Here is a 57,671-nt window from a genome sequence, read left to right on the forward strand (position 1 = left end):
GTTAGCCGGATAGGCATACAGCCGACCCTCATGGATCTCCAGCCGGGAACGGACAAACCGGGTATAGTTGTTTACTTTGGAATATTCCGCTCCAAGTACCGCTGTCCATTCCGGCAGGAAAGGCTGAATTGCTCCCTGCATTTGTATGATCACTGGCCGGGCGAATAAATGAAATCCAACAAAACAAGCTCCGGGATTACCCGACAATGCTAGCAAAAGCGTTCCTCCACGTACAGCAGCTGTTGTCACACTACCTGGACGCATGGTCACCTTGTTGAACAGCATATCTCCACTGTTCTCGCGGACTAGATCCCCCATGATGTCATAGTCTCCAACGGATACTCCGCCCGTGGTAATCACCAGATCGTAATTTTCGAGTGCCATCTGCACCTTGCTTCGTGCCAGTTCTATATCATCTACTATAGCACCAAGCATTACCGGTTCTCCGCCGCTCTCCCGCACCAGTGCTTCCAGCATAGACGAATTACTGTTCCGTATTTTGCCTGCCACGAGCGGTTCATGTACTTCCAGCAGTTCGGTTCCGGTTGCAAATATGCCTACCTTGGGTCTACGGATCACCTTCACAAAAGGAATTCCAAAAGCGGCCAAAACCGCGATATCTCCAGCAGTGATCACCCGTCCGGCTGGAAGTACTAACTCCCCTTCCTTGAGTTCAAAACCCCGGGGTGTAACATTCCGGCCTGCCTTCTGCGGTTTGCGGATTCCTACCTGGAGGAGACCACCAACTTCCCTGCTCTCTGTAGCTTCAATCATCACAACCGTATCTGCACCATTCGGCACTTTTGCTCCTGTCATAATCCGGGCAGCCGTCCCCCGCCGTATATCGACAGCAGGCACTGCACCGCAAGGAATGTTATCCACGATGTCCAGCCAGACCAGATTTCCTTCTTCTATCTCCTCCGTATCGGCTGCGATAAGCGCATACCCGTCCATTCCGGAACGGTTAAAAGCCGGAAACGGATGCGGCGCATTGACAGATTCAGCCAGATAACGTCCTGGACTTTGATATAAAGGCACCTCTTCCATATCAAGCACCTTCGCATATTCAATAATCCGTGACTGTGCATCCTTCACCTGAAGGGCTTTACGATGAAATTTAGAATGCGCTATTTCTTCTCTGTTGTTCATATGCACCATCCTCTTCTGTCCCGTATTGTCATTACTCGGGCTGAGCCGCTTTAATTCAAACCTATTTTAACACGACAGCCTGTAAAGCGATATTTGTTCATCTCTCTTCGCAATAAACAGAAGCCCCCGCTGTAAGCGGAGGCTTCTTGTCAGGATACGTTTAGACAAGCTGGATTAGACAATACGCTTGGTGTTGGTTTTAGGCACGAATGACCTTAACATCTGCCGGGATCACTTTCTCACCTTCGTATAACATGAACCGTCCATTCTGCCATTCAACGCGGAGAAGCCGCGATTCATCAGACTGGTACTGCCAGACATGCTGCTGCCCGCCGTTCATATAAGGAGTCTGGCCTGTCACTGCCGCATATCCCTCATATTCCTCTTCCAAATAAAATGTGTAATCGTCCAGCTCCAAGGTTGCAGGCACCTCAGCAGGATCATCCAGCCGCCCGTCAATCGGCTGATATAATGCGTACTGCAGCTGCTCGCGTTCTTCAATGTGCAGATATGCAATACGGCTGCCGTCACGCAAGGTTAGCACCACAGCATTGCGGCCGCTGGTTTGCGTACGCCCTGTGACCTCATAGGTCACCAGGGATACCTCACAAATATCTCCGGCTGAGAGGTTCAACATGCTCTTGGGTACAGACGGCGCCTCAGGTTTAGAGAAGATATTGCCAATACGTTTCCAGATACTCAAACGAATCATTCCTTTTAAAGGTTTTGTACAAAAGCATAATCTTGAACGATCTAAGACCTCAGCTCTTTATAAAGGCCGCTATTATCAAAGCACCGGTCATATGCAGCGAGCCTGCCAATACACCGTAGCCTATTTTGCCGAGCAGAGTACCATGGTCCAGATCGAGCTTCGCCCAGCGGTACAGGAGTAATCGTACTATTTTTTCTAAGAAGAATAATAGTACAAAGGAGACTATGGAGACGATAAGTGCATCACCCAAACTGTTCGATGAAGCAATGGAAGACGACAGAATATAACCTTGTGCCAGTAGCTTAAGCACGAATCTCATGGTTACCGCCATGTTGCCTGTGCGAATCTCTTCCAAATCGTTGTAACGGGTAAAGAGCGAATCCACGTACATTAGCACAGATAGCAGCACCGAGCCGCTCACCGTCCATACCACCATGGACACCAGAATATGGAAATCCATTGTTTAGCCTCCGATGATCAGTTTGCCCGCCCATACAGGCAGCATAGAGAAGGCGAAGGAGAAACGTTCTATCTGTCTCCCCTTCGCCTGTGGACACTAGCCCAGAAGTAGGCTAATGCCAATATGTTATTGTTGTTTGTCGTATTGCTTCATCAGTGCAGCCAATTCATCTTCAACGGCCTGATCCTTGCCGAGTTTTTCGAATTCATCATCCAGCGATTTGTTGCCGGCGCTCATTTCGTTGCTGGCTTCTGCCTGGGCTTCTGCCTGCAGCATTTTGTCTTCCATGCGTTTGAGACCAGCTGAAGCCGAATCAGAACTGAAACCGCTCATGGCTTTGTTGATTTCAGTCTGCGCCTTGGCTGCATTATAACGTGCAACCAGGGTCTCGCGTTTGTTCTTCATCTGGGTCAGCTGTTTACGCATTTCCTCCAGCTTACCGCGCAGATTGTCCGCAGACGCCTTGTTCTGATCAAAGCTAGTCTTATATTCCACAAGCTTGGCTTCTGCAGCCTTCTTCTCTTCCAGGGCACGGCGCGCCAGGTCAGCATTGCCTGCCTGAGCGGCAGCATGCGCCTGTTGATTACGTTTGTTCACGAGCGCTTCCTGTTCTTCATAGAGTTGCTTGAATTTTTTCTCAATGGCAATCTGTGCCGCGACAGCTTTTTCTGCGTCTTCCAAATCCTCCGTCATGTCACGAATGTATTGGTCCGTCATTTTAACCGGGTCTTCTGCTTTATCGATAATCGCATTCACATTGGACATCGTTAAATCACGCAATCTTTTAAATATAGACATGGTTCATTCCTCCAAAATAAAAGTGATGTGCTCATTTGTTATCATTTACGCAGGAAGTGCCCTTATCGTTTCAAAATTTGCCCAAATAAATATTGATCTACTTTGAAATTTACGATTTCTACAACTTGGGCTATACCCTCCTGGCTCAAATGGTCGTAATGAATGCCCATAACTACAGTAACCGTCCGATTAAGAGCAGCCGCAACCCGCATTGCAATCGACTCACTGATCGTATGTTCTTTGTGATGAGGAACTGCTGAAGTGGTTACCTTAATATCCCCTTCCTCTACATAGGCGGTACTGGCTGAGCCGATGTGACGGATACCACCGGTAATCAGCAGCAGCAAATCACGGCCAACCTCAGTGGCAGACAGTTCAATATCACCTGGGTACAGCTCTGGAGAAGACATGAATTTCTCCCCTTTCCCAATTATATTAACCATTGCACTCGAGGATATCTCAGAAAGAGAAGACTTTGCCCTTTAAACATGAAATCATCTATATAATGCCGCGGATTTCATCCAGTGACGAAATGTTCTCCTCCATCATAAACTGCTGCAATTCTTCGACAAGCGTACTGCCTGCGCGCAAATTCATGAAGTTATACGTTCCGACCTGAATAACCGTTGCCCCGGCCATAATGAATTCGATAATGTCTGTTGCCGAGGTAATTCCGCCCATACCGATCACCGGAATGGATACCCTCTTCGCTACCTGATGCACCATTCTCAGTGCGACCGGTTTGATGGCAGGACCGGATAATCCGGCATACAAATTATTGAATACGCTACGGCGGCGGCGGACATCAATCTTCATTCCAGAGATCGTATTAATTAGTGAAATGGCATCTGCGCCTTCTTCCTGGCACATTTCAGCCATTCCTGCGATATCCTCAGCGTTCGGGGATAATTTCACAGCCAGCGGAAGCTTGGTTGCAGCTCTGACGGCACGGACTACCTCCTGTGCAGCAGGTGTCTTAACACCAAAAGCAATGCCGCCTTCCTTAACGTTAGGGCAAGAAATATTCAGCTCAATCATATCCACTGCTGGTTTGCCGGATGCGCTGCGTACATCTGCATCACGCTGAATCAGTTCCGCACCCAGCACATAGTCATGCAGCGTGTTGCCTCCCAGATTCACCAAACGGGCAGTATCGAGCGTCTCCCAATAGGGAAGCTCTTTGGCGAGAAACGCTTCAACGCCTGGATTCTCGAGTCCGACGCTGTTCAGCATACCCGAGGCGGTCTCAAACACACGCACACCGGGATTACCCGCCTTGGCGTGTAGTGTAAGTCCCTTGCCGGAAATCCCCCCGAGGAGCGATACATCATATAGCTTGCCGTATTCTCGGCCGAAACCGAAAGTCCCGGAAGCCATGATGATCGGGTTCTTAAAGTGGACACCTGCGATATTGGCAGTCAGATTAATCATGGAAGATCACCTCTTCCGCGAGAAATACCGGTCCGTCAGCACAAGCCTTGCGCTGACCATCACGGCAGGAAACGCTGCATACGAGGCAGGCCCCGATTCCACAAGCCATACGGTTCTCAAGGGATAAGTAAACATTAGGTCTCCGGCCTGCCGTTTCAGCGGCTATGCCTTTCAGTTGCGCAGCTTTGAGCATCGGATGCGGCCCACAGACAAATATATGGTCATAGCTGGTAAAATCGACGCTGTCAAGCACCAGGCCTCCCACATTGACTGTCAACTCGGCAGCCAGTGGTCGAAATGCCTCCGTCCGGAACGCCTCACGGCTAAAGCCCAGATAAATATCGCTGCCAGGAAGCTCCTGTGCACAGTATAAAAGAGGTGCTATCCCAATGCCACCGCCTACTAATGCAACCTTTCCTTCAACTGTCGGAAATCCGGTACCAAAAGGCCCTTCGAGTTCAATAGGATCTCCAGGGTTCAGTCCAGCCAGTATCTTCGTCCCCTCACCCACCACATGATACAGAAAATCCACACCATCGTCGTTCACTTGATGTATGCTTAGCGGTCTGGACAGCAAAGGATAGTCTCCCCATGCCCGCAACATGTAGAATTGCCCCATTGTACCCCCGAGATCCCCTTCCACCCGAAGGTGATACACGCCATTCGTCAGTCGTTCGTTACTAATCACAGTCGCCAAGTTATCAAGCTCCTTCAAATTTAATCTTATTAACCATGCCTTAGAAGGAACTTAAAATCTGTGATATAGTTCACATTCGCCGGTGTCTATTTCCGTTTCCAAATCCCGCGTTCATATGGCTTAGGCACATTAGCCTTATCCACACCGCCAAGGGCTTCCTCTGCGTGCAGCGCCCAATACGGGTCACTTAACATTCCCCTGCCTATTGCAACAAGTTCCGCCTTTTCTTCGGAAACTATGGACTGCGCTTCTTCATAGGATTCGAGGCGTCCTACCGCAATCACAGGAATCTGGAGTTCACTGCGGATGTACTCAGCCAGATCAACCTGGTAAGCCGGTCCGGCATTAGGGCCACCATTCGAACCGATTGGCCCTTCACCGCCAGATGAAACATGGAACATATCCACTCCAGCTGCCTTATAGCGCCGGCAGAATTCAAGAGCGTAGGCTTCGTCATAACCGCCATCTACGTATTCCTTGGCAGATACTCGCATAAGGAGCGGCATTTCAGCAGGAAGTACCTCCCGAACTGCACGGGTCACTTGTTCTCCGAACAGCATGGGGTCTGCACCGTATTCATCATCTCTGGTATTAGAAAGCGGAGAGTGAAACTGGTGAATCAGGTAACCATGAGCTCCATGTAGCTCAACCGTATCAAATCCGGCTTCCACCGCCCGCCTTGCCCCTTCACGGTAGGCTGCTATCAATTCATTGATCCCTTCTTTAGAGAGCGCCTGTGGCGTTTTGGATTTGGAATCAAACGGGATGGCTGAAGGAGCCACAGGAGGCTCGGCATCCACCGCTTTGCGGCCTGCATGGCCTAACTGAACGGCTATTTTGGCACCTTGAGCATGTACTGCCTCAGTTAGCCTCCGGTAAGCATCAATATGATCATCACTCCAAATTCCTGTATCTTGATTCGTAATCCTTCCATCCGGATGGATACCTGTCATTTCCACAATAATGAATCCGGTCCCCCCGATAGCGCGGCTCACATAGTGAACGAAATGCCAATCATTTGGGATTCCATCCTGCTTGACTACAGCATATTGGCACATTGGAGGCATTACGATTCGATTCTTCAAGTACAAAGCCTTTAGCTCGTAAGGAGCAAATAATTCCGGCATTTCTATTCCTTCCTTTCTGTTGTTCACGAATTCAATAGCCCGGGTTGTTCTCCCGTCCAATTCAGTATACACGTATTTTCCACACCGATAAATCATAATCACAAGCATGTAAAACCAGCATAATTCAGTCAATGGAAGGGGATAACAAGACAAGCAGAATTATTCTCTGAGTATTCTATGTAGTTCCAGTATCTACAAAAGGAGGCATGCCCTGATGAAAAGCCTGCACATGAGCCGGAAGCTGCTCCTGTCAGCCATTGTCTGCTTCAGCCTGCTCAGCCCCGTTTCCTCCGTGGGGCCTACAGCAGCCTTTTCCGAGGATCCCCGCTTGTTACAGCAACCGGATAGCAGTCAGAGAGCAGTAGCAGAGCCGAAGGAAGATCTAGCAATCCCCGCAGGCTCTTCGCGTACATCGTCACAGTTACAAAAACGGGGGAAAACACTTACCCTCAGCCAACTGCTCCGCAAATACCCTGAGACTATTAAAACCCAAGGTCCGCGGCGCAAACAGATCGCACTTACATTCGATGATGTGCCTGACCCGCGCTTTACACCCCAAGTGCTTGACATGCTGCGAAGATATCATGTCCATGCCACTTTTTTTATTGTAGGTAGCCGGGCTGAGAAGCACCCTGAACTTGTAGCTCGGATGATCAGGGAAGGCCATGCCGTCGGCAATCATTCCTATAACCATCCAGAGTTTGGCAAAATCAGTATAAACGCATTTCGCACACAGATTATCCGCACGGAAGATATTATCAATACGCTTGCGGGCTATAAGCCGCGGCTAATTCGTCCACCTTATGGAGACATCAGTGAACAGCAGCTGAAATGGGCCAAAGCCCACGGATACAAGCTTGTGAACTGGAATGTAGACTCTCTGGACTGGAAAGGGCTTTCGAAAACACAGGTACGGAACAATATCATCACCCATGCGGGTAAGGGAGCTATCGTACTGCAGCATGGTGGCGGGGGCCGGGGCAGCAATTTACAGGGAACGATTCAGGCTCTCCCCGAAGTCATTAACATCATGCACAAGCGGGGGTATACTTTTGTCACTCTCCCTCAGATGCTTCAGATCAGCAAAGAAAAGTTAGACCTTTAAATAGAAAACAGACTGGCCTTAATTCAGGCTCTATACAAAAAAAGAAACGAAGCCTGCCTGATTCGGCATGGTTCGTTTCCTTCTGAGTCTTAGATCTATTCAATCATATAGAGCTGCACATATTGGAAACCGAAATCTGCGACAAAGCTTTGACTGCCCGGGATAAAGATATCTATCCGATTCCCTTTGATCGCGCTTCCCATGTCGGTTGCAGTGGCAAGAAATGCCTGTTTAGGCAACCCAGGATGAGAATATCCGGTTACTAAGACTTTGGTTCCCAGCGGGATAACGCTTGGATCCACAGCAATCGTACCCAGCTTCAGCGGATTGCCAAAGTAGTCAACGGCACCCCATTTGCCATTCTCGCTGATTGCAGAAGAATATGCCGTTGCTTTGACCTGAAGTACTTTATCGTAGCTGTAGACTTTGCCCCAAGCTTGAACAGTATTTGTCTGCGGTTCCACACTTAAAAGTGAAGTCCCTGTGGATTCTTTAGTAATGGGTTCGGCAACTGCAACATTCTGTGCTTTGAGAATGCCGGGGATCGATAACCTGAGGCCAGGGTATATATTACCCGCTGAAATATTGGGGTTAGCCTCCATTATCTTATCCATGCTTATACCGTAATGATTAGATAGAGTATAATAGGTAGTAGTATTACCTGCGATATGTATACTGTCTGCCTGGACGGGTGCGGCTTGAATCAGTGTGCTGATACTTAAGGCTGCAGCGAGAGCTGCAACGGCTCTGAATTTGATCTTCATGAGTTCCTCCTTCATTAGTGGCGCAGTCAGATCCGGGAAATCCCATTCACGCTGCTTCAAAATAACTCCGGACGTATGTATGTTTGCTTATGCCCTGGTGTTTGTAAAACTAACAGATATTAATATATCACAATTTTGTAACCAATGCTTATGAAATTGTTACCACTTTGACAGAAATGGAGTTTTGAAGCGTTATCATTTAATTTAAAATTAATATTAATTTAATAAAAGCATCCCAAAATTCATTGTTTTGTTGTATCTCCTGAACATTTTCGCATAAATTTTACACAGATTTAACATTTCTCTCTTTGGCAAATAGTAGAATGAGAGAAGATAAAGACATTGAAGCACTTGGAGGGTCTATGAACGTGAATACAGAAGAGAAAAAAAACATCCATACCAGCCCGGCTACAGCCTATCTGAACCGTGATTTAAGCTGGATCGAATTTAACCGGCGCGTACTTCAGGAAGCACAGGATGCAGATAACCCTCTAATGGAGCGGGCCAAGTTCTTGGCGATTGTCTCCAGTAATCTGGATGAATTCATCAGTGTCCGAGTTGCGGGGATTCAAGATCAGATCCGGGCAGGCTATACCAAAAAAGATTTTACCGGTTACACCCCTTCCGGCCTTTATAAGCGTCTTATCAAACGGGTTACTAAGATCGTTGCCGACCAATACAGGACATTCCGGGATATCTCCCGCAGTCTGCATAAGGAAGGTATCGTGTTTGTAAATTACGAGGACCTGACACAGGCTCAGGAGCTCTCGATTGAACAATATTACCGGGATATTATTTTCCCCGTACTGACGCCAATGGCTGTTGACCAGAGCCGCCCATTCCCTCTCGTTCACAGTCAATTCATCTATCTTGCGGTTGTGCTGACACGGAAGGATAGTCTGGAAGAGGACCCTTACTTTGCAATTCTGCAGATTCCTTCCAATCTGCCAAGATGTATTCCCCTTCCCCACCGTTCCAACAGCAAGAAACGGCAGTTTGTATTTATTGAGGATGTTATCCGTCATCATATCCAGACTTTGTTCAGCGGTTATGATCCCGTGGCTGTTAGTGAATTCCGCTTAACACGTAATTCTGACCTCACCATTGATGAAGAAGGTGCGGAAGACCTGCTGGAAGAGATAGAAAAAGAGCTTCGCAAACGTCGGAGAGGTGTCCCCGCCCGTCTGGAGGTTCAAAAAGGGATTCATCCTTATGCACTGGAGCAGCTGCAGGCTGAATTCGAGCTTGAAGATTTCGTGTTTGAGGTTGAAGGCCCGCTGGACCTAGGATTCCTGCGCGGCTTTGCCGGCAGCCTAAAGGGATTCAGCTATCTGCATGATGCTCCTATCGAACCGCTCTATCCTGCTGAATTCGATGAGAACGAGGATTTCTTTGAGGTGCTCCGGGAACGCGATGTATTAGTGTATCACCCTTATGAATCCTTTGATGCCATGACCGACTTTATTATTCAGGCTTCAGAGGACGAGCAGGTCATGGCCATCAAAATGACGTTGTACCGCGTCAGCGGTAACTCTCCACTCATAACAGCACTGGCCAATGCCGCGGAGTCGGGTAAACAGGTCACTGTAGTTGTAGAGCTGAAGGCACGTTTCGACGAAGAGCGCAATATCGCCTGGGCGCGCAAGCTTGAGCAATCGGGCTGCCATGTGGTATACGGGCTGGTTGGACTCAAGACCCATGCCAAGATTACGCTGATTGTCCGCCAGGAAGGGCTGGAACTGCGCCGTTATGTTCATGTCGGAACAGGGAACTATAATGACAGCACAGCTAAAGCTTACACAGACCTCAGTCTGTTCACTGCGAACAACGAGATCGGTCTAGATGCTTCCGAGCTTTTCAACCAGATGACGGGTTATTCCGCCAATTATGACTGGAATTCCTTCATCGTCGCACCGACCAATATGAGCCTTTCGCTGCAAAAACTGATTCTGCGCGAAGCTGAGCATGCCGCCGCCGGACGGCCATCCCGGATCATTGCCAAAATGAATTCCCTCTCCAATCAAGAGGTTATTGATAATCTGTACAGCGCAGCCCAGGCTGGTGTACCGATTGATCTGATTGTGCGCGGGGTATGCTGCCTGCGTCCAGGGATTGAAGGCCTTAGCGAACGCATTACGGTACGCAGCATCGTGGACCGTTTTCTGGAACATTCCCGGATCTATTACTTCGAGAACGGTGGCAGCCCTGAGGTCTACTTGTCTAGTGCTGACTGGATGACACGCAATCTAACCCGGCGTATTGAGCTGATGTGTCCGGTAAAAGACAACCAAATCCGTAAACAAATTGTCAAGATCCTAGATCTGACGCTTAAGGATAATGTAAAGTCCAGTTTCCTGCAGCCGAATGGGTATTACGAGCGTGCAGACGACAAAAAGGCCCCTTTCCGGAGCCAGTTCGCCGCTATGGATGTTACGCGTTGGAAGGGAAGCCGAGTTTTACCTTCAATCCCCAAACATTCCTGAACGTTTTGAGGGCATTCTCAATGTCCTCTAATCCGATCAGAAGCTCGCCCGCTCCCTGCAGTTCCAGATCAAGCGTATTGCCGTGGAGGCGGGCTTCTAGTCCGCTTACGATACCAATCTCAGTACTATCCAGTGCAATGCTTAACTGGACAAGTGCGCCAAGCTTATGAATCCACTCCTCGTCGGAAGCCAGCAAAATGTCCTTGTGGATCAGGGACAATTTCTGCTTCCGGCTTTTTGTGCTGTAGGAGGCTATCAAGGCTCCCAGAATCAATTGACGGTGCGTTAATCCGCGGATCGGAGAGTTCATCAGCCAGTAACGTGTATGCCGCTTGGATTGATAATAGTTGATATTGGAACCCGTCCGATGCAGCATGATTGAGACGTAGATCAGCATCCGTTGCTCATCCCGTTCCCCTTCTGCACTAAAAGCGTCAAAGAGGCTTAGAGCCAGCTTGTAGATATGATCCAGATGCCGTTTCGATGTTCGGATATCAAAACGGATGATCGTATTGAGACTGAATTCCAGCGCACTTTCACGCACAGGCTGCTCCGGTTCGAGCAGGTCATGCAGCATCCCTTCGCGAAGTCCCTCTCCACTGATCAATGCCTGGCTGGCACCAATATAATGGAAAACCGTGTGGAAAATAATCAGGCCCGAGACGATAATATCCCCCCGGCTCTTGGACAGTCCGTCCAAATCCTTACGCTTCTCATATGGAATGGAGGGCAGCGTCTCCATAAATTGATCTATGGTCTCACTGGACAAAGTATAGCCGTGGGAATTCGGAAGAGAATAATCCCGCATCTTCTGGTCCAGCTTCCCCAGAGAACGCAGCGTTCCTCCAAGTCCATACAGCGGAAGACCCGGACCGCTGTTCAACCAGTCATGCTCCACCAATCTCCCGGTTACATAGGCCTGAAGTTTACGTACCTGCTCTCCGTTCCAATTGCCATTATGGCTAAACATCAGATTGGTATTGACCGCACCAAACGGAAAAGAAATACTATGCTGATAACGACGTTCCCGGAATAGGGTGATCTCCGTGCTTCCGCCTCCGATGTCAATGACAAAGCCATCCTGAACATCAAAGGCATTAATAACACCCAAAAATCCGAAATAAGCCTCCTGATGTCCGCTGACTACTTCAATTTGAATCCCCGTTGCCTCCGAAAGGTAGGAGATAATTTCTTCAGAATTTGCCGCGTTGCGAATAGCTGCAGTGGCGCCGGCACGGATTTTATCGACTTCAAAAGCGCTGCAAATCTCCTTGAATTGGTGGAGGACAGGCACAATGGTATCCATGTCCTTGCGCTCCAGCCTGCCGTCCTTAGTGATTTTTTCACTCAGACGCGCGGAGTACTTGCACTCTTTGATGATTTTGTAGCCTCCTTCCTGCGTCGTATCATAGATCACGAGGCGAATGGAGTTAGAACCAATATCAATAATGCCAATCCGGCAAAGATCATCTCTCATCTGTATGTACTCCTTTTCAAGTTGATTGGCCATTTATGTATACTATATCACCCATTCCGCCGCGAACCAAAAATAAACGGCCGCCGGATAGAGTTCCGGGGCCGTGTGGTGCTGTACTATAGGACTTTACTCAGGAAATCCTTCGTCCGGTCATGCTGCGGATTGCCGAATACTTGTGACGGCTCGCCTTCTTCCACAATCACTCCGCCGTCCATGAACAAGATACGGTCACCTACTTCACGGGCAAAACCCATTTCATGGGTAACGATCACCATGGTCATGCCATCTTCAGCCAGCTTCTTCATGACTTCCAGAACCTCACCGACCATCTCAGGATCAAGTGCCGAGGTCGGCTCGTCGAACAGCATCACATGCGGCTGCATGGCGAGTGCCCGCGCGATGGCAATCCGCTGCTTTTGTCCACCGGATAGCTGGGACGGGTAAGCATCGCGTTTGTCTGCAAGACCCACGGTGCGCAGCAGTTCAGTGGCAATTTTTTCCGCTTCGGAAGCAGATTGCTTTCTCACTTTTACGGGAGCCAGCATAATATTCTGCAGCACGGTTTTGTGCGGAAACAGGTTAAACTGCTGAAAGACCATACCCATTTTTTCCCGGGTCACATTGATATCATGTTTCTTATCCGTAATCGATTCACCTTCAAAGGTGATTTCTCCGCCTGTAGGCTGCTCTAGCAGATTCAGACAGCGTAAAAAGGTGCTTTTGCCCGATCCGCTGGGGCCGATAACGACGACGACCTCCCCTTTTTGAATCTGCAGGTCAATGCCCTTCAGGATTTCCAGCTTGCCGAAGCTTTTTTGCAGGTTCTTAACGGTGATCACCTGTTCTTAACCTCCTTTCCAATAAACCAAGGATCTTAGACAACGTAAATGTCAGAATAAAGTACATCGCAGCAATTACCAGCAAAGGACTCAGTCCTTCATAGCTTATAGTCGTAACGGATCTCGCTTCAAACAGCAGATCGGCGACCCCTATCATTGAAACAATGGAAGATTCCTTAATAATCGTGATGAACTCATTGCCGATTGCAGGCAGCACATTCTTGATGGCCTGGGGCAAGACAATATACCGCATCGTCATCCCTTGCCGCATCCCGAGCGAACGGGCCGCTTCAACTTGTCCACGGTCCACTCCCTGTATGCCGGCACGGAAAATCTCAGCCAGATAAGCGGAGCTGTTAATGGTCAATGTTATGGCTCCGGATTGTATCGGAGAAAACTCAATGCCAAACTCTGGTAGCCCGTAATGGATCAAAAACAGCTGAACCAGCATTGGTGTACCACGCAAGAATTCGACCCATGCTGTCGCAATGAAACGCAGGATCCACCATTTGGACATACGTAACAAGGAAACTACAATACCAAGCACAAAACCGAAGAATACCCCCAGCACAGCCAGCAGCAGTGTGTACTTCAAACCGGAAAGAAAAAAATTGCGGTACTCATAAGCCATATCGAATACATTCATTTTTGGCATAACCTCCTGTCTGCAAAAAAATAGAAAACAGCGGATCACCGCCATTTTCATCTCCACTCTAATTATTAAACCTTCCCCCGCAGAAACCTGCAGGGGCGGCTAATGTTACCCTTCTAAAACAGCCCAAAACATTATTTCACGGCAAGGTCGCTGGCAGCAGCAACATACTTGTCAATCTTGCCTTCAGATTTCAACCGGGTCAGCGTGGTGTTAATTTGTTTCAGAAGTTCGTCGTTTCCTTTTTTAACGCCAATAACATAACCATCATCTTCAACCACTGGTTTGGCGGCAGTAATGGCCAGGCCTTTGACATTCTTCACGAAAGCTTCGGCAACAGGCCCTTCCATAATGGATGCATCCACACGGTTGGATTGCAGCTGCAGCACGATTTCGGAAATTTTACCCAAGGAAGTCAGTTGTGCGCCTTCAATGCCTTTGGCGATGTCTTCCTGGATGGATCCGGTCTGTACTCCCAGCTTGATGCCTTTCAGGGAATCCATGGTCGCGAATTTGTCTTTGTCGGTATCCCGCACAACCACTGCCTGCTCTGCTTTATAATAAATATCAGACAGCCCTACTGCCTTGGCACGCTCAGGGGTTGGACTGAGTCCGGAGATAACCATGTCTATTCTGCCGCTGGACAGTTCATTAAGGAGGGAATCGAAGGACAGATCCTTGATTACCAGCTCCGCACCCATATCAGCCGCAATATCCTTAGCGATCTCGATATCAAAACCAACGATGGTATCTTTGCCATCCACTACTTTATGGAATTCATATGGAGGAAAGTCCGCACTGGTTCCTAGGGTAAGTGTCTTGGCAGCAGCGCTATTACCTGCATTCGCACTGTTACCAGTAGTTGCATTATTGTCTTTGTTATTGTTGCCGCAGCCGGTCATCAGACCTGCTACCAGCAGCATTCCGAGTGAAAGTTTGCCCCATTTATTCATACTCTGTATCTCCCCTATTCTCTTTAAGTTCTCTTAGCTGTCCCATTGACCGATTTATTATAAATCACTACGCATGAATATGCAAAGACAATTTTGTGACAATGCTTGTAAATTGTACAGAAAAAAAAAGAGCAGCAGCGCTTGGTCTTCCCGCCATTTTGCACATGCTGTTAAAAGAAGTATATACTATGTACTATCTCCAATTGCTCCCGGAATAACCGGAATGGTTCATGCAGACTCTGCGGGTGGTATTAACTTCATAGTCCACGACCTTAAACTTATGCTAGTTAAGCAAATTCTATTCGTTAGATCAGTGTTATGCTCACAAAGCATTAGGCTCCATAAAACTTTTAGGAGGTGCAATCATGCTGGTTGAGGCTATGTACCATGTTCCCCGCGACAAGTGGGCTTATGCCTACGATGCAAAGACTATACATCTGCGTGTTCGCACCAAGCGTGATGATGTGGACTGTGTAGTCGCGCTTACCGGGGACAAATACAACTGGAACGCTACTTCTTACGATATCATGATGGAAAAAGCGGCCTCGGACGATATGTTCGATTACTGGGAAGCGGCGGTACGGCCTAAATATAAACGCCTCAGTTACACTTTCCGTGTGAGTAAAGGCAGCGAAAATGTATATTTGCTTGACAATGGGGTCCGCTCGGAATGCCCGCAACCGCCCAATCACTTCTATGAGTTCCCCTACATACACCAAATAGATCTGTTTCAGGTTCCAAAATGGGCCAAAGATGCGGTGTTCTACCAGATTATGACGGAACGGTTCGCCAACGGTGATCCTTCGAATGATCCAGAGGGTACAGAACCATGGGGCGGAACGCCGAAACTGAATAATTTTTTTGGCGGAGATCTGCAAGGGGTGCTGGATCATCTAGATGATCTGCAGGAGCTCGGGATCAATGCGGTCTACTTCACCCCCCTCTTCGTCTCTCCCTCCAACCACAAATATGACATCGTCGATTATAAGAAGGTTGATCCCCATTTCGGCGATAATGAGCTGCTCAAAACCGTAGTTGAGGAATGTCACCAAAGGGGTATCCGCGTCATGTTAGATGCTGTCTTCAACCACTGCAGTGACAAGTTCCCGCCGTTTCAGGATGTTCTGGAGAAGGGGGAGTATTCGGTATACAAAGATTGGTTCCACCTGAACTCCTTCCCGGCCGAAACTGTCGACGGTATTCCCACGTATGACACTTTCGGTTTTTTTGGCAACATGCCGAAATTTAATACCGCCAATCACGAAGTGAAGACCTATCTGCTCGAAGTGGCTGAATATTGGATCAAGGAAATAAAGGTGGATGGCTGGCGGCTGGATGTGGCCAATGAAGTGGATCACCATTTCTGGCGCGATTTCCGTAAGGTCGTTAAAGCAGCCAACCCGGAAGCTTATATTGTGGGCGAAGTATGGAGCGACTCGCTAACCTGGCTGCTTGGCGACCAGTTTGATTCCGTTATGAATTATCCATTTTCGGGTACGGTACTGGAGTTCTTCAATGGAGGGATGGATGGTATTACTTTTGGTCACAGGATAGGGGCCCTGTTAATGCGTTATCCGCAGCAGACGAATGAAGTGGTCTTCAATCTGCTCGGCAGTCATGATACCCCCCGGCTCTTGACCGTATTGAATGAAGACAAGCGGAGACTTAAGCTGGCTGTTGTATTTCTTTTTACTTTTATGGGTACTCCCTGCATCTATTATGGCGACGAAATCGGCCTTACCGGTAACGAGGACCCGGACTGCCGTAAATGCATGGAATGGGATCCAAATAAGCAGGACCGTGAACTGTATGACTTTTACCGGATGATGATTACCCTTCGTAAAACGAACAAGGCGCTGCGTGAAGGCCGTTTCCGAATTTTGCAGGCGTGTGAGAATGACTCCTGTATCGTCTATGAACGCTCGGATGATGTCATTCATTTTACCGTATGGATGAATAATTCTCCGGAATCCCGTGTTCTTAGCCATCCTATGGAAACCGACGACTGGCAGGATGCGCTCACCGGCGAGCCGGTCGCCCCGGAAGATGGGATGATGCATATCTCGCTCGACCCATACGGATACCGGATTCTCAGCCGGAACTTGAGTTAATTATTTAGAACGCCACTGAAACCCTTCCCGTAACAAACAAAGGACGTTTTGCAAGGATCAATAAGATCTGCAAAACGTCCTTTTTACTATAAGTTGCTTCTGATCTACTCCAGAATACGGTTGTAAATATCAATATACTGCTGAGCCGATACATTCCAGCTATAGTCACCGGCAAAAGCGTTTTTCGTCACTTTTTTCCAGTGCTCCGGCTTCTGATAGAACGATACCGCCCGGCGGATGGTGTACATCATGTCATGAGCGTTGTAATCTTTGAAGGTGAATCCGTTGCCTTCTCCCGTGTCTTCATTGTATGCATGTACCGTGTCGTTCAACCCGCCTGTCTCGCGGACTACCGGAATACTTCCATATCGCAGGGCCAGCAATTGGCCGATTCCGCAAGGCTCGAACTTGGACGGCATGAGGAACAGGTCGCTTGCCGCATAGATTTTGCGGGACAGTGCATCATTGAACAGGATTTGTGAGGACAGCTTGGTCGGATAACGCCACTGTGCTTCACGGAACCAGCGTTCATAGACTTCATCCCCTGTACCCAGCAGTACGAACTGGATATCATCATAATAGAGCAGCTCATCCATTACCCGGGTTAGGAGATCCAGACCTTTGGAGTCGACCAAGCGGGTAACCATCGCAACCATCGGAATATAGGGCGCTACCGGAAGTCCCAGCTCCTGCTGCAAGGCGAGCTTATTTTCGGCTTTCTTGGCTAGATTGGAACGATACCGGGTGTATATTTGCGGATCACTGGCCGGATTATAGATCTTGGTGTCAATGCCGTTGACGATTCCGCTGAGGCTGTCTGCCCGTGAGCTCAGCAGTCCATCCAGTCCATATCCATAATACGCAGTGCGGATTTCTTCAGAATAAGTCGGACTAACCGTAGTGATATGATCGCTGTAGACAATCCCTGCTTTCATATAATTCACGTTCCCGTAATACTCAACCCCGAGGAAGTAGCTATCATCAAGACCCAGTAATTCACCAAGCACCAAATAAGGGAATACCCCTTGATATAGCAGATTATGAATGGTAAACACTGTACGAATATCCTTGTAGAACGGATTGTGGCGGTAATGACCCTGAAGCAGCATCGGAATCACAGCAGCATGCCAGTCATGACAATGCAGCACATCCGGCTGAAAATCAATGATTTCAAGGCACTCCAGAACTGCGCGGTTAAAGTAGGCAAAACGTTCACCATCATCCATATAGCCGTAAATGCCGTCCCGCCCAAAATAATATTCGTTATCCACAAAATATATTGGAATGCCATCATATATCAACCGTTCAATGCCGCAATATTGATTGCGCCAGCCGATCGGTACGCTCAATTCAACCACATGTTCCATTTGTGAAACAAATTTCTCCGGAATCCCCCGGTATTTAGGCAAAATCACCCGGACATCCACTCCCGCACTCTTCAGTGCTTTGGGCAACGCTCCTATGACATCGGCCAGCCCTCCCGTTTTGATAAACGGATGCGCTTCGGCTGCAGCGAATAAAACCTTCATATTTCGATATCCCCCTTTTGTGTATGAGCTGCGAACCCTATTATTTTATTGTTTTCCTGCCTGCTTTCTTGAGTACCAGGAAACTGAGCGGAGGAATGGTTAATTCGATGCTGTTCACCTGATTGTGCCATTCTTGTTTGGTGCTTTTCATCGGACCATTGTGCACACCGCTTCCCCCGAATTCCGTATTCTCCGAGCTGAACAGCTCTTCATACGTACCAGGACGCGGAACTCCAATCCGGTACAATTGCCGCTCCACCGGTTGAAAGTTGATAATAATCAGCAAGGTATCGACCGGCTTTTTACCACGGCGGATATAGGAAACAATGCTCTGGCTGCTGTCGTCGGCATCAATCCATTGATACCCTTCCATGTCATGATCCAGCTCCCATAGTGCCCTCTCGGTAACATAGAGCTTGTTAAGTGCAGCCGTGAAGGCCAGCATGCGGCGGTGGCTGTCATAATCCAGCAGCAGCCAGTCGAGCTGATCCTGATCCTTCCATTCGATGAATTGGCCGAATTCTCCACCCATGAACAGCAGTTTTTTACCCGGATGACTGATGTGGTAACCCAGGAGCAGGCGAAGACCTGCGAATTTCTGCTCATACGTTCCTGGCATTTTATCCAGCAGAGACTTCTTGCCATGCACCACCTCGTCGTGGGACAGAGGGAGCGTATAATTCTCGGCATAGGCATAACAGATGGGAAAGGTCAACAAATTATGATAATAGGGTCTCGCCCCGAAATCATGTTCTATGTAGCCCAGTGTGTCATTCATCCAGCCCATGTTCCATTTGTAGTTGAAACCCAGACCTCCCTCATGCACCGGAGCGGTAACCCCCGGCCAGGCGCTGGACTCCTCTGCCATCATCAATGCTTTCGGATAATACTGGAATATGGTCTTGTTGAGCTGTTGAATAAACCGGATGGCATCCAGATTCTCCAGTCCGCCGTTTTCATTTCTGCGATACTCATGATTTTTCTTTTCGAAATCAAGTCTGAGCATACTGGTGACTGCATCTACACGCATCCCGTCAATATGGTACATCTCGAACCAGAACAAAGCATTCGATATCAGAAAAGATGAAATTTCAGGTTTGCTGAAATCAAAAGAAAGTGTGCCCCAACCTGGCTTCTCTGCCAGCATCGGATCAGCATATTCAAACAGCGGTGACCCATCGAACATTCTAAGGCCGTGAGCATCTTTGGCAAAATGAGCAGGAACCCAGTCCAGCAGTACACCAATTCCTGCCTGATGCAGCTGGTCAATGAGAAACATCAGATCCTGCGGTTCCCCATAACGGCTGGTCGCAGCAAAATATCCTGTGCCCTGATATCCCCAGGACAGATCATATGGATGTTCAGCCAGAGGCATGAACTCTACATGGGTATAGCTCATTTCCACCAAATAAGGAATTAACAGCTCGCTCATCTCACGATATGTGTACAGTTCACCGTCTTCCTTCTGACGCCAGGTTCCAAAATGCATTTCGTAAATATTCAGCGGTGTCTGATAAGGCGCCTTACTCCGCCGCCGCCAAGCAGCGTCTCCCCAGGAGTACCCCCCCAATTCTGCAACAATGGATGCTGTAGCTGGACGCACTTCTGCTTGGAAGGCATAGGGGTCTGCTTTGAGGAAGCTTGACCCGTCTGAAGCGACAATCCTGTATTTGTAAAAAGTTCCCGCTTTCATCTCCGGAAAAAAACGACTCCAAAATCCTGAATCGGGTATCTTAAATAACGAGTCCACGTCTTCGGTTCCATCCCAGCCGTTATGATTACCAGCCAATCCTACATATGTCGCATGAGGAGCCCACACGGTAAAGCGTACGCCCGGTATTCCTTCTTCAGCGGCAATGTGCGCGCCCAGCATCGAATAGCTGCGATAATTCGTGCCCTCATGGAACAAATAAATATCATCGGATGACGGGAGGTTAACTGTTGCTGAATTATTGGCCAAATCATCACCACCTTCTAAGAATAGGATGCACCTTTAACATTACCCGAATGTACCTGTTTTGAAAATGATTTAGTCCAGAAGTTCACTATATTTTGTATCAAGAAAATTATTTATGTAATTTTTGCAGAAGTACGGCAATATATTTCATCTATGCGTTTCAAGTGCTTGCTCTGCGTGTATATTACAAGCATTGACAAAAAAATGGGAGGGATAACAAATGAGTAAAAAAGAATGTATCGCCATGCTTCTGGCAGGCGGGGAAGGCCGCAGACTGGCTCCCTTGACTACCACCATGGCTAAGCCTGCAGTCCCTTTCGGCGGACAGTATAGAATCATTGACTTTCCCCTCAGCAATTGTGTGAATTCTGATATTGATACTATTGGGGTACTGACACAATATGAAGCTAATTCCTTGCACAATCATATCGGAGCGGGTGAGCCATGGGGGCTCCATACCCAGTCTAACAAAGGTGTAAAGCTGCTTCCTTCCGGCGTTGAAGGCAGAGACAGCTACACTGGAACAGCTGATGCTATTTATAAAAATATTGATTTTATTGACAGCCACAGTCCGGAGCATGTCTTAATTCTGTCGGCAGATCATATTTACCATATGAATTACAAGAAAATGCTGGATTATCATGTCGAAAAATCAGCAAAAGCCACCATTTCAGTCATGGAGGTTCCATGGGATGAGGCCAGCAGATTCGGAGTACTGAACGTAAATGAGGATCTTAAGATCTCTGAGTTTGCGGAAAAACCAAAGGTTCCACAGAGTAACCTTGCTTCGATGGGGATCTACTTATTCGAGTGGAAATACCTGAAAGAACATTTGCTTCTTGATGCAGCTAATCCGGCCTCCAGTCATGATTTTGGCAAGGATGTCATTCCAATGATGCTTGATGGCAATGATGATCTGTTCGCTTACCGTTTCAAAGGTTACTGGAGAGATGTGGGTACAGTTGACAGCTTGTGGGAAGCTCATATGGACCTGCTTCATGAAGATAACGGCTTCAAACTCGATAATTCCCATTGGCCGATGTACAGCCGTGCCCGCCGGACAAAAGCAGCTCCACATAAACCACGCCTTCAGATGCCAGCTACTGAAAGTCTGGTGAACGAGTCCTGTCTGCTGGAAGGCAGTTTGAATCGGTCGGTTGTTTTTGGTGGAGTTGAAATCGGCAAGTTAAGCCTGGTTAAACAGAGCGTCATTATGCCAGGTGTGAAAATCGGCCGGAGTGTATGGATTGAGAATGCCATTATTGGTGAAGGCGCGGTAATTAAAGATGGTGCAGTGATTAAAGGCAGCCCCGACAACATTGTGGTTGTTGGACCGAATGAGATTGTGGCGGCCAAACCGGTCATCAAAACCCAGCCTTCCCGTCTTTTGCAGGAGGTATACGAAAAAACAGGCCGTCTGCGTGCCGAAGGACTTCCATCTTAATTCTTATGCAAGTTCCTCCCCGTTAGGCATAACCATTGAAACGGTTTACTTTACTTTTAAAGAGCCTACTTTCGTTTAAGCCTTATAATAATTATTAAAAGGGATGCGGCAACTGTCACCTGCAGTTGCCGCATCCCTTTTGTTATTACCCTATTTATTTCATAGCAGTTCAATGGCTGGAGAAACCGTGGAAGGCTGATCTTCCGTCATTGGCAAAATTACAGTTACCTGCGTTCCCTTGCCAAGTTCACTGTCCATTTCCAGCTTGCCGCCATGAAGCTCCACAATTTGCTGCGAAATGGCAAGGCCCAGACCTGTACCGCCATTCAATGCATCTACCTGGAAGAACCGGTCACGTACTCTGCCAAGATGTGCCTCACTGATCCCTATACCGCTGTCACGAACCACAACTGCCAGTTCACTGGAGCTCAGACGGTGTGCAGACAAAACTATGCTCGAATCTTCGGGAGAAAACTTCACAGCGTTATCCACCAAGTTCAAGAATACCTGCTTCAACCGGTTAGCATCCGCTCTAATATAAAATGTCTCTTCACATTCCAGCAACAGATGAATCCGTTTCTTTTCTGCTTTGGCCCAAATATTCAAAATCGTCTCCTGAAGCAGCACTTTGATATCTACACGGCCCATGGACAGCTTCATCTCATTCTGCTGCAGCTTGGAGAAATCTAGAATCTCTTCCACTAGCCCGATCAACCGGTCACTTTCTTTGGAGATGATGCCCATGCCCAGCTTGGTTTCCTCGGGATCATATCCACCTGAAATAAGCGTTTCGCTCCAGCCCTTAATGCTTGTAAGCGGGGTTCGCAGCTCATGCGAAATGGAGGAGATGAAATCATCCTTAATCTGATTGCTGCGGATAATTTCATCCGCCATATAATTCAGTGTTGAGGCCAAATCGCCAATTTCATATTTGTAATCGCCTTTGATCCGCGTCGTGAACTTTCCTTTGGCCATCTGGGCTGAGACCGCAGTAATATTCTTCAGCGGCTTCACAATCGAATTTGCCAGACCGAAGCTGAACAAAACCACGATTGCCATAACCGCCACACCAATTCCAATGGATACCAGCGTTAGGTTCAGCAGATCACTGTCAATTCTCTCCATAGAGGTAACATAACGGATCACATAGGTTTCGCGGCCGTTAATATGCACCATCTTGGACACCGCCATTACACTCTCGTTCGTTCCGGGCTGGCGTCCAACCCAGCGGCCGAAGCTTCCACCCACTGCCTCCGGCACATCACTCGTCGTAATCGTGCGGTCAGGCTGAAATCCAGTGGAGCTGATCAGCATATTCCCATCCAGTGTCAGCACCTGCAGCTCGGTATAGTCCATCTGAAAGAAATCAAGCAGCTTTTGCAGCTGGTTAGGCGAATGCTCTCCGGAAATCTCATATTTCTGGAAATCCTCCGCCATCCCGATATGCAGGGTGATTTTACTGTATACACTGTCATAGTAATAGGTCCGGATGGCCAGCAGGAATATAACCTCAACGAGGAGAAGCGCCACAAAGACGACAAAGATATAGTGCAATACAATCTGTCTGCGCATCCCCTTCTTGATCATTGTCCTTGGCCTTTCCACTTATAACCGTGGCCCCACACGGTCTGAAGATATTCCGGCTCAGAAGGATTATTCTCAATCTTCTGGCGCAGACGGCGAATGTTCACATCAACAATCTTGGGATCCCCCATATATTCCTTGCCCCAGACATGATCGAGCAGCGAATCCCGGCTGAGCGGGGTATTCTCCATCTCCAGAAAATACTGAACCAGTGAAAACTCCGTCGGTGTCAGCTCGATGGCCTCTCCACTGCGCTTGAACTGCTTGGAGATCAGATCAAGTGTAAACGGCCCGGAATGAAAGGAGACCTTGGCGGATTGCTCACGGTGGACATTAACCCGGCGCAGCAGCGACTGGATACGGGCAATCAGCTCTGTGGGACTAAACGGTTTGCTGACATGGTCATCCGCACCTACCGAGAGGGCATAGACTTTATCCTGTTCCTGCACCTTAGCCGTCAAAAAAATAATCCCAAGCCGCTCATTGGTTTCCCTGATCCTTCTGCACACCTCAAAGCCGTCGATGCCTGGCACCATGACATCCAGCAAGGCAATATCAATATCCGGCACAGTTGTCAGCTTATGCAGCGCCTCGTTACCATCTGCTGCCTCCAGCACCTCAAACCCGTTACGCTTCAGATTGATCACGATAAAACTCCGGATGGATTCTTCATCCTCCAGGATTAATACCTTACTCATCGATTCCCTTCCTTTCAATAGGCGAGGTGATTGTATTGTTGTCTCCTCCGCTTGTACTCTGTTCCAATTCTCCCCGGTAAACAATAATTTTGTCCAGATCGCTTCCTAACAGCTCCCAGCCGCCGTTTTTCTCCCGTTCCCATTCCGCAGGAGTAAAGAAAGAAACCTCAGCGACCGTCTCTCCGGTATCCAGCAGAATAAATCTTAGAAATTTATCCTGAACAGACTTGGTGTCAACCGTCACCTTCCCATACCATTTCGGTAAAATGTTGATGGTGAAGCGGTCCGAAGGGTCCTGATACAGCTGGTCGGAGAACGTAAGGCCGTTCTTCCCATCCCATTTATAATAGGAATTAAAATAAGGGATGGTCTGCGGGTCGAAATACTCCCAGCCCTTAGGCGGCTCAAGAAGGCCGATCTCCAAAATGCCGTCACCATTGATGTCTTCACTGACAATCTTTCGTTCCTTGAACGTGCGTGCGTCTCCCGGAACGACCACCCGCAGCTTGTTGTTCTCCATAACAACCATGGTTGAGTATGCAGAGCGGGAATCCACTGCCGCATCCAGAATAATACCTTCTTTATGCTCAGCTACTTTACCTGAGACAATATTGTAATAACTATTGAAATATGGGTCCAGATCATCGAGCTCATCCAGAACCTTGAATCCGTCGCTGTACTGATAGGTAGTAATCGTGGCAAATTCATTGCGCTTAAAATTCACAACCGTGATGTCTTCAATCCCATCTTCGTTCAGATCATCCAGTAAGTATTTGGTATAGGGCTGTGTCAGTACTTCCTCCAGAGCTCCGCCCCCATAACGGTATACCACCATGCCCTTTTCTTCACCGCGCGAATATCCTGCTATGATATCCAATTTGCCGTCGCCGGTTACATCCAGAATGTCGACAGAGTCGAGCTCCATCCCATCTCCGTCAAACACAAGCTCTTTCACCCAGCCCTCATCCTGCTTCTCCAATATCATCCCGTGAATCTGTACCGTTTCGTTCTTGGTCAGATAGAACACCAGCGTCTCCATGATACCGTCCTTGTCGAGATCGTCCGTAAAAATAGAACTATCATCGTCATTCGCCGGACGAATCAGCGTGGAACCGGCAGGCTTCAGCGAATTAATCGCTGTCATCAAGGACGCCTTGTCAGCCGACAGCTGCGGTGCCTTCATCCGCGAAACAGGATCACTGATGAAAGTGCAGCCTGACATCACAGATAAAGACAGTGACAGTGATAACGCCGCCAGACGCTTTATAATATGCCTACTCAACTTCATCACTCTTTCCCGGTTACGTGGTTCATTCCGCTATAAATGGGCACGCTCCTGAGAGGTTAGTCGGCGGCCCTTGACATCATATTTAATTCTTCCATCTTCCAGAACCCAGAGTCGTGTAGCATACCGCTCCGCCAGCTCAATCGGGATTACTGTTATCACGGTAAGTCCTGTTTCCTTGCACAGCTTGCGTAGCGTCTCCAGCACATTCTCCGCTGTTTTGGGATCCAGACCGGTCACCGGCTCATCTGCCAGAATAACCTTTGCACCATGTACCAGTGCCCGGGCAATCGCCACACGCTGACGTTCCCCGCCGCTAAGCTGGCTGGTCTTCATCTTCGCCTTGTCGAGCAAGCCCAATAAATCCAGCTCGTCCATTGCACCCATATAATCATCTGAACGCACCATACCTGTAACCATCCGCCACAGCGGTGTCTGTGAGGACTGTCCAATCAATACATTCTTAAGAGCCGTGCGGTTCGGATTAAGCTCAGCATTCTGTTCCAGATAAGCCCACTCACGGCTGATTTTGCGTTTGCCGGCGAAGGGGCTTTTCTTAATATCCGTTCCATCTACCCTGAAGTTTCCCCTGTCCCATTTCTCCTTTAGCGCCAGGCACCGCAGAAGTGTTGATTTGCCGCTTCCGCTGGCTCCCAGCAGAACCACAAATTCACCTGCTTCTAATTGAAAGCCAATATCCTGCAGTACCGGAACCTTGTCATCCCCTACTGCTTTGGCCAAATGTTCAACTGTAATCATAGTTCAGCCTCTCCCTGTCTTCATCTCTACTCTACTCTATAGTGTACTCTGAAAGCGGGATCAAATTCCATGCGAGCACTCGTTCTTATCTTACCTCAAATCGGCTTCCGTGGCGAGAATAATAACCCCGTCAGGCCGAACACCATATATAAAGCACCCAGGAGCACAAAAACGCCTCCGCCCCAGCCAAATTGCAGCAGCAAACCGCCAATACCCGGACCAATAATACTGCCGAAGCTATAATGAAAAGAAGAGACTACATTAGCGGCAGGCAGTAAATTGCGCGGGAGGATATCAGCAGCATAGCTGAGTCCGAGTGAGAAAAAAGAGCCTACAAGTCCGCCTGCTATCATAAACACAGCCAGTGTCCACAGAAAATGGTCTCCTGTAAGCGGCAATAGCGCGAACGCCAAGCCCCCTCCCACACCTGAGAAAATCAGTATCTTTTTCCGCCCGTGACGGTCACTCCATATGCCTAAAGGCATTTGAAGCAACAATCCGCCAATCCCCGCAAAGGGAAGAAGCGCTGCAATCTGATTGGTACTGAAGCCGATTCGTAATCCGTAGACAGGAAAGTTACTGTTCAGGCTGGCTTCCATATATCCGTATAAAAGAGCAGGGATCAGCGCATACCACGCCAGACTGTAGCTACGGGCGAACCGCCGGGTCTGTCCTTCACCGTGCTCTACTTTGTCCGGATGAGAGTCCGGAAGCTTCAGCGCCACCAGGATTAGTACGCACAGGAATAAGAGCGCAATCGCTGCAAAGGGTGCCGCCTGCCCGAAACGGAGCAGACTTATGCCAAGCGGCCCCAGACTGAACCCCAGGCCGTAAGACATACCATAAAGGGATAGATTTCGTCCACGGTGTGCAGCAGGCGTCATTAACAGCACCCAGAGCTGGGCAGCATAATTGATCGCCGAATCTCCGATGCCCACCAGCAGACGCAGCAAAAACCATGCCTTGACACCTGGCAGCAGCGGAAAACAAATGAGGGACACCAGGACCAGACTGACGCCTGCTGCGATCAGCTTTTTGAATCCGATGGCGCTGAGAATCCGTTCCGCTACCAATGTCATGGCGAAGGAACCTACGTATAGTGCAGCGGCGTTCAATCCGTTGAGTGAGGATGAAACCCCTTTTTGCTCCAGCAGAATGGATAAAACCGGCAGCAACAAGCCTTGGCTGAGTCCAGCCGCAATGATAACAGTAATCAGAATGATGTAATTGAGCTTGCTGCTCTGATTCACAGATATTGAATGAACGTCTGACACAGATGAATCCTCCTATGTAATTCTATGATTGTGGTAGTGACACCGCCCTGGCAAACACGGAACATTATAGTGGACAACCTTCTTCAAAACAAGAGATAATAATAGAAGTGACCGATTTCCTGGGGGTGCAAGCTTCATGAACTATAAATTAGAAATTGATGTCTCGCCGGTATACGAACTGCTGGACAGTTTTATGTTATATGTAACTAGAAAATGGATTTCCAATCTTGATATCGGACCTGACTGGATCCGTGATGTAGACAGCCGCATAGCCCCACTGCAAATTTCCGCTTTGCGTCAGGCCGCAGAGTGGCCTTTTGAGGATTATGATGTTCTATACGCATGGGCATACAGCAGAGGCCCGGCTTCCAAGGTGACGCAATTCCTCGACGATCTTGAAGCCTGCACGCTGGAAGAATGCTTCGAGCGCACATCGCCTTTTTTCCAGGAATTCAATCTTGAAGAATGTGCAAGGATAAAATATGGGTACACCCCGCTCCTGCGTCTATGGTACGAGCAGTATTTCCGCCATACGGAGCAAAAGATTCTGCCGCTGATGATCGAAGACGCCGCCGAGAAAAAAATGCTGGAGAGTAAAATGGATATCGTGGCGCTGATTGAATATGCTTCCGGCGGAATGGTTATGGAGGACATCCCAGAGCTGGAAACCATCGTGCTGCTGCCCACCATCCATAACCGGCCGATCAATACCTATTGCTTCTACAAAACAATGATGCTGGTACAGTATCCTGTCGATGTACCTCTGGACAGTGAAGATGAGCCGCCAACTGTACTGCTCCGCTTGACCAAAGCCCTCTCGGACCCGACCCGGCTTCGAATGTTGCGCTTCATTGCCCACGAGCCTAAGTCTTTATGGGAAATGCAGTCCGAACTTAGCCAATCCCGGGAAATGCTGATGCATCACCTGCTCATTCTGCGTGTGGCAGGCTTGCTGCGAGTGCACCTTCGGGGTGAAGGTACGGAACGATACAGTATTAGGCCGGACGGCGCTTCGGAGCTTCAGATGTTTCTGGAGTCTTATATCCGATTATAATAGGTATACAGTACAGGAAGAGATACAGATAAGGAGCAACTGCTCTCAAACTTAGACTATGCTTCCGAAGTGAGTTTTGAACGAAGCCGATCAAGGAGCAACTGCTCTCAAAACTTAGACTATGCTTCCGAAGTGAGTTTTGAACGAAGCCGAACAAGGAGCAACTGCTCTCAAAACTTTTAGGAGTGAACGTTATGAAATATTTGACACAGCAAGTGATTTTTGATCTTGATGATACCCTGGTGCATTGCAACAAATACTTCGACCTCATTCTGGGGCAATATTTCGAGCTGATGTCAGAGTGGTTCGGTGAATACGGTGCGACTACCGCTGAATTCCGCAGCAAGCAGGTAGAAATTGATGTGCAAACCGTAAGCACAAGCGGCCTCGCCAGCGATAATTTTCCGAAATCCCTCATTGCAACCTACCGTTTCTTTTGCATCAAATATAGCCGTCCCGCTGACCCTTATCATGAACAGCAGCTCATGAAACTTGGAATGAGCGTGTATGATCAGGAGGTCGAGGCTTACCCGGGAATGGTAGAAACCCTGGACACATTGAAGCAAGACGGTCATTCTCTCTACCTCTACACCGGAGGCGATGATACCATTCAGCAGCGCAAAATTGAGCAAATGAAACTCGATGCTTATTTTGACGACCGGATCTACATTCGCCAGCATAAAAATATCGAGTCGCTCGAAAATATCCTGAGTACCCACAGTTTTGACCGCAAAAACACGTGGATGATCGGCAACTCCCTGCGTACGGATGTGCTTCCGGCTATTACAGCGGGTATCAACAGCATCTATCTGAAGCAACAGAATGAATGGCTGTACAATCTCATTGAGCTGCAGCGCGAGATGCAGCAGTCCGTTCTTACAATCTCCTCCATTAGTGAAGTGCCTCCGGTTATCCGGTCTGCAGTACAGTATAAGAGCCACGGCTGAAGTCCCGGGAGAGCCCTTGTTACAAATGACATATGCAGCCTGCAGCAGGATGATTATACTGTTTGAGTAGATTTTCATCCCACGCAGGAGGTTAATAATGAATAAAAGAACAAACCCTGACAACACAGCGACTACCAGACGATTATTGCCCATGCTGCTTGGGATCGTTGTCATTCTGCTGATCGGTGTTCTTGTCTTTGTCACTACAAGAGGCGAAGTAGACGAAACAGCCGAACTCGACAAACTCCCGAACTACACAGATGTCAAAGGAACCATCGTTGTGGACGGGCTCAAATACGAAAAGCAGCCGCATCTGGGAAGCGAAAAAGCCACAGTGAAGGTCATCGAATTCGCTGATTTCAAATGTCCTGCCTGTAAAAAGTGGACCGCCGCTTATCTGGATACGTTCATCAAGGAATATGTGGATACCGGCAAAGTACAGTTCTTTTTCATGAATTTTGCTTTTCTCGACCGTGACTCCTATCTTGCCGCCAGTGCCGGTGAAGCCATCTACAAGCAGAGCAATGAGATGTTCTGGGAGTATGTGCATAAGCTATACGCGAACCAGGGTGATGAGAGCAAAATATGGGCTACCCAAAAATTCATTCTAGGCTTCGTCAAAAAGAACATCGAAGGCATTAACTATAGCGAGTTCGAGCAGGATCTCAAGAACCAGACTTATATGTACGATGTAAAAGAAGACTTCAAAATCGCCGGCTCTTATGGTGTGAACGGTACGCCGAAGTTTATGGTTAATGGAGAGCTGCTGCCAGACTCCTCATACGAGGGGCTGACTGCCGCTATTGATTCTGCCCTGTCCTCTGCCCAATAATTTCATAAATAACTAGAAGAGGATGCGATCCGGCCAGGGACCCTGGCAACTGGAGCGCATCCTCTTTTGTATTGCTTATAAATGAGACAAGCGAGCTTCGGGTGGTCGGCAGTTGATGAGCTTACTCTACTCCGAGCTGGCCTGTATCATTGTTCTTTAGAACCAGCTTGCCCTCCAGCGATGAGCCGTCCTCCGCTGTGAGCTTAAGCTTGCCGGTATGTCCCTTCTCGATCAGCGCCTTCACCTGAGAATCCGTAAGCGACCGTCCATAGGTTTCTTTCCAGATTACGAACTTGCAGCCTTCCTTGTAATGGGAGCAGCCGTAGCCTTTGCGGCCCATAAAAATCATACCGCCGCAGCCCGGGCGCGGGCAAGATCCGATGACCATGGGACCGTTATCCGTACTGCTATCTGCTACAGTCTGCTTGCTGCGGGAAGACTTCACTGCTGCAGTTGCACTTCCCTCTTCCCCACTACGTTTCCTTGGTGTTGATGCCTTGTTGGCTGTTGTCCGGGAGCCTGCAGTGCTACGGCTTTTGGTTCCACCGCCAAGTGAAGGCGTCTCCCCTTCGAAGGAGGTTCTGTCCGCCCGGGACTGCACACGGACCTTATCCACGATCATGGAAGCAAAGCGCTTCACATTCGCCATGAATTGACTGTCCGCAGCGGTTCCCCGGGCAATTTCATTCAGTCGGCGCTCCCACTGACCCGTCATTTCCGGGGAAGTCAGCAGTTCAACACCCGCTCCACGGATCAATTCAATCGCGGTACGGCCTTTTTGGGTAATGGCAATTTTTTTACCCTGCATTTCCACATACCCTACATTTTTCAGCCGTTCGATGGTTGCTGCCCGGGTAGCTGGTGTGCCAAGCCCTGAATCTTTCATTGCATCGCGGAGCTCTTCATCTTCAATCTGCTTGCCCGCACTTTCCATCGCTTTGAGCAGCGTTCCTTCGGTATAGTGCTTGGGCGGCTGGGTATCCTTCTCTTTCACAATGGCATCACTGCAATGAACCTCAGCATTGGGATCTATCGAGAATGGCTCACTTACCTCGATTTCCTCCTCCTCCTCGTCCTCCTTGCCTTTGCCTTTAGCCGGTTTGGACTTGTCCTTCTTCTGATCCCCGTAGATGACCTTCCAGCCCAGACTCAGCAGCTCTTTGACTGTTGTCTTGAAGTTTTCACCTTCCACCTCAGTGATTACCGTATGCACCTTATACTCCGCGGCCGGATAGAACTGCGAGAGAAATCGGCGGACAATCAGATCATAGAGCTTGGCTTCATCGGCACTTAATCCGGAAGCCTTGCGGTTCGTTGGCAGAATGGCATGGTGATCCTCTACCTTGGACGGGTTACAGATGAATTTGTTGCCCTTATGCACCAGATTCCGGTTCGCACCTTTGACCCATTCGTCATAGGCCGTTCCCTGGAGCGCAGACAGCGTCTTATGCATTTCCGGAATATTCTGCTCGGTCACATAGTTGGAATTCGTACGCGGATAAGAGATCACCTTATGCTTTTCGTAGAGCGCCTGGGCGAGATCAAGCGTCTTTTTGGCGGAAAATGCATATTTACCGTTAGCTTCCCGCTGCAACAGCGTCAAGTCATACAGTTTGTTCGGATATTCCTTTGTTTCTTTCACCTCGTAGGAGGCAATCCGTGCCGGTTTGCCTTTCACCTTGGCGGCAAGTGCTTCCGCCTTGGCTCCATCCGTCATCCGTTCACCCTGCCACATACCTTTGTAATTCATCTCATGCTGGGCAAAATGCCCTTCGACTTCAAAAAATTTCAGCGAGGCAAAAGCTTCAATCGTCTTTTGCCGGTCATAAATCAACGCAAGCACAGGGGTCTGTACCCGGCCTACCGACAGCAGTACATTATGTTTAGTGGTAAAAGCACGCGAGCCGTTCATTCCAATCAGCCAGTCCGCTTCACTGCGCGCCTTCGCAGCCTTAGTCAGGTTTTCGTATTCCGATCCGTCCTTCAGCTCCTGAAAGCCTTTGCGGATCGTTTCCGGGGTCAGATCAGAGATCCATAGACGCTTCACGGGCTGTGCCAGTTTCAAATGCCGCTGAATCAGTGAAAAGATATGCTGCCCCTCGCGCCCGGCATCGCAGGAATTCACCAGCAGATTGCTGCGCTTCGCCAGCTCCCCAATCACCTTCAGCTGATCCAGAGTACGCGCATTCGGCACCAGCTTGAACTCCTCCGGGATAATCGGCAGGTCATTGATATTCCACTTTTTGTACTTTGAGTCATACGCTTCCGGTTCGGCCAGGCCGATCAGATGACCGATAGCCCAAGTAATGATATACTGCTCACCTTCCAGATAAGAACGGTAGTTTTTGGCCTTCGGTTCTATTGCGGCGGCGATATTCCGCCCCATATCCGGTTTCTCCGCAATAATAAGTGTCTTCAAAAAGATTCGCTCCTTAGCCTCATTCTTCCAAAATACGTCCAGTAGTCTATTATACCATTAAGTCTGCCGCTTTTTAACGTATTCCAGGAAACTTTGTCTGGTTATCCGATCTGCCAGGGAACGATACGGGATACCGCTTCTGTAATGTCCATCAGCTCTTTACTGTTCGATCTCCGGTCGATGTACTCCACTTTGTGCTCTCCCGCTGCCTTGCCGATAACAATGGCTACTGGTATGCCTATTAGACTGGAGTCTTTAAATTTCACACCCGCCCGTTCATCCCGGTCATCCAGCAAGGTCTCAATACCAAGCTGTGTAAGCTGTTCATACAGCACTTCTGCAACAGCCCTCTGCACCTCGTCTTTAACAGATAACTGTAGGATGTGTACCTTATAAGGCGCCAGCGCCACGGGCCAGATCAGCCCCTGCTCGTCGTTATGCTGTTCAGCCACCGCAGCCAGCAGACGCGAGATTCCGATACCGTAGCAGCCCATAATCACAGGTTTACTTCTGCCGGTTGCATCCAGGAATGATGCCCCCAGCTTCTCACTGTATTTTGTCCCCAGCTTGAAGATATGCCCAATCTCTATCCCCTGCTGTAGATGAATGACGCCAGTGCCGCAAACAGGGCAGCGTTCCCCTTCCTTAGCTGTGCGGAAATCCCCAACATGTGTAAGATCGAAATCCCGGCCAGGCACTACTCCACTTAGGTGGTAGTCCTTTTCTCCGGCTCCAGTAATCCCAAATGTCATTACAGCTACTGCGCAGTCGGCCAGCACGGTTAACGGAAGTTCTACCGGCCCAACATACCCATTCTCTACTCCTGCAGCCGCTTGAACCGTTTCAACATCGGCTAGTGCAATCTCGCTAGCTCCTATATAATTCCTTACCTTAATCTCATTCACCTCATGATCCCCGCGAACGAGCACGGCAAAGATTTTACCCCCGCCTTGATAAATAAGCGTCTTAATTACTTGATCGGGGGCAATCTGAAGTTCCTGTTCCAGTTGATCAATGGTGCGAATCCCAGGAGTATGAAATTTTACCGCTGCAGGAAGAATGTCAATCTTACGGTGAACCTCCCCATCTCCTGAATATACTTCGGCCTGCTCCAGATTAGCGGAATAATCACAGGAAGAGCATACAGCAATCGTATCCTCGCCTATATCTGACAAAGCCATGAATTCATGAGTTTCACCTTCGCCACCGATAGCCCCGGCATCTGCTTGCACGGCCTTGAAAGTAAGTCCGCAACGCTCAAAAATCCGCTGATACGCTTTATACATCTTTGCATATGTGACATCCAGCCCATCCCAGTCTGTATCAAAAGAGTACGCATCTTTCATCAGAAATTCCCGACCACGCATTAATCCCGCACGGGGACGGCGCTCATCGCGGAATTTGGTCTGGATCTGATAGAGCGTGACCGGAAGCCTCCGGTACGAACTGATCTCCCCCCGTATCAGAGATGTAATTACCTCTTCATGTGTCGGTCCCAGTACAAATTCACGTTCGTGCCTGTCCCTCAGCTTCATCAGTTCCTTACCATACACCTCATAACGTTCCGATTCTTTCCAGAGCTCGGCGGGCTGCATGGAAGACATCAGTATTTCCTGCACACCGGCAGCGTCCATTTCCTCCCTCACGATATTCTCAATCTTACGTAATACCCGTCGTCCCAGAGGGAGATAAGTATAAATTCCAGCCGCCAGCTGGCGGATGTATCCTGCACGCAGCAGCAGCTGGTGGTTGATGGTCTCTGCTTCCGCCGGTGCTTCACGAAGGGTTGTAGCTAACAAATTGCTCTGGCGCATACTAATCAGCCTCTCTTATGTGTATAAGTGAATTTCATTTTCCTTAAGATCAACGCAAAAAAGACACATCCGTCAGGGACGAATGTGTCGTGATACCACCCTAATTCAACCGCAGGTGCATACACCTGACAATCCTCAATGCGGATAACGGCCGATGCCGGCAGCATAAGATGCTGCAGCTACCAAGGCAGGATATGCTTCGCTCGTTCTTTGAGGGACCTTTCAGCCGGTGAATCCCTTCTCTGTTCTAACGATCCTGGAAACATAGATCCTCGGTCAATGCTTTTCGATATGAAGAATGCTTTTAATCTATCTGATTTTACCAACAACGTCAAGTCAGTTTATTCAGCTCTAAAGCTTTTCACCAGTAACACAGAGCTGGAAACACCAAAGAATGAAAAGTGTATATTAAATATTTCTCATATATTGCGTTAGATATGAAATAAATGTGCCAAACAACCGAAATACATTAGAGTTAGTCAAAGAACGGTAACGCAGAGATCCCCAGATCATTTTGCGTATCCACGAAGGAGCCACCAATATGAAACCGATCCAACAGCTTATTCAAAAATTATCATCCAGATCATTGCAGAAACGTCTCATGTTAATGTTCACCCTAATGTTAGTCATCCCTATTCTGCTTGTAAGCTACTTTTCGTATTCGAGTTCCAAGAAGCAATTGGAACTTAAAATACAAGATTCCACCCGGGATAGTGTAGAAATCCTGCAAGGAACCATTAATGAAACTGTAAATGCCGCTGCACGCAATGTGCAACAGCTCAGCCAGCAATTCATCTCCAGTGATATCGATATCCAAAAACCTGAGGCCCGCGCGCTGATGGATTTATTCATGAAAGAGCATCCTGAGCTTGAAATTCTTATTCTCGGCAATAACAATGGTGCCTGGATGAAGTCTCCTAACGGCGGCAAAAAGGATTATGACCCGCGAACCAGAGATTGGTACAAGGCTGCGATGAAGAATACCGGTAAGATTACAATTATTAATCCATTTATATCCGCTACCACAGGGAATTACAACCTATATATCTCTGAATCACTTAAAGATGGCAACGGTGCAGTTACGAGTTCTCTTAACCTTAAACATTTGAGCGAAATGGTTAACCAGATCAAGCTAGGCAAAAACGGCTATATATACATAGTCGACGGCAATCATAAATTTGTTTCCCATCCCGTCAAAGCAGCTGGCGAAGACGTAGCTCCTGACATTATCCAGCTGCTAGACAAAGACAGCGGCCTTTTATCGTACACTAGTCCGGATACAGGACTACAGATGCATGGATACTATACTACTGACAAAACAACCGGGTTCAAAATTGTCGGTGTGCTCTCCACTCAGGAATTCTCCGACGCTTCGATGCCCATTTTATACAATGGACTCATGGTTCTGGGAGCCGCACTGCTTGTCGCTTTGAGCATGATGTATTTCATTATCCGGGCCATTACCCGCCCAATTCTCAGCCTTAACCGCTCTGCACGCCGGGTAAGTGAGGGTTATCTGAATGAACAGATCCAGATTAACCGTTCCGATGAGATCGGACAGCTGGCCCAGAACTATAATCTAATGGTTGACTCACTCCGTAGTATCGTTGTCGATATCTCTGATACTTCGGGCCTGCTCGCCTCGTCCAGCCAGCAGCTAACCGCCACTACCGAAGAGAATTCCAAAGCAACCAGTTATGTTGCTGAACTAGTACAGGATTCATCTACCGGTGCCGAGACGCAAACCGCAGCAATGGCTGAAACTGCCCGGGCCATGGAAGAAATGTCTTCAGGCATTCAAAAAATAGCTGAGGCTGCAGCTTCCATTGTGGATTCCTCGGCCGACACTGAAGCCGACGTATCCACAGGCAGCCGCACAATCGAACAGATGACCATACAAATGGATGCCATTCGTCATTCTACCCATCAATCCTCTGAACTGATCGGACAGCTCAACGGATTGAACAGTCAAGTTTCAGCAATGAGCAGCGCCATCTCAACGATAGCCGTCCAGACCAATCTGCTCTCGCTGAACGCTGGCATTGAAGCAGCCCGGGCAGGCGAACACGGCCGTGGATTCGCAGTAGTGGCTTCAGAAGTACGGAAGCTGGCAGACCAGTCCAAAGTTACCGCGGGTAACATCCAGGAAACCATTGAGCAGATGACCGAGCTTATTGACCTTACTTACGAAGCCATCCATCACACCGTCGCTGCTGATGTTGAGCTTGGCATTAAAGTCACCGCTGAAGCAAAAGAAGCATTCCTCAGCATTGAACAGTCAACAGCCAAAATCAATGGACAAATTCATGATATTTCTGCCATCACTGAACAGATGTCTGCCGGTGCGGAAGAGGTTGCAGCCTCTGTGCAGGAAATCTCCAATATTGCACGTTCAACATCCGATGCTTTTCAGAATGTTACAGCGGCTACGGAGCAACAGCTGGCCTCCATGGATGAGATCGCCGCCTCCTCCACGGAGCTGTCCAAGATGGCAACCGACCTTCAGCAGAAGGTCGAACGGTTCAAGTTAGAGGCGTAGACTTCCGTCCGTTGAAGGAAATATAAGAATAAACATTTAAAAAGCCGTCCCTCCCGCATGATGCGGAAGAGACGGCTTTTGTTCGGCTGTGTTGCCCGGCTTACACCAGGACAGTCGAGCCCATTAAATATTTATCTACTTCACGAGCGGCTTCGCGCCCTTCATTGATTGCCCATACCACAAGGCTTTGTCCACGCCGCATATCCCCGGCAGCGAACACCTTATCCACATTTGTGTTGAACTTGCCATAACGGGCCTTCACATTGCTGCGGCGATCCGTGTCCAGCTTCAGTTCCTCGATGATATCCTGCTCCGGTCCGTCGAATCCAATAGCAATCAGTGCGAGCTGTGCCGGGTATACAGCTTCTGTTCCTGGAACGGGCTGATAGATCTTGCGGCCGGTCTCATCCACCATCCGGCGGATTTGAACAGTATGCAGCTCCTTCAGATTTCCATCCTCGTCACCAACGAATTTGGTTGTCATGATGGAGAATTCTCGCGGATCATCACCGAATAATGCTTTGGCTTCCTGCTGGGCATAATCCAGAGTATAGACATTCGGGAACTGGGGCCAAGGATTAGCGATCGGATCACGTTCTAGCGGAGCTTTGTCATGCGTGCCGAACTGGGTGATGCTGCTGCAGCCATGACGCAAGGATGTAGCTACACAGTCAGAACCGGTGTCACCGCCCCCAAGCACGATTACATCTTTGCCTTCAGCAGATACAAAGTTTCCATCTTCCAGATTGGAATTCAGGTAGCTCTTGATCGTTCCGTTCAGATAATCCATCGCATACATAACACCCTTGAGTTCACTGCCTTCGACATTGAAACGGCGGGCTTTGGTTGCACCGCCGCACAATACGACTGCGTCAAATTCATCAACCAGCTGCTGTGCAGGAATATCCTTGCCGATCTCAGTGCTAACCACAAATTTCACACCTTCAGCAGCAAGCAGATCCACGCGGCGCTGAACCACTCGTTTGTCGAGTTTCATTGTTGGAATGCCGTAGGTCAGTAATCCTCCAATACGGTCACTGCGCTCAAACACTGTAACCGTATGCCCGGCTTTGTTCAGCTGCGCCGCAGCGGCGAGACCAGCTGGTCCTGAGCCTACGATGGCAACGGTTTTGCCTGTGCGCTTCTCTGGCGGATTCGGCACAACCCAGCCTTCCTCAAAGCCTTTATCAATAATCGCCAGCTCAATGGTCTTGATGGTAACCGGTTGTCCGATCAGTCCGACAGTACAGGAGCCTTCGCAAGGAGCAGGGCAAATACTTCCGGTGAATTCGGGAAAATTATTCGTCTTGTGCAGCCGCTCCAGCGCTTCCTTCCATAATCCACGGTACACCAGGTTGTTCCATTCTGGTATAAGATTGTGAACCGGACATCCTGATGTCCCGCCGCTCATATCAATGCCCGTATGGCAATAAGGAGTTCCGCAATCCATACAACGTGCGCCCTGTGTCCGAAGCTCGTCCTCGGATAAATGATGATGGAACTCTTCCCAGTCCTTTACGCGCTGCTCAGGATCACGATCACCTGGGAGCTGGCGCTTATACTCCATAAATCCAGTAGGTGTAGACATATTTACGATTCCCCCATCCGATCTCTTGGTGTTGATGTATAGTACATTGTAACATATTGCGTCATCCCTATGTTTTCAGCGCAATGAAGTACCTGCACATTCTATAATACTTTAACCTTTAGCATTTGTAATTTTAATAATTATAGTAGCATCCAATACTTTCGCACTGTAATGGACTAATCTGCTGATTATTTGTACTATTTCACATATTGTGTCAGAGAAAACGCTTTTTCATCAAACCGAACGCTCATAAACAAAGAATCGGTAATCATACGGATTTTTTTCATCCCGAATTCCCTGAATACTGGAGATCTCTCTCCACTGGCTCCAGTCCACTTCCGGAAATTCCGTATCCCCTTCCATCTCCTGTTCAATCCGGGTTACCATTAGCTTGTCGGCAAAGGGAAGCATCATCTTGTATATTTCTGCACCACCAATAACCATTAACTCATCGTCCTTTTGTCCTTCAGCTACAGCTTCCTGCAGTGAATGCACAACCTCAGCCCCTTCAGGAGCAAAGCTGCGGTCCCGTGTGAGAACAATGCTAGTTCTGCCTTTTAACGGCTTGCCGCCAAGGGAATCCCAGGTTTTGCGTCCCATCAGCATTCTCTTTCCAAGCGTCTGTGACTTGAAATAATCAAAGTCCCGCGGCAGATGCCAAGGCATATCATTATCCTTGCCGATCACATGGTTAGCGGCCATGGCCCAAATCATGCTAATGCTCACATGGATCCCCCCTACTCTTACTATGTTTCCTGTTCAGGTATTATATAGCTACAGGTGCTTTGATCCCCGGATGATAGACGTAATCAGTAAATTCGAAATCTTCGAACGTATAATCAAAAATACTATCCGGTTTTCTTTTGATCACCAGCTTCGGAAGTGGAAATGGCTCTCTGGCCAGCTGGGTGGCTACCTGTTCCAGATGATTTGTATAAATGTGCACATCGCCCCCGGACCAGATGAACTCCCCAACCTCAAGCCCTGTCTGCTGGGCAACCATATGTGTTAGCAGCGCATAACTGGCAATGTTGAACGGCAGGCCCAGGAAGGTATCCACAGAACGCATAGTGAGCATACAAGACAGCTTACCGTTCGCCACGAAGAACTGAAACACAAAATGGCAAGGTGGCAGCTTCATCTGCTCAATCTCCCCCACATTCCAAGCACTGACAATATGACGGCGGGAATCAGGGTTATTCTTAATCGATTCGATAACCGCGGATATCTGATCAATATGGCGTCCATCTGCAGTCTCCCAAGCACGCCACTGAGAACCGTATACGGGTCCAAGCTCACCATTCTCGTCAGCCCATTCATCCCAGATAGAGACTCCATGCTCTTTCAAATAGGAAGTATTGGTATCCCCCTTCAGAAACCACAGCAGCTCATGCACTACCGACTTCAGATGGATACGCTTGGTCGTCACCAGCGGAAATCCTTCTGCCAGATCGAACCGGAGCTGACGGCCAAACACAGATATTGTGCCCGTTCCTGTCCGGTCGCTTTTGGAGGCGCCGTGATCCAATATATCCTGAAGTAACTCCAAATATTTACGCAATTAACCAGCACCCCTCTCCACAATTTTTCTTCTATCAGTTTACCATGACCTTACCATCCTTGTAACTTGTTAAGAAGGAAAAATGCTGTTTTCCATACCGCATGAACTGCTATGGGACATAGTTTTTCCTCTACATGTAAATAGTGGGAGGTTAAACTCATTAACGATAATCCGGTTGGCCCAGCCAGACTTCAGTGCTGTATTTCACAGTAATCTCACCGTCCTTCTGCAGGCCCTCAAAACGCTCCATATGCGCCGTATGGAAATCACGGAACCATTCCTCATGTTTATCCGGCGCTTCCATCCCTGAGGCTGCAGCACCCCAATATTCCTCCCAACGCTCATGCAGCTCCTGCGGAAACAAATATTTAATCGGCTCAGTACTGCCATAGAAATACTGCAGCGGCCGGCTATGCCTGGTCTCCTTTAGCCTTTTAGAATATTCTTCTATGGTTCTGCCAACATTCATATTATCCCGAAGGAAATTAAATTCATCAGCATAGGAAAAGACCGCCAGCCAGCCGCCCGGCCTCAGGATTCTTTCGAATTCTTTAAGGGCTGCTTCCGGCTGGAAGCGGTGGTAGCTGTTGGCTGCAACAATCAAATCCACCGAGTGATCCGGTAAAAAGGTCTTCTCCGCCGTACCAGCTATGTACTCTACGTTAGTCTCATGCCCGCCGATCAATTCCCTGGCCAGCCGCCGCATTTCATCCTCAGGCTCCACTGCATATACCTGTGCAACCGACCGGCAAAATGCTGTGTGAGCAGCCCTGTGCCTGCTCCGATATCTGCAACTGCACCTCCGCTTACTCCTGCCTCCCCAATGACAAACTTGGCGGCTTCAATGGAATATGGCAGCCGATATTTTGCATACTGCCGGGCTTTCTCATACGACATGGTATTCACGATAACGTCCTCCTCTTCATAGGTTGCAAACCGCTCACAACCATGTATGAAGCTTTTCCTAAATTTTATCACAATCCACTCCAAGGTATACCCAGAAACAAAATAAGGATGTCTCATCAGCCCTATTTCAGGCTTTTGAAGACATCCTTATGGGTATGCTTGCAAAGCAATGTTAAGTTATTATTTCACAACGTGAATCGGGTGTCCTTCAACCAGTTCAGCGGCTTCCATAACGATTTCGCCGAGGGTTGGGTGCGCGTGGATGGTAAGTGCGATATCTTCGAGCGTTGCGCCCATTTCAATCGCAAGTCCCAGTTCTGCAATCAGGTTGGAGGCTTCAATACCAACGATTTGTGCGCCGAGTACAAGGTTATTCTCGCTGTTAGCAACAATCTTGATAAAGCCTTCCGGAGCATTCAAGGAAACCGCACGGCCATTACCTGCGAACGGGAATTTGCCGGCTTTTACTTTGAAGCCTTTGTCTTTAGCTTCTTTCTCAGTCAGACCTACGCTGGAGCATTCAGGATCAGTGAACACAACTGCTGGAATGACTTTGTAGTCCACAACCGATTTGTGACCGGAGATGGCCTCAGCGGCGATCTTGCCTTCGTAGGAAGCTTTGTGTGCCAGTGCCAGGCCTGGAACGATATCGCCGATAGCATAGATGTTAGGGATATTCGTACGGCCCTGGTGGTCGACCTTAATCAGTCCGCGTTCGTCAAGCTCAACGCCAATCAGATCCAGTCCCAGTTCGCCATCGGTGTTTGGACGACGTCCAACAGTTACCAGCAGATAATCTGCAGTTACTTCTTTGGACTCTCCGCCTACGGAGTATTTCACGGTAACTTCCTTGTCGTTCTGAACTGCACTTTCAGCTTTGGCATTGGTTACGATCTCGATACCTGTCTTAGCCATATTCTTGGCAACCAGACGAGTCATATCCTTATCAAAACCAGGCAGAACAGTGTCCAGACCTTCAATGATTGTTACCTTGGTACCGAATTTGGAGTACATTTGGCCAAGCTCTGCTCCAATGTATCCGCCGCCGATTACGATCATGCTCTTAGGAATTTCCGGAAGATCAAGCGCTTCTGTCGAAGACAGAATGCGTCCGCCGAACGGGAACGGCTTCAGTTCAATCGGGCGCGAACCCGTTGCAATAATGCAGTTGTTGAACTTGTAGCGCGGGGACTCATGCTCGTTGAACAAACGGGCTTCGTTCGTGCTGATGAACATGGCTTCACCGCTGAATACCTCGATTTTGTTGCCTTTCATCAGGCTGGTTACACCTGTGGTCATTCTTTTAACGACACCGTTTTTGAATTCCTGTGTCTTAGACCAGTCTACTTTGACATTCTCAGTGGTAACTCCGAAAACTTCACCATGCTGTGCAGCTTCGAATTGATGTGCTGCCGAGATCAATGCTTTGGATGGAATACATCCGCGGTTCAAACATACGCCGCCGAGTTCCGATTTATCCACGATCAGGACCTTTTGGCCGAGCTGGGCGGCACGAATTGCCGCCACATACCCGCCGGGACCTGCACCAATAACCAATGTGTCGATTTCGATTGAAGCGTCTCCGACTACCATTTATTACACCTCCATAACTAACATATCAGGATTTGCAAGCAGGGTCTTAATGTAATTCATAAAGTTCTGTGCTGTTGCACCATCGATGATGCGGTGGTCAAAGCTCAGGGACAGGGCCATTACAGGAGCTGCAACAATTTCACCGTTCTTAACGACCGGTTTCTCGGTAATACGTCCGGTACCCAAGATCGCCACTTCAGGGAAGTTGATGATCGGAGTGAAGAACATACCGCCAGCGGAGCCGATGTTACTGATGGAAATAGTGCTGCCTTTCATTTCGTTCGGAGCCAGTTTGCCGTCACGGCCGCGTACAGCCAGATCGGTAATGGCACTCGCAATCATCCAGATGCTCTTACGGTCTGCATCCTTGATTACCGGCACGATCAGACCATTGTCTGTGTCCGTTGCGATACCGATGTTGTAGTATTTCTTGTAGACAATTTCATTGGTTGATTCGTCAATCATAGCGTTAAGCGCAGGGAATTGACGGGATGCTGCCACAAGGGCTTTGACGATAAACGGAAGGTAAGTAACCTTCACGCCTTTCTTCTCGGCAACAGGTTTCATACGGGCACGGAAGGCTACCAGCTCGGTAACATCGACTTCGTCCATGATAGTAACATGCGGAGCGGTGTATGCCGATTTAACCATAGCATTGGCAATGGCTTTGCGGATACCCTTGAACGGTACACGTTCTTCTTCGAGACTAACATTGCCGGAAGCTGCGGCTGGAGCAGCTGAAGTCTTAGCTGCTGGTGCTGCGGCTGGAGCAGTTGTAGTTGAAGCTGCAGCCGGTGCCGCCGCTGCTGGTGCTGCCGCAGGTGCTGCGGATCCGCCTTTCAGGAAGGCTTCCACATCTTCATGGGTGATTTTGCCGTTCTTGCCGGTGCCATTCACCTTTGCGAGATCAACGCCTTGCTCACGGGCAGACTTGCGGACACTTGGTGTAGCCAGAACATCCCGGTTAGGAGCTGGAGCAGCTGCTGCAACCGGTGCTGCAGCAGGAGTTGCCTGTGCAGCTGAAGCTTCGGTATGACCGCCTTCCTGATGAGGAACATCGCCTTCTGCAGCAATAATTGCCACTACTTCACCTACACGGCAGACCTGGCCGTCTTTAGTAAACACTTCAAGGACAGTACCATTGACAGGGGAAGGAACTTCCACGACAGCTTTATCATTTTGAACTTCCATGATAATATCATCGTCTGTGATTTTGTCACCGACTTTGATATGCATTTTAATAATTTCGCCTTCGTGAAGACCTTCACCCAGTTCCGGGAACTTGTACTCAAAGTTGGAAGCTCCGCCAGTTGCAGGGCTGGTAGCTGCCGGAGAAGAAGTTGTATCTGCTCCCCCTTTGGCAGCATCCGCTTCTTGAGTCGATTGCGCTTCGGCATGACCGCCTTCCTGTTCAGGCACATCACCTTCTGCATCAATAATTGCTACAACTTCACCTACATGGCAGACTTGGCCATCTTTAGTGAAGACTTCAAGCACTGTGCCGTTAACTGGACAAGGCACTTCAACTACCGCCTTGTCATTCTGTACTTCCATTACGATATCGTCATCGGTCACTTTATCGCCGGCTTTGATATGCATTTTGATAATTTCACCTTCATGCAAACCTTCGCCCAGCTCTGGGAACCGGTACTCAAATTTTGCCACCTTGATTACCTCCTAAAAGTTATATGGAGCATGACTTCTAAAACTGCTAATTTGTATATAGATCATGCAGAAACGGGTGGCCGCCCTTATATAAGGACGGCAGGTAGATGTATTTTTAGAATTCCATTACTTTCTTAACAGCAGCGATTACACGTGCAGGGGTTGGAATCCAAGAATCCTCGATTTGCGCGAACGGATAGATGGTATCAGGACCTGCAACGCGAAGCACAGGAGCTTCCAGATGAAGAATAGCCTTTTCATTGATTTGTGCGATTACCTCTGCTGCAACACCGGAGCTCTTCTGAGCTTCCTGAACCACAATTGCGCGGTTTGTTTTCTTCACAGAAGCAACAATAGTGTCGATGTCAATCGGGCTGACCGTACGCAGATCGATAATTTCGGCTTTGATGCCGTCTTTCTCAAGCTGATCGGCCGCTTTGGTAGCTGTATGTACCATCAGACCGTAAGTAATGATCGAGACGTCAGAGCCTTCACGGACAACATTAGCTTTGCCCAGCTCCACGGTGTACTCACCTTCCGGCACTTCGGCACGGAATGCGTGATAGAGATTCAAGTGCTCCATGAAGAAGACAGGGTCATTATCACGGATTGAGGCGATTAACAATCCCTTAGCATCGTATGGGTTGGAAGGAATAACAACTTTAATCCCAGGGCTCTGGGCAATAAGACCTTCCAGTGAGTCTGTATGAAGTTCGGCTGCTTTTACGCCGCCGCCAAATGGAGTGCGGAATACGACAGGAGCATTAAATCTGCCCCCGGAACGCCAGCGCAGGCGTGCTGCCTGAACGACGATTTGATCAAGTGCTTCAAAGATAAAACCGACGAACTGGATCTCCGCGATTGGACGAAAACCTTGCACGCCCAGACCAAATGCCAAACCGCCAATTGCGGATTCAGCCAGTGGAGTATCAAATACGCGATCCTCGCCAAATTCCTTCTGAAGGCCTTCCGTTACACGGAAAACGCCCCCTACATTACCAACATCTTCCCCGAAGATCAAAACGCCCGGGTCACGGTTCAGTTCAACGCGCATTGCGTCACGGATTGCTTCTTTCATATTCATTTGTGCCATTGCCTGATATCCCCCTTATTCAAAATCGGCTTTTTGTTCTTCCAGATGTTTCGGAGTTACCTCAAACATACTGTCGATCAAGCCGGGAACGGTCATTTTTTCGGTTTGCTCAGCTTTCTTGATCTGTTCGTTCACAGTAGCCTTCGCTTCTTCTCTCACACGCAGCGTGTCTTCTTCGGTCCAGAGTCCCTTCTTCTCCAAGTACTTGGCAAGACGGGCAATCGGATCCTTCTCATTCCACTGGCCTTCTTCTTCCTTGGAACGGTATTTGCTGGCGTCATCAGACAGAGAGTGCGGACGGAAACGGTAAGTTACAGCTTCAATCAGCGTTGCGCCTTCACCTTTGCGGGCACGTTCAGCAGCGTCCTGTACTGCAGAAATAACTGCAAAGATGTCCATGCCGTCAATCTTGATGCCGGGAATACCTGCAGCAACCGCTTTGTGGGCGATTGATTTGGCTGCCGTTTGTTTAGCAAACGGAGTGGTGATTGCATAGCCGTTATTCTGTACGAAGAAGATAACCGGCAATTTGAAACGTCCGGCAAAGTTCATACCTTCGTAGAAGTCGCCTTCGGAAGATCCGCCGTCACCTGTATAGGTAATTGCTACATTCTGCTGTTTTTTGAGCTTGAAGCCCATTGCAATACCAGTGGCATGCAGAATTTGTGCACCGATGATGATCTGTGGCATCAGTACGTTTACACCCTCAGGAATCTGTCCACCATGCTGATGTCCGCGAGAATATAGGAAAGCCTGGTATAATGGAAGTCCGTGCCACACCAGCTGTGGAATATCACGGTAACCCGGGCATACAAAATCTTCTTTCTGAAGGGCGAATTCACTGCCGATCATGGTAGCTTCCTGGCCGGACACCGGCGCATAGAAACCAAGACGGCCCTGACGGCCAAGGTTGACTGCACGGTCATCCCAAGTCCGGGTAAATACCATACGGTACATGATTTCTTTCAGCTGATCATCGGTCAGCTTAGGCATCTTATCCTTATTGATAACTTCTCCATCGGGGGAAAGCACCGAAAGGGCCTCCACATCCTCTGTATACACTTCGTAAGGAACTTTAGTCATCATCTTCACCTCAATAAAAAAATTTGAATATCAGTGTCCTCTGTTATAGAATTATTATACACCTGTTTTATCTGTTTCGTCAAAGAAATACGCATAAAATTTATGTTTTCATAAATTTTGTATGTATAACAGGATCTAAATTATCCTATAACAGAGTGACGATTATTCGGCAAGTAAATGATATTTAACACATTCACTGCTTGGGTAATTTTAGCGCAACCCAGAGACTAATGCAAAATTCGACAGGAAAGGTGACGATTCAGCTATGAGTGAGCCTGTTTTTCTGAAACGTACAATTGTGAAACAAACCTTATGGAGCGAGCATCTTAATGAAGAGCGCAAGCTGCGCATCTATCTCCCCCCAGGCTATAATGAGGTGCTCAGCTATCCAGTAGTCTACTGCCAGGATGGAGAAGAGTTCTTCAATTTTGGCCGCATTGCGACCCTTGCCGGACAACTGATCCTGGAGCAGGAGATTGAGCCCTTCATTATTGTAGGAGTAGAAGTGAATGTAGCCGTCCGGACAGAGGAATACGCCCCTTTCGGCAACCGGTTTAAGCAGTACCTCTCATGCTTTGCCGAAGAAATTATACCCTTTATTGAACATAATTATCCGGTTAGGCGCACACCGGAAGAACGAATCGTCGCCGGTGATTCGCTGGGCGGCAGCGTTTCGCTGCATCTCGCACTGGCCTATCCCGCTTTGTTCAGCCGCGTATTGAGTCTTTCCGGTGCTTACTATCCGCAGACACGTGAAATCCTTGCACAGGAAGAAGATCTATCCTGGCTCGATATCAACATGGTGGTCGGGCTACAGGAAACCGAGTATAAGACCGATACCGGCGTCTATGATTTCGTGCAGATGAACCGGGATACCAAGTCTCTGCTGGAGTCACGTGGAGCAACCGTTTCCTACCGGGAAAAAGACGGCCGCCATCTTTGGGGATTCTGGCAGAAAGAGCTTCCAGAATCGCTTCTCTATTTCTTTAACCAATAAAACAGGTTTGAAAGACAAAAAAGTGAACATCTTAAGAACATATGTATCTTTTGCCCTTGATGGCGCTTTCACAAAAGGATAGGCAGACCGGTGCCTGTCCTTTCTTTTAATAAAGGCAACCGAATAAGCCATATTTTCCACGGACAAACCTTTAGAGCTTTTCCTTAATTATCTGAGCCAGAAGCACATCACACCCAGCGTCAATCAACTGATACACCTGCCCGAAGTTTCCAGTAAAATAAGGGTCTGGCACTTCCCTCAGCTCTTGCTCAGGCAACAGGTCCATGAAGAACAGGAGCTTCGCCTTATCTCCACCGGGAATTTTACGAACATTATCACCATTGGACTGATCCATGCAGAGGATATAATCAAAATCATCGAAATCATCACTGCTTACAAGCCGCGCTTTCATATTCTCGTAACTGATCCCATGGGCATCAAGAATATTCCGAGTTCCTTCATGCGGTCCTTTTCCAATATGCCAATCTCCTGTACCTGCAGAATCGACTACAATCTGTTCTTGCAGCCCCCGCTCCAGGATTTTGTGTCGAAGAACAGCCTCAGCCATTGGCGAGCGGCAAATATTGCCCAGACATACAAACAGAACCTTAACGATCCTTCTCACCTCCAGCACATTTCTTTACTTTTAATATAGTACAATAGTTGTACACTATTTATTTTATCGTGAGAGCATCATTTGTACAACTTTTCGTTCTGCATTATACTGGGTCTGGAAAAACTAACTACACAGTCACCATTCAGGAGGTACTCTATGCCAGTCAAACGGGTTGTTATTTTTGCCGGTGGAGATCTGTCGGCGCATTATTTGTCACTATTAGATGAAGAGGATTTCATAATTGGAGCAGATCGGGGAGCCTTATTCCTGGTTTCACACGGGATCGTTCCTGACATTTCAGTTGGGGATTTCGATTCCGTGACATCTGATGACCTGAAACTTATCCAAACGGGAAGCAAAAGAACCATAGCCTGTGATCCTATAGACAAGGACTTAACCGACAGTGAAATGGCGCTTGATTTGGCACTGGATACCCAGCCGGATTCGATCCTGCTGTTCGGGGTAACAGGCACGCGCATTGATCATACCCTTGCCAGTATTCAAATGATGACCAGAGCACTGCAGCGCAAGGTATGTTGTTCAGTAATGGACACGCATAATTATATTACATTGACCGGTTCCAAAACCGAGATTCTGGATAGAGGCTATACTTATGTCTCCCTGCTGCCCCTGACCCCTGAGGTAACCGGCATCACGCTGGAGGGCTTTCAATATCCTTTAACAAATGCCACTCTAAAACTGGGACAATCCCTTGGAGTAAGCAACGTATTATCGGATAAGAGCGGAACTGTATCTATAGACAGCGGACTACTGCTCATTATTCAAAGCAAAGATTGAGGTCATACATACAAATTAAGAGACATCGTTGTAACCTTTGATTCAAAAAGGAAAAGACGGGATTCCCTTACTGCCAAAGGGATTTTCCGTCTTTTTTGTGTTGTAGACTCTTCAAAATATTAATATTTTGTAACTTTTAATGAGATTTTAATAAACCGCTTTCAACCCAATCCCCGCAAGGCTTTGAAGTCTCCTAACCAAAAAATAGGCGATTCATAACCTGCTATACTACGAACAGGCAACAAGATAGACATTTATATATTATTTGGGAGGAAATACAACATGAAGAAACATCAATGGGTTAAACAAGCAATTGTAGTAGGCATGTGCACAACGATTGGACTGAGTACTCTAATGGCAACCGGAGTAGGTACAGCACCTGTTGCTGCAGCATCAGTGTCTTCCTCAACGGGTCAAAATATCGTAAATTTAGGCAAAAAATATATGGGTGTACGTTATGAATTCGGTGCTTCTACTTCGTCTACCAGAACTTTTGACTGCTCATCATTTACCAAATATATTTTCGCCAAATACGGCGTGAATCTGCCCCGCACCTCTGTAGCTCAATCCAAAGTAGGAAGAGCCGTATCCAAAGCGAATTTGAAAGCAGGCGATTTGGTATTCTTCTCCAGCGGCAGCAGAGCGAACGGTTCAAATGTAACGCACGTGGCTGTCTATATGGGAAATGGCAAAATCCTTCACACTTACGGTTCACCCGGTGTAACGATCTCTAATCTCAATTCCGGCAACTGGAAAAGAACCTACCTGAAAGCGCGCCGCGTTCTGTAACAGCTCTATACGAATCTCTTTCAGGCTTTACGGCGGCTCTATTGACAAAAAAGCGGTTGGCTTTGTTCAGAGTATGGTATCAGCATGTGGCGCGCCTTCCGGCGCCCTCATTACATATCCGGTACCACGTACCGTATGAATCAGTTTATTCTTATGGCCTTTGTCCACTTTGAGCCGGATATGTCTGATATAGACATCAACCACATTGGTATCTGCATGAAAATGATAACCCCAGACCTGCTGGAGGATGTCACCACGGGGACAAACCTCCCCCACATTCTCAGCCAGATAATAGAGCAGATCAAACTCTTTGGGCGTCATTTTTAGTTCCATTCCATCCCGGCGGACCACTCTGCGGGTAGGATCAAGTGTCAAGCCATCCACCTTCAGCAGGGATGAACGGTCGCGGCGGGAGCCAGTAAGCCTTATAATATTTTCCACTCTGCATTTGAATTCACCAGTATGTACAGGCTTCACCATATATTCATTGCCACCCGCTCCAAAAGCTTCCGCCGCCGCCTCCCCATACGTTCCGCCCGAAATCACCATCACCGGAATTTTTTTCCCTTGGTCCCTCAGATCCGATATCAACCTCCACCCCGCCCATTCTGCGGCATGATCCAACTCAGCAATCAGCAATACGGGCTCCACTCTGGTCAGCAATAAGCGAAGATTCTCGAGATCTTCGCTTATTGCTGTATTTAACCCGAGGTCTTGAACCGCCTGCACCAGATTCCGGTGTTCTCCCTTGCCATCTCCTGTTTCTAGGCCTTCAAGGGCATCTGCGGACTGCCCGGACACAAACCAAGCAATGGTCTCATTCACTCTTATCCCCCGCATCAAATCAGCCTTGCGACGGCATAGCCGCTGCAGTATAGGCTTAGATTTCCCTCAAAGCAAAAAAGCCATTCCATGGAATGGCTTTTTTATATCCTCATTATCCGAAAAAACGGTGATAAAAACTGCGTGCAACCGCTACTTCATTGGTTCCATGAATCAAAGCCCGTCCATCGGCAAAAACAACCATCCGGTACGGTTCTTCAGTATAAGAAACTAAATAAGCATTGCTCTCGACCTTGCCGCTTTCGAGCTTAGCGAGCCTTGCAGCCGTTTCCTGCAAATTCAGCTTCCGGCGGGAAGCTGGGCGGATTTGCACCGTATCCCTGCCGCACAGCACATCACTTCGTTCTGTATTAGCAGCTGTCAGATAAGGGTAAACAGGATGACTGCCACAGGAAAGACAGCTGTCTTTTTTGGCAGCCATCACTCCGATCTCCTGATGCTCATTGCGCCATACATCAAAGGACAGAAGTTTGCCTCTGAGATGTTCACGGCGCCCGCCAAGCAGCTTCAGTGCTTCTGAGGTCGCATTTGCGGTAACTAGCTGCACAGCCTGCGGAAGAATCCCCGCCGTGTCGCAGGTATCTCCGCCAAGGGGGACAGCCCCCAGCAGACAGTTCAGGCAGGGCGTTTCACCCGGCAGAATCGTGTAAGTTATTCCATAGCTGCCGACACAAGCCCCATAAATCCAAGGAATGCCGTGCTTCTGAGCCATATCATTGATAATCAGCCGGGTGTCGAAATTATCGGTTCCATCCATGATTAGATCTACACCGACAAGCAGACTCTCCAGCTCTTCAGCCCGCACATCCATCACCTGGGCTTCAATCTCGATGTCCGAGTTAATCCGTTCAAGCCTCGCCTTGGCCGCTGCTGCCTTGGGCACCCGCTGTAAGGCATCTTCTTCCGTAAAGAGCTGCTGGCGCTGAAGATTACTCCATTCCACATAATCACGGTCAGCCAGTATGATTCGTCCAACTCCGCAGCGGGCTAAAGTCTCGGCAATCCCAGTTCCAAGCGCACCCACTCCAATAATCAGCACACAGGAACGGGCAAGGCCAGCCTGTCCTTCTGCACCAAAAGGGGTGAATCTTACCTGGCGCGAATACCGGCCGTTCCGCCCGCGTTCCCGGTCAGCTAGTGCTTCATCTTTTTCCATGTGGTTCATTCCAAGACACCCCCATATATTTAAAAGCCGGTTAAGAGCACAGGCTGCTCTTCTCCGACTTCTGTTTATATTAGACCGTTTGTGCTAACCATTGCTCAACGTCCCAAATTTTGGTGACCCAATCCTCATAGAAATCAGGCTCATGGGAGACGAGCAGAATCGTACCTTTGTATTCCTGCAATGCCCGCTTCAGCTCAGCCTTGGCAACTACATCCAAGTGATTCGTAGGTTCATCGAACAAAATCCAGTTACTTTCGCGCATCATCAGCTTGCACAGACGCACTTTGGCCTGTTCGCCCCCGCTTAGCATACTCAGCGGACGGGTGATATGTTCATTTTTCAATCCACAACGGGCTAGATGTCCACGCACTTCATTCTGGGTGAGACTGGAGAATTCATTCCACACATCATCAATCGGAGTTAGATTCGCAGCCTTCACCTCCTGCTGGAAGTATGCAGCATTCAAGAAATCTCCGAGGTATGTTTTGCCGCTGTAAGTAGGGATAACACCCAGGATTGACTTCAGCAGTGTTGATTTACCTACCCCATTGCAGCCAACAATAGCAATTTTCTCTCCACGCTCAATCATCATATTGAGCTTAGGCAGCAGCGGACGATCATAACCGATCTCGAAGTCAATCCCTTCAAACACCGTCTTCCCGCTGGCACGGCTCTCCTTGAACGAGAATGAAGGTTTGGCAGCTTCATCCGGACGTTCAATCCGCTCCAGCCGGCCAAGCTGCTTCTCACGGCTCTTCGCCCGGCCTGAAGTGGAAGCCCGCGCTTTGTTGCGCTGGATGAAATCCTCTTGTTTCTTGATGAACTCCTGCTGCTTCTCATATGCATCGATATGCTGATTCTTGTTCATGTCGGCCATATCCAGGAACCGCTCATAGTTGGCCGTATAGCGGGTCAATTTGGCAAATTCCAGATGATAGATGACATCCACGACTTTATTCATAAAATCGGTATCATGGGATATCAGAATGAACGCGTATGGATACTGCTTCAGATAGTTCGTCAGCCAGTCAATATGCTCCACATCCAGGTAGTTGGTAGGCTCATCAATTAACAGTACATTCGGTTTCTCGAGCAGGAGCTTCGCCAGCAGAACCTTGGTACGCTGTCCACCGCTGAGTGACGTTACGTCGCGATCCAGACCGATTGCGGCCAGACCGAGTCCATTAGCCATTTCTTCTACTTTTACATCAATCAGATAGAAATCACCGATATCCAGTTGTTCCTGAATTTCTCCCATCTGCTCCAGCAGCAGTTCCAGCTCCTCAGAGGTTGCCTCACCCATTTTCTCGGTAATAGCCATCATTTCATTCTCCAGTTCAAGGAGCGGCAGAAAAGCATCCTTCAGCACATCGCGCACAGTTTTGCCCGCAGTAAGAATGGTATGCTGGTCGAGATAGCCATAACGGACTTTTGGGGTCCACTCGACTTTCCCGCTGTCTTTAAGCAATTTGCCCGTCAAAATATTCATTAGCGTAGATTTACCGACGCCATTCGCTCCTACCAAGCCCACATGCTCACCGGGAAGCAAGCGAAAAGATACGTCCTTGAACAGCTCCCGGCCTCCGAAGTTGTGCGAAACGTCTTCTACTGTAAGTAAACTCATATATTCTCCATATGCTCCTATCTATATTTAAAAATGAGGCGGAATTCAGTTCTAACAAAATATACAACGATTCATTTTAGCACAAGTAAGCGCCGCACTGATACAGAAGATTAGCTTAAAACAGCAGTACGGGAAGACAAATACAAATATTTTCGCTATTTTTTCTGAAATAATCTACGATTTTTCGTAAAAATCTTTCTCCTATCATATTCTTTTAGCAGACGTTCAAGTGCTTCAGAGAGCTTTCCCTTTGCATGAAAAGGATCAGGCTGATAAGGTAAGCTGTGCACTTTGACTCCGCCCAAGGCAGAGCCCAGTAGATCAGCTGCAGACGGAGTAGAAAGCGGAAGACAGATTCTCCAGTTCGGCATGGGTGCAAGGTCAGTGCGTACCAGCCAATGCAAGGTATCCTCCATCCGCCAATCTGCTCCAGAAGCTATGAGCACTGGAATATCACTTGCCTTAAATTGCTCTATAGCCTCCTCATACCCCCCTGTTCCCAGATCCAGAATCACAAAATTGTAAGATTCATTCGTCATGTAACTGATTTCACCTTCTGATGTCCTCTTATAGTAATGTACCCCTTTCCAGTTAACAGGCGTCCCTATTCTACCAGATTCAACTTCTGATTCCGGTTCCCCCAGCAGACCACAGATTCGGTCATAGATCCGTGAAGCGGGGTTGAAATCTACCCAAGCAACTGTACCAAACCGCCGCAGGCAAACACTGGCCGCTATTGAGGTGTGCGTTGTGCCCAGTCCCGGAGCAACACCAAGAAATGCAACCACAACCGTATGCTGGCTTGAACGGTCTAAGTCTGATTGGGTGCGCAGATATTTGCGGTTATCAGCATGTTCCGTTTCACTTTCAATCGGTTCCAGAACACTTAACACCGCTTGCGCGTTAGGGTATCTTTCTTCAGGATGCTGGCGCAGCAGCCGACGGATCACCGGAATCAATGGGTCAGGCAGGTGGGAACGCAGCTTTTCCTCCAGCCCTGCCTGCCAACGGCTGAATTGCCCACCTGATGCCATATACAACAGCAACGCTCCCAATCCATACAGATCGGAGGCAGGCTCGCTTTGTCCTCCGCCATACTGTTCAGGAGCAGCAAAGCCAACCGTACCGAGCTTTTCAGTGTCTTCATTTCCGTCTTTTCTAAACTTGCGTGCAATACCAAAATCAATCAGCATCAGCTCATCCCGTCCAGTCAGCATAATATTCCCAGGCTTCATATCCCGGTGAACAATCGGCGGATGATGCCCATGCAAATAATCCAATACCTTAAGCAGCTGTTGCGCATAACGGAGGATGCTTTTCACTGGCAGCGGTCCAGGATGTTGCGCAAGATATTCGCTTAAAGTGATACCCTCTATGTAATCCATAACCAAATAACAATGACCCTCCCGGTCTGGCGGGAAGAAATCAACCACACCTGGAAGCAAGGGGTGACTCAAAGAAATCAGAAGTTCAGCTTCTGCCTGAATATCTCCATAGGAACCTTCTTGGTCGATACTCTCCTTCACCGCCCAGCGTTTTCCCGGCAGACGCAGGTCTTCAGCCAGATATACATGACTCATCCCCCCTGTTCCTAGATTTCCAGCGATTCTATATCGATTCCCGAGTATTGCTCCACCCTTGAGTTTTGTTTCAAAGATCACCGTAATCTCCTCCATTTCAATCCTTTATGATCCACAATAAAAAAGGAAAGCCTCCGTTATCCTCATATACAGCGGCATATTGCCGGCTATACAGGTAACGGGATGCTTTCCCTCTGTACAATCCATTCAGTTCTTAATACTTAATCATATAAAGTGTAATTTCATCACGGTTGTGGAACAGCTGTTTGGCGCGCTGAATCTGCATCCGCTCGCTTTCGAACATAGCGATAATTTCTTTAAATACCGCCAGCGGCTTCTTATGCATCAGCTTCACCGTGACAATAGCCGTTCCACCAGGTGACAAGCTGTGCAGCAGACCCGTGACCAGCTTGGCCATCAGCTTCGGACTCCAGCTCATATCGCAGACCAGCAGATCAAACTCATTATCCGAGAATTTTACTTCCCCGGCATTTTTGCGCAGGATCTTAAGTGACGGATTCTTACGGAGCGACTCATGCATCAGCGCCGGGTCAATCGCAGTCACCTTAAGTCCCCGTTCCAGCAAAAACGATGTCCATCCGCCTGGAGATGCGCCAATATCCACGGCATTCCGGAAGCTCTGGAACGGAATGGAGAACTCCCTTTCTGCTTCCATTAGTTTGAACTTTGCCCTTGAAATCTGCCCGTCCTCTTTACGGAAACGGATCATACCGCCATTCCAGCTCGACAGGTTGTCCTCAGGCCGGGATACACCGGCATACAGAGCTTCACCATCGGCATACACCGAAATGACCCAATCAGGTTCTTGTACGGTGAACTCCGCACCCAGATCCTGCAGCCGTTCCTGGAGCCATTCACGCAATTCCCCAGGGCTGTCCGGCCAGAAGGAGCTACTGCCCTTACGGACATGCAGGGACACCTTCAACCCTTCAAGCTCACTTCGTCGTCCCAGGTAGACAGCCAGCCGTTCCAGCGCAGACATGTCGCCCTGGTCTTGGAATTCAACAGGCTGAATATGCCGGAGAAAGATCGGCAGACTAGCGGCCAATCTGCGGGATACCTCTTCGGGCTCCGCTTCCAGCGTGGCCAGGAATATTTCACCCGGCAGCAGCAGTGTGCTTTTCACCGAGCCGAACAAGCGGCGCAGCTCTTCTTGAGCATATGGAGCAAAGCCGTGATTAGCGGTGCAAATATACCGCGAATGTACCTTTTCCTCCGGAGCATGAGTATGCTGGGGAGTTAATTCTATAAAATCGTTCAAAGGGTTGTGCCTCCAGGTCTTATTTTTATCCAGGGACGACCGCTATCCCATTCTATATCAGCAGGAATATCGTAAGTGGCCAAGATCATTTCTTTTGTTAACACTTCTTCTTTGGGGCCAGAACCAGCCAGCTTGCCGCCACGGATTAACGCTACATGTGTAAAGAGCGGTACAATTTCCTCAACATGATGGGTAACATATACAACGGATACGTCACGCTGCCTCAGCTTTTCGATCTCGGCAAGCATTTTCTCACGCTCGTATAGATCTAGTCCGGCACAGGGCTCATCCAGAATCAGGAGTTTGGGCTCTGCCATCAGGCAGCGTGCCAGCATTGCCTTCTTACGTTCCCCTTGGGACAAGGTTCCAAACGGATGATAGGCCATCTCACCGAGATTCATATCCTCCAGCATCCGTATCGCCTGGTCATGCACCGTACGCGGAATTTCCTGATAGAAACGAAGGTATGCATAGGCACCTGTAGCGACTACCTCCCATACGGGATCAGTCAGCGACAGCTTTTCCATCAAAGAGGGTCCGATATAGCCAATTTCCTTGCGCACCTCGCGCAGATCACACTGGCCGTACTTATATCCTAACACCTCAACCGTACCTTTGCTTGGAAACAGATAGCCAGTCATCATTTCCAGCAGTGTGGTTTTGCCTGAGCCGTTGCGGCCAAGAATTACCCAGTTTTCGCCTTGTTTCATTTCAAGTGATACATCATCCAGAATCAGGCTATGCTCCCTGCGCAGGGACAGATGTTGTAAAGATATCATTATGAGGTCACACTCCTTATGTAGTCCAGCATCCGTTCCACTGAGCCCATTGAATAATAAACAGCCGGAACCTTACTGCGGTCAGCCGGGGCAACCAGTAGTGCAGGCACACTGGAAATCTGGTACATGTTCACCAACCTCGGCAGCACATTTACATTACCCGTTGCAATCAATAGTTCTTCCGGCAGTAGATGCTCAGTTACCTCCAGCATACGGCGGGCGGCTTTACAGGTTCCGCATAGCGGTGTATATAAAAATATCACCAAAGGTTCGCTCCCGCGTTCCAGTGCATTTAGCAATTCTTGTTGGTTCATCTCTTTCATCGGCTCACCGTCCCGGAGGTTATCTCCAGAAGTCTGGACGGATTCAGCGGGCCATTATGAAGTCTAACACCATCAGGTAGAGCTGGATACAAAATTTCATACATTTCCCGGCGTCCTTGCAGACTGGAGGTATGCAGATATATTTCGAGGGGGAAAAGCTTTTCCAGCACGATTCGTCTAGCTACTTCGCTGCCGCTGAAGTCATCCGGCCCCATATCATAATCAAGCGATAAGATACGAACTTCACATTCCCGGAGCAGCAGCAGACATTCTTCCGTGGAACGTGCCAGTGTAAAGCCCTCAGGCCGTCTGCGGCAGTCGTCCATGAATAAATTGATCATTGCTGCACCTCCTCTTCATACCATCTGCGTACGATAGCCATTTCTTGGCGGTGAGTCCCGTCCGGTCCCTTCCCGGTCTCAAGGGCAATGGCCACCCGTTGAAATGGTTCGGTAATCAACAGACTGCGCAAGCCAGCTTCACCTATACAGCC

The 57,671-nt window shown here is 48.6% G+C and carries 52 protein-coding genes (2 of these 52 cut by a window edge); 11 read left to right on the forward strand and 41 right to left on the reverse strand.

Features of this window, described 5'->3' with window-relative positions:
• From AC0MA3_RS02905 to AC0MA3_RS02940, 8 genes are all read right to left on the reverse strand, one after another.
• On the reverse strand, positions 1–1,149 hold the 5' portion of the coding sequence (locus AC0MA3_RS02905) for a molybdopterin molybdotransferase MoeA (RefSeq protein WP_474655101.1). 132 nt of this gene lie to the left of the window's left edge; the window shows 1,149 of its 1,281 coding nt (coding positions 1–1,149); its start codon is at positions 1,147–1,149; the stop codon falls past the left edge of the window.
• 199 nt (positions 1,150–1,348) lie between these two features.
• Entirely contained in the window at positions 1,349–1,852 is a 504-nt protein-coding gene (locus AC0MA3_RS02910) for a DUF4178 domain-containing protein (RefSeq protein WP_379151998.1), read from the reverse strand.
• A 58-nt stretch (positions 1,853–1,910) separates the two neighbouring features.
• On the reverse strand, positions 1,911–2,321 hold the full coding sequence (locus AC0MA3_RS02915; RefSeq protein WP_474655102.1) for a DUF350 domain-containing protein: 411 nt from the start codon (positions 2,319–2,321) through the stop codon (positions 1,911–1,913).
• Positions 2,322–2,447: 126 nt separating this feature from the next.
• Positions 2,448–3,119 (reverse strand): PspA/IM30 family protein, encoded by a 672-nt coding sequence (locus AC0MA3_RS02920; RefSeq protein ID WP_379151992.1) that lies wholly within the window; start codon positions 3,117–3,119, stop codon positions 2,448–2,450.
• Between the two features lie 62 nt (positions 3,120–3,181).
• The gene (lpdD, locus tag AC0MA3_RS02925; protein ID WP_474655103.1) at positions 3,182–3,529 is read right to left on the reverse strand and encodes a prenylated flavin chaperone LpdD; all 348 of its coding nucleotides are present in this window, start codon (positions 3,527–3,529) and stop codon (positions 3,182–3,184) included.
• A gap of 88 nt (positions 3,530–3,617) precedes the next feature.
• Positions 3,618–4,550: a dihydroorotate dehydrogenase gene (locus AC0MA3_RS02930; RefSeq protein ID WP_474655104.1), complete on the reverse strand. Its 933-nt coding sequence runs from the start codon at positions 4,548–4,550 to the stop codon at positions 3,618–3,620.
• A complete protein-coding gene (locus AC0MA3_RS02935) occupies positions 4,543–5,247 on the reverse strand; it encodes a dihydroorotate dehydrogenase electron transfer subunit (protein ID WP_474655105.1) in 705 nt (234 codons plus the stop codon). The genes AC0MA3_RS02930 and AC0MA3_RS02935 overlap by 8 nt, the downstream gene beginning before the upstream one ends.
• A gap of 86 nt (positions 5,248–5,333) precedes the next feature.
• On the reverse strand, positions 5,334–6,374 hold the full coding sequence (locus AC0MA3_RS02940; RefSeq protein WP_474655106.1) for an NADH:flavin oxidoreductase/NADH oxidase: 1,041 nt from the start codon (positions 6,372–6,374) through the stop codon (positions 5,334–5,336).
• 214 nt (positions 6,375–6,588) lie between these two features.
• On the opposite strand from AC0MA3_RS02940, the gene AC0MA3_RS02945 reads away from it, so the two are divergent.
• Positions 6,589–7,479, forward strand: a complete 891-nt coding sequence (locus tag AC0MA3_RS02945; RefSeq protein ID WP_474655107.1) for a polysaccharide deacetylase family protein — start codon at positions 6,589–6,591, stop codon at positions 7,477–7,479.
• Positions 7,480–7,574: 95 nt separating this feature from the next.
• Here the strand turns inward: AC0MA3_RS02945 and AC0MA3_RS02950 are convergent, their stop codons facing one another.
• The gene (locus tag AC0MA3_RS02950; RefSeq protein WP_474655108.1) at positions 7,575–8,243 is read right to left on the reverse strand and encodes a 3D domain-containing protein; all 669 of its coding nucleotides are present in this window, start codon (positions 8,241–8,243) and stop codon (positions 7,575–7,577) included.
• Positions 8,244–8,605: 362 nt separating this feature from the next.
• Between AC0MA3_RS02950 and ppk1 the strand changes: the two genes are divergently transcribed.
• Positions 8,606–10,726, forward strand: coding sequence for a polyphosphate kinase 1 (gene ppk1, locus AC0MA3_RS02955; protein ID WP_379154109.1), 2,121 nt, complete (start codon positions 8,606–8,608; stop codon positions 10,724–10,726).
• On the opposite strand, the gene AC0MA3_RS02960 is transcribed toward ppk1, so the two are convergent.
• From AC0MA3_RS02960 to AC0MA3_RS02975, 4 genes are all read right to left on the reverse strand, one after another.
• On the reverse strand, positions 10,674–12,203 hold the full coding sequence (locus AC0MA3_RS02960) for a Ppx/GppA phosphatase family protein (protein ID WP_474655109.1): 1,530 nt from the start codon (positions 12,201–12,203) through the stop codon (positions 10,674–10,676). The two genes, ppk1 and AC0MA3_RS02960, sit on opposite strands and share 53 nt — an antisense overlap.
• A gap of 116 nt (positions 12,204–12,319) precedes the next feature.
• Entirely contained in the window at positions 12,320–13,042 is a 723-nt protein-coding gene (locus tag AC0MA3_RS02965; RefSeq protein WP_379151967.1) for an amino acid ABC transporter ATP-binding protein, read from the reverse strand.
• Positions 13,029–13,688, reverse strand: a complete 660-nt coding sequence (locus AC0MA3_RS02970) for an amino acid ABC transporter permease (protein WP_379151965.1) — start codon at positions 13,686–13,688, stop codon at positions 13,029–13,031. Before AC0MA3_RS02970 ends, AC0MA3_RS02965 begins: the two co-directional genes overlap by 14 nt.
• A 140-nt stretch (positions 13,689–13,828) precedes the next feature.
• Positions 13,829–14,647, reverse strand: a complete 819-nt coding sequence (locus AC0MA3_RS02975; protein ID WP_474655110.1) for a transporter substrate-binding domain-containing protein — start codon at positions 14,645–14,647, stop codon at positions 13,829–13,831.
• A gap of 365 nt (positions 14,648–15,012) precedes the next feature.
• On the opposite strand from AC0MA3_RS02975, the gene AC0MA3_RS02980 reads away from it, so the two are divergent.
• Complete coding sequence (locus AC0MA3_RS02980; protein ID WP_474655111.1) at positions 15,013–16,758, forward strand: alpha-glycosidase; 1,746 nt, start codon at positions 15,013–15,015, stop codon at positions 16,756–16,758.
• Between the two features lie 104 nt (positions 16,759–16,862).
• On the opposite strand, the gene glgA is transcribed toward AC0MA3_RS02980, so the two are convergent.
• Positions 16,863–18,287: a glycogen synthase GlgA gene (gene glgA / locus AC0MA3_RS02985; protein WP_474655112.1), complete on the reverse strand. Its 1,425-nt coding sequence runs from the start codon at positions 18,285–18,287 to the stop codon at positions 16,863–16,865.
• Between the two features lie 40 nt (positions 18,288–18,327).
• On the reverse strand, positions 18,328–20,247 hold the full coding sequence (glgB, locus tag AC0MA3_RS02990; RefSeq protein WP_474655113.1) for a 1,4-alpha-glucan branching protein GlgB: 1,920 nt from the start codon (positions 20,245–20,247) through the stop codon (positions 18,328–18,330).
• Positions 20,248–20,464: 217 nt separating this feature from the next.
• On the opposite strand from glgB, the gene AC0MA3_RS02995 reads away from it, so the two are divergent.
• Positions 20,465–21,688 carry a glucose-1-phosphate adenylyltransferase gene (locus AC0MA3_RS02995; RefSeq protein ID WP_474655114.1) on the forward strand — a complete coding sequence of 408 codons (1,224 nt, stop codon included), beginning with the start codon at positions 20,465–20,467 and terminating at the stop codon, positions 21,686–21,688.
• A gap of 159 nt (positions 21,689–21,847) precedes the next feature.
• Here the strand turns inward: AC0MA3_RS02995 and AC0MA3_RS03000 are convergent, their stop codons facing one another.
• From AC0MA3_RS03000 to AC0MA3_RS03020, 5 genes are all read right to left on the reverse strand, one after another.
• Positions 21,848–23,275: a sensor histidine kinase gene (locus AC0MA3_RS03000; protein ID WP_474655115.1), complete on the reverse strand. Its 1,428-nt coding sequence runs from the start codon at positions 23,273–23,275 to the stop codon at positions 21,848–21,850.
• Positions 23,272–23,970: a response regulator transcription factor gene (locus AC0MA3_RS03005; protein ID WP_379151942.1), complete on the reverse strand. Its 699-nt coding sequence runs from the start codon at positions 23,968–23,970 to the stop codon at positions 23,272–23,274. Before AC0MA3_RS03005 ends, AC0MA3_RS03000 begins: the two co-directional genes overlap by 4 nt.
• Entirely contained in the window at positions 23,963–25,252 is a 1,290-nt protein-coding gene (locus tag AC0MA3_RS03010; protein WP_474655116.1) for a hypothetical protein, read from the reverse strand. The genes AC0MA3_RS03005 and AC0MA3_RS03010 overlap by 8 nt, the downstream gene beginning before the upstream one ends.
• A 36-nt stretch (positions 25,253–25,288) precedes the next feature.
• On the reverse strand, positions 25,289–26,014 hold the full coding sequence (locus AC0MA3_RS03015) for a phosphonate ABC transporter ATP-binding protein (protein WP_379151936.1): 726 nt from the start codon (positions 26,012–26,014) through the stop codon (positions 25,289–25,291).
• 95 nt (positions 26,015–26,109) lie between these two features.
• Positions 26,110–27,264, reverse strand: coding sequence for an MFS transporter (locus AC0MA3_RS03020; protein ID WP_474655172.1), 1,155 nt, complete (start codon positions 27,262–27,264; stop codon positions 26,110–26,112).
• Between the two features lie 160 nt (positions 27,265–27,424).
• Here AC0MA3_RS03020 and AC0MA3_RS03025 point away from each other — a divergent pair, with 160 nt between their 5' ends.
• The 3 genes from AC0MA3_RS03025 (at position 27,425) to AC0MA3_RS03035 (ending at position 30,121) form a co-directional block, all read left to right on the forward strand.
• On the forward strand, positions 27,425–28,342 hold the full coding sequence (locus tag AC0MA3_RS03025; RefSeq protein ID WP_474655117.1) for an ArsR/SmtB family transcription factor: 918 nt from the start codon (positions 27,425–27,427) through the stop codon (positions 28,340–28,342).
• Positions 28,343–28,536: 194 nt separating this feature from the next.
• Positions 28,537–29,289 (forward strand): HAD family hydrolase, encoded by a 753-nt coding sequence (locus AC0MA3_RS03030; protein ID WP_474655118.1) that lies wholly within the window; start codon positions 28,537–28,539, stop codon positions 29,287–29,289.
• 97 nt (positions 29,290–29,386) lie between these two features.
• Positions 29,387–30,121 (forward strand): DsbA family protein, encoded by a 735-nt coding sequence (locus AC0MA3_RS03035; protein WP_474655119.1) that lies wholly within the window; start codon positions 29,387–29,389, stop codon positions 30,119–30,121.
• A 121-nt stretch (positions 30,122–30,242) separates the two neighbouring features.
• Here AC0MA3_RS03035 and AC0MA3_RS03040 read toward each other — a convergent pair whose 3' ends face one another.
• Together AC0MA3_RS03040 and AC0MA3_RS03045 are read right to left on the reverse strand one after the other, a co-directional pair.
• On the reverse strand, positions 30,243–32,540 hold the full coding sequence (locus tag AC0MA3_RS03040) for a type IA DNA topoisomerase (protein ID WP_474655120.1): 2,298 nt from the start codon (positions 32,538–32,540) through the stop codon (positions 30,243–30,245).
• 101 nt (positions 32,541–32,641) lie between these two features.
• Positions 32,642–34,354: a proline--tRNA ligase gene (locus AC0MA3_RS03045; RefSeq protein WP_474655121.1), complete on the reverse strand. Its 1,713-nt coding sequence runs from the start codon at positions 34,352–34,354 to the stop codon at positions 32,642–32,644.
• Positions 34,355–34,895: 541 nt separating this feature from the next.
• Between AC0MA3_RS03045 and AC0MA3_RS03050 the strand changes: the two genes are divergently transcribed.
• Positions 34,896–36,893, forward strand: a complete 1,998-nt coding sequence (locus AC0MA3_RS03050; RefSeq protein ID WP_474655122.1) for a methyl-accepting chemotaxis protein — start codon at positions 34,896–34,898, stop codon at positions 36,891–36,893.
• 100 nt (positions 36,894–36,993) lie between these two features.
• Here AC0MA3_RS03050 and AC0MA3_RS03055 read toward each other — a convergent pair whose 3' ends face one another.
• From AC0MA3_RS03055 to pdhA, 9 genes are all read right to left on the reverse strand, one after another.
• A complete protein-coding gene (locus AC0MA3_RS03055; protein ID WP_379151914.1) occupies positions 36,994–38,481 on the reverse strand; it encodes a glutamate synthase subunit beta in 1,488 nt (495 codons plus the stop codon).
• A gap of 234 nt (positions 38,482–38,715) precedes the next feature.
• Positions 38,716–39,207 carry a dihydrofolate reductase gene (locus tag AC0MA3_RS03060; protein ID WP_474655123.1) on the reverse strand — a complete coding sequence of 164 codons (492 nt, stop codon included), beginning with the start codon at positions 39,205–39,207 and terminating at the stop codon, positions 38,716–38,718.
• A 40-nt stretch (positions 39,208–39,247) separates the two neighbouring features.
• Positions 39,248–40,042 carry a thymidylate synthase gene (gene thyA, locus AC0MA3_RS03065; RefSeq protein ID WP_474655124.1) on the reverse strand — a complete coding sequence of 265 codons (795 nt, stop codon included), beginning with the start codon at positions 40,040–40,042 and terminating at the stop codon, positions 39,248–39,250.
• Between the two features lie 160 nt (positions 40,043–40,202).
• Positions 40,203–40,748, reverse strand: a complete 546-nt coding sequence (locus AC0MA3_RS03070) for a class I SAM-dependent methyltransferase (RefSeq protein WP_474655125.1) — start codon at positions 40,746–40,748, stop codon at positions 40,203–40,205.
• Positions 40,724–40,948 carry a hypothetical protein gene (locus AC0MA3_RS03075; RefSeq protein ID WP_474655126.1) on the reverse strand — a complete coding sequence of 75 codons (225 nt, stop codon included), beginning with the start codon at positions 40,946–40,948 and terminating at the stop codon, positions 40,724–40,726. The genes AC0MA3_RS03070 and AC0MA3_RS03075 overlap by 25 nt, the downstream gene beginning before the upstream one ends.
• Positions 40,949–41,128: 180 nt before the next feature.
• Positions 41,129–42,541 carry a dihydrolipoyl dehydrogenase gene (lpdA, locus tag AC0MA3_RS03080; RefSeq protein WP_474655127.1) on the reverse strand — a complete coding sequence of 471 codons (1,413 nt, stop codon included), beginning with the start codon at positions 42,539–42,541 and terminating at the stop codon, positions 41,129–41,131.
• Positions 42,542–42,544: 3 nt separating this feature from the next.
• Positions 42,545–44,206 carry a 2-oxo acid dehydrogenase subunit E2 gene (locus AC0MA3_RS03085; RefSeq protein WP_379151901.1) on the reverse strand — a complete coding sequence of 554 codons (1,662 nt, stop codon included), beginning with the start codon at positions 44,204–44,206 and terminating at the stop codon, positions 42,545–42,547.
• A 115-nt stretch (positions 44,207–44,321) separates the two neighbouring features.
• Entirely contained in the window at positions 44,322–45,299 is a 978-nt protein-coding gene (locus AC0MA3_RS03090) for an alpha-ketoacid dehydrogenase subunit beta (protein ID WP_379151898.1), read from the reverse strand.
• A 15-nt stretch (positions 45,300–45,314) separates the two neighbouring features.
• Positions 45,315–46,382, reverse strand: a complete 1,068-nt coding sequence (pdhA, locus tag AC0MA3_RS03095; protein ID WP_379151895.1) for a pyruvate dehydrogenase (acetyl-transferring) E1 component subunit alpha — start codon at positions 46,380–46,382, stop codon at positions 45,315–45,317.
• 265 nt (positions 46,383–46,647) lie between these two features.
• On the opposite strand from pdhA, the gene AC0MA3_RS03100 reads away from it, so the two are divergent.
• Positions 46,648–47,379 carry an alpha/beta hydrolase gene (locus AC0MA3_RS03100; RefSeq protein WP_474655128.1) on the forward strand — a complete coding sequence of 244 codons (732 nt, stop codon included), beginning with the start codon at positions 46,648–46,650 and terminating at the stop codon, positions 47,377–47,379.
• Between the two features lie 151 nt (positions 47,380–47,530).
• Here the strand turns inward: AC0MA3_RS03100 and AC0MA3_RS03105 are convergent, their stop codons facing one another.
• Complete coding sequence (locus AC0MA3_RS03105) at positions 47,531–47,995, reverse strand: low molecular weight protein-tyrosine-phosphatase (protein ID WP_474655173.1); 465 nt, start codon at positions 47,993–47,995, stop codon at positions 47,531–47,533.
• A 156-nt stretch (positions 47,996–48,151) separates the two neighbouring features.
• On the opposite strand from AC0MA3_RS03105, the gene AC0MA3_RS03110 reads away from it, so the two are divergent.
• A complete protein-coding gene (locus AC0MA3_RS03110; RefSeq protein WP_474655129.1) occupies positions 48,152–48,793 on the forward strand; it encodes a thiamine diphosphokinase in 642 nt (213 codons plus the stop codon).
• A 282-nt stretch (positions 48,794–49,075) separates the two neighbouring features.
• On the forward strand, positions 49,076–49,582 hold the full coding sequence (locus AC0MA3_RS03115; protein ID WP_379151886.1) for a C40 family peptidase: 507 nt from the start codon (positions 49,076–49,078) through the stop codon (positions 49,580–49,582).
• 66 nt (positions 49,583–49,648) lie between these two features.
• Here AC0MA3_RS03115 and AC0MA3_RS03120 read toward each other — a convergent pair whose 3' ends face one another.
• From AC0MA3_RS03120 to AC0MA3_RS03160, 9 genes are all read right to left on the reverse strand, one after another.
• A complete protein-coding gene (locus AC0MA3_RS03120) occupies positions 49,649–50,407 on the reverse strand; it encodes a winged helix-turn-helix domain-containing protein (RefSeq protein ID WP_474655130.1) in 759 nt (252 codons plus the stop codon).
• 112 nt (positions 50,408–50,519) lie between these two features.
• Positions 50,520–51,590 carry a ThiF family adenylyltransferase gene (locus AC0MA3_RS03125; RefSeq protein WP_474655131.1) on the reverse strand — a complete coding sequence of 357 codons (1,071 nt, stop codon included), beginning with the start codon at positions 51,588–51,590 and terminating at the stop codon, positions 50,520–50,522.
• A gap of 70 nt (positions 51,591–51,660) precedes the next feature.
• Positions 51,661–53,214: an ABC-F family ATP-binding cassette domain-containing protein gene (locus AC0MA3_RS03130; protein WP_474655132.1), complete on the reverse strand. Its 1,554-nt coding sequence runs from the start codon at positions 53,212–53,214 to the stop codon at positions 51,661–51,663.
• Positions 53,215–53,369: 155 nt separating this feature from the next.
• A complete protein-coding gene (locus tag AC0MA3_RS03135; protein WP_474655133.1) occupies positions 53,370–54,890 on the reverse strand; it encodes a serine/threonine-protein kinase in 1,521 nt (506 codons plus the stop codon).
• 118 nt (positions 54,891–55,008) lie between these two features.
• Positions 55,009–56,076 (reverse strand): SAM-dependent methyltransferase, encoded by a 1,068-nt coding sequence (locus AC0MA3_RS03140; RefSeq protein WP_474655134.1) that lies wholly within the window; start codon positions 56,074–56,076, stop codon positions 55,009–55,011.
• Entirely contained in the window at positions 56,073–56,855 is a 783-nt protein-coding gene (locus AC0MA3_RS03145) for an ABC transporter ATP-binding protein (protein ID WP_474655135.1), read from the reverse strand. The genes AC0MA3_RS03140 and AC0MA3_RS03145 overlap by 4 nt, the downstream gene beginning before the upstream one ends.
• Positions 56,855–57,178: a thioredoxin domain-containing protein gene (locus AC0MA3_RS03150; protein ID WP_379151863.1), complete on the reverse strand. Its 324-nt coding sequence runs from the start codon at positions 57,176–57,178 to the stop codon at positions 56,855–56,857. Before AC0MA3_RS03150 ends, AC0MA3_RS03145 begins: the two co-directional genes overlap by 1 nt.
• Complete coding sequence (locus tag AC0MA3_RS03155) at positions 57,175–57,519, reverse strand: cyclic-phosphate processing receiver domain-containing protein (RefSeq protein WP_474655136.1); 345 nt, start codon at positions 57,517–57,519, stop codon at positions 57,175–57,177. Before AC0MA3_RS03155 ends, AC0MA3_RS03150 begins: the two co-directional genes overlap by 4 nt.
• Positions 57,516–57,671: the end of a deoxyribonuclease IV gene (locus AC0MA3_RS03160; RefSeq protein ID WP_474655174.1), read on the reverse strand. Its footprint extends 699 nt past the window's final position; the window shows 156 of its 855 coding nt (coding positions 700–855); its start codon lies beyond the right edge, outside the window; its stop codon occupies positions 57,516–57,518. Before AC0MA3_RS03160 ends, AC0MA3_RS03155 begins: the two co-directional genes overlap by 4 nt.

Source organism: Paenibacillus sp. LS-5 (assembly GCF_056121505.1).

What these genes read in the sequence shown, in the direction of transcription:
- AC0MA3_RS03135 (WP_474655133.1), bottom strand. Translation starts at nt 54,890, where the DNA reads ATGGAGGAGATTACGGTGATCTTTGAAACAAAACTCAAGGGTGGAGCA.
- AC0MA3_RS02950 (WP_474655108.1), bottom strand. Translation starts at nt 8,243, where the DNA reads ATGAAGATCAAATTCAGAGCCGTTGCAGCTCTCGCTGCAGCCTTAAGT.
- AC0MA3_RS03035 (WP_474655119.1), top strand. Translation starts at nt 29,387, where the DNA reads ATGAATAAAAGAACAAACCCTGACAACACAGCGACTACCAGACGATTA.
- AC0MA3_RS03150 (WP_379151863.1), bottom strand. Translation starts at nt 57,178, where the DNA reads ATGAAAGAGATGAACCAACAAGAATTGCTAAATGCACTGGAACGCGGG.
- AC0MA3_RS03030 (WP_474655118.1), top strand. Translation starts at nt 28,537, where the DNA reads ATGAAATATTTGACACAGCAAGTGATTTTTGATCTTGATGATACCCTG.
- AC0MA3_RS03025 (WP_474655117.1), top strand. Translation starts at nt 27,425, where the DNA reads ATGAACTATAAATTAGAAATTGATGTCTCGCCGGTATACGAACTGCTG.
- AC0MA3_RS02940 (WP_474655106.1), bottom strand. Translation starts at nt 6,374, where the DNA reads ATGCCGGAATTATTTGCTCCTTACGAGCTAAAGGCTTTGTACTTGAAG.
- AC0MA3_RS03090 (WP_379151898.1), bottom strand. Translation starts at nt 45,299, where the DNA reads ATGGCACAAATGAATATGAAAGAAGCAATCCGTGACGCAATGCGCGTT.
- AC0MA3_RS02980 (WP_474655111.1), top strand. Translation starts at nt 15,013, where the DNA reads ATGCTGGTTGAGGCTATGTACCATGTTCCCCGCGACAAGTGGGCTTAT.
- AC0MA3_RS03015 (WP_379151936.1), bottom strand. Translation starts at nt 26,014, where the DNA reads ATGATTACAGTTGAACATTTGGCCAAAGCAGTAGGGGATGACAAGGTT.
- ppk1 (WP_379154109.1), top strand. Translation starts at nt 8,606, where the DNA reads ATGAACGTGAATACAGAAGAGAAAAAAAACATCCATACCAGCCCGGCT.
- lpdD (WP_474655103.1), bottom strand. Translation starts at nt 3,529, where the DNA reads ATGTCTTCTCCAGAGCTGTACCCAGGTGATATTGAACTGTCTGCCACT.
- AC0MA3_RS03145 (WP_474655135.1), bottom strand. Translation starts at nt 56,855, where the DNA reads ATGATATCTTTACAACATCTGTCCCTGCGCAGGGAGCATAGCCTGATT.
- AC0MA3_RS03050 (WP_474655122.1), top strand. Translation starts at nt 34,896, where the DNA reads ATGAAACCGATCCAACAGCTTATTCAAAAATTATCATCCAGATCATTG.
- lpdA (WP_474655127.1), bottom strand. Translation starts at nt 42,541, where the DNA reads ATGGTAGTCGGAGACGCTTCAATCGAAATCGACACATTGGTTATTGGT.
- AC0MA3_RS02945 (WP_474655107.1), top strand. Translation starts at nt 6,589, where the DNA reads ATGAAAAGCCTGCACATGAGCCGGAAGCTGCTCCTGTCAGCCATTGTC.
- AC0MA3_RS03125 (WP_474655131.1), bottom strand. Translation starts at nt 51,590, where the DNA reads ATGAACCACATGGAAAAAGATGAAGCACTAGCTGACCGGGAACGCGGG.
- AC0MA3_RS03100 (WP_474655128.1), top strand. Translation starts at nt 46,648, where the DNA reads ATGAGTGAGCCTGTTTTTCTGAAACGTACAATTGTGAAACAAACCTTA.
- AC0MA3_RS03130 (WP_474655132.1), bottom strand. Translation starts at nt 53,214, where the DNA reads ATGAGTTTACTTACAGTAGAAGACGTTTCGCACAACTTCGGAGGCCGG.
- AC0MA3_RS03045 (WP_474655121.1), bottom strand. Translation starts at nt 34,354, where the DNA reads ATGCGCCAGAGCAATTTGTTAGCTACAACCCTTCGTGAAGCACCGGCG.
- AC0MA3_RS02920 (WP_379151992.1), bottom strand. Translation starts at nt 3,119, where the DNA reads ATGTCTATATTTAAAAGATTGCGTGATTTAACGATGTCCAATGTGAAT.
- AC0MA3_RS03000 (WP_474655115.1), bottom strand. Translation starts at nt 23,275, where the DNA reads ATGATCAAGAAGGGGATGCGCAGACAGATTGTATTGCACTATATCTTT.
- AC0MA3_RS02970 (WP_379151965.1), bottom strand. Translation starts at nt 13,688, where the DNA reads ATGAATGTATTCGATATGGCTTATGAGTACCGCAATTTTTTTCTTTCC.
- AC0MA3_RS02995 (WP_474655114.1), top strand. Translation starts at nt 20,465, where the DNA reads ATGAGTAAAAAAGAATGTATCGCCATGCTTCTGGCAGGCGGGGAAGGC.
- AC0MA3_RS02930 (WP_474655104.1), bottom strand. Translation starts at nt 4,550, where the DNA reads ATGATTAATCTGACTGCCAATATCGCAGGTGTCCACTTTAAGAACCCG.
- AC0MA3_RS03005 (WP_379151942.1), bottom strand. Translation starts at nt 23,970, where the DNA reads ATGAGTAAGGTATTAATCCTGGAGGATGAAGAATCCATCCGGAGTTTT.
- AC0MA3_RS02915 (WP_474655102.1), bottom strand. Translation starts at nt 2,321, where the DNA reads ATGGATTTCCATATTCTGGTGTCCATGGTGGTATGGACGGTGAGCGGC.
- AC0MA3_RS03055 (WP_379151914.1), bottom strand. Translation starts at nt 38,481, where the DNA reads ATGTCTACACCTACTGGATTTATGGAGTATAAGCGCCAGCTCCCAGGT.
- AC0MA3_RS02960 (WP_474655109.1), bottom strand. Translation starts at nt 12,203, where the DNA reads ATGAGAGATGATCTTTGCCGGATTGGCATTATTGATATTGGTTCTAAC.
- AC0MA3_RS02975 (WP_474655110.1), bottom strand. Translation starts at nt 14,647, where the DNA reads ATGAATAAATGGGGCAAACTTTCACTCGGAATGCTGCTGGTAGCAGGT.
- AC0MA3_RS03115 (WP_379151886.1), top strand. Translation starts at nt 49,076, where the DNA reads ATGAAGAAACATCAATGGGTTAAACAAGCAATTGTAGTAGGCATGTGC.
- pdhA (WP_379151895.1), bottom strand. Translation starts at nt 46,382, where the DNA reads ATGACTAAAGTTCCTTACGAAGTGTATACAGAGGATGTGGAGGCCCTT.
- glgA (WP_474655112.1), bottom strand. Translation starts at nt 18,287, where the DNA reads ATGAAGGTTTTATTCGCTGCAGCCGAAGCGCATCCGTTTATCAAAACG.
- AC0MA3_RS03155 (WP_474655136.1), bottom strand. Translation starts at nt 57,519, where the DNA reads ATGATCAATTTATTCATGGACGACTGCCGCAGACGGCCTGAGGGCTTT.
- AC0MA3_RS03110 (WP_474655129.1), top strand. Translation starts at nt 48,152, where the DNA reads ATGCCAGTCAAACGGGTTGTTATTTTTGCCGGTGGAGATCTGTCGGCG.
- AC0MA3_RS03070 (WP_474655125.1), bottom strand. Translation starts at nt 40,748, where the DNA reads ATGCGGCGGCTGGCCAGGGAATTGATCGGCGGGCATGAGACTAACGTA.